The sequence below is a fragment of the Mucilaginibacter sp. P2_A4 genome, from assembly GCF_056405015.1.
Map to the genome: position 1 here is coordinate 1 of NZ_JBFUCX010000018.1, position 57,671 is coordinate 57,671.

A 57,671-nucleotide genomic window follows, 5' to 3' on the forward strand; every position below is an offset into this window, starting at 1 on the left:
GTATAGTTTTCATTGGTTACAATGTAAATATTTTCTTTGGGGCACACTTTCAGGAAGCGTTCGTAGGTGTTTTGTATTAAAGTTTTACCGGTTCCCAGGATATCTATAAACTGTTTGGGGTGTGAAGTACGACTTATCGGCCAAAAACGGCTGCCTATTCCGCCTGCCATAATGATGGCATAGTAGTTTTTGTTCATGTGTAATTTTAAGAATTATTATTTGGTTTAGCCACCGCAAAAATGTACAATAATCTGATAATTATATATTAATTGAAACTAAATAATTATATAACATTTAAATACGTGAAGTAAACAAATTGTTTTTCATTTAATAATCATATTAGTATAAAATTTAAAAGTAAATCAATCGTTTATTGAGAAAAATTTGTTACTTTAAACTTTTAAATTGGACTTTAAGATTATTTAAGATAATGATAGAAACTAAGAAGTCGCTATTTGATAACCTCCAGAATTTTTTCGGATTTGACAACTTTAAAGGGGAGCAGGAAGCGATCATAACTAACATTCTGGCAGGCAATGATACCTTCGTGATTATGCCTACAGGTGGTGGTAAATCCATGTGTTACCAATTGCCGGCTTTAATGAGCGACGGCACCGCGATAGTAATTTCACCACTGATCGCGCTGATGAAAAATCAAGTAGATCAATTAAGAGCCTTTGGTGGCTCAGATAGTATAGCTCATTTTTTAAATTCATCACTTACTAAGGCAGACATAGGAAGGGTTAAGGAAGACGTTTTGGCCGGAAAAACCAAACTATTATACGTAGCCCCTGAGTCATTAACCAAGCAGGAAAATATTGATTTTTTACGCCTTAACCAGGTATCATTTGTAGCGGTGGATGAAGCACATTGTATCTCTGAGTGGGGTCACGATTTCAGACCGGAATACCGCAAAATTCGCCAGGTGATCAGCAATATTGGCGATAATATACCAATCATAGCATTAACAGCGACGGCAACGCCAAAGGTTCAGCAGGATATTCAGAAAAACCTGCAGATGAACAACGCAACTATCTACAAATCTTCATTTAACCGCTCAAACCTATTTTACGAAGTACGTGCCAAGCGTAATGTAATCAAAGAGATCGTAAAGTTTGTAAAACAAAATCAAGGTAAATCGGGAATTATTTATTGCCTGAGCCGTAAAAAGGTAGAGGAAGTGGCCGAGGCGCTAAGCCTTAACGGAGTAAAAGCTTTGCCATATCATGCAGGTTTAGACCCGAAGGTACGTGCCGATACTCAGGACAAATTCCTGATGGAGGATGTTGACGTTATTGTAGCAACCATTGCCTTTGGAATGGGTATTGATAAACCAGATGTACGTTATGTAATTCACCATGATGTGCCTAAGAGCATGGAAGGTTATTACCAGGAAACTGGGAGGGCCGGTCGTGACGGGGGTGAAGGTGTTTGTGTGGCTTTTTATTCTGAAAAGGATATTGATAAACTTCAGAAATTCATGAAGGATAAACCTGTTGCCGAACGCGAGATTGGTACACAGATTTTAAAAGAAGTAATTGACTATTGCGAATCCTCGGTGTGTCGCCGTAAACAATTGCTGCATTATTTTGGCGAGAATTTTAATGAGGCAGGTTGTAATAATATGTGCGACAACTGCTCTGGCCACAAAGAGCATTTTGACGGAGAAGAGCATTTGCATAAGGCACTTAGCCTTATTAAGCATATAGGGGAGAAATTTGACGATACCTACATCATTAGTATATTAATGGCTGAGGAGAACGCGCAAATAAAGAACTATGAGCACGACCTGCTTGATTATTATGGTTCTGGAAAAGAGCAGGGGAAAAATCTCTGGAATTCCCTGTTAAGGCAAGCGTTATTGAACAATTATCTTTCAAAAGATATTGACCAATATGGTTTGCTTAGATTAACCAAGTTGGGTAATTCCTTTATTGAGAACCCGCACAGCATTCGCTTTGTGATGAACCACATCATAGAAGGCACTGATGACGATGATGACGCTGACGGGCCTAAACAGGGTGGTGGCGCATTAGATACCCAGTTGCTGCAAATGCTAAAAGATTTGCGTAAAAAGCTGGCCAAACAAAAAGGCTTGCCACCGTTCGTAATCTTTCAGGATCCATCCTTAGAAGAAATGTGTACGCATTACCCCATCAATACCGAGGAGTTGAAACAAATCTCGGGAGTGGGTGCGGGTAAAGCGCTTAAGTTTGGTAAACCATTTACAGATCTGATTCAGAAATATGTTGAAGATAATGATATCGACCGTCCGGTTGATATGGTGATCAAGAGCGCAGCTAATAAATCGGCACTTAAGGTTTTCATTATTCAGAATATTGACCGTCATTTAAACCTTGATGATATAGCTGCCTCAAAAGGACTCACCTATGAGGAGATCCTTAAGGAAGTAGAAACTATTGTTAACTCCGGAACAAAGCTTAACCTCAATTATTATATTGATGAGGTAATGGATGAGGATAAACAGGAAGAAGTATTTGATTATTTCCGCACAGCTGAAGCTGACTCTATTGACGATGCACTTGCTGAATTAGGAAATGACGACTATACACGTGAAGAAGTACAATTAATGAGGATTAAATTCCTATCAGAAATGGGAAATTAAATTCAATAATTCTCAACCATCTCTTCATTACGAGATACCAAACAATACCCAGCTTACAGAAAAGTAAGTTGGGTATTGTTTTATCCGGCCTTTCTGATCAAGATCCTACTTTCCAACTTTCCCAAAATCCAGGTAATCCAGGTTCATATTACCGTTTGAAACTATATGCAGTGTTAATACGTGTGTGCCTTTTTTAAGGTTTATAGTGCCAATTGATTCAGAAGCGTTCCAATGGTGCCATTGGCGCCAGGCAATGGTATCCTGATCATTGTGAGTTGACGTGATTTTCATTGGCCCTGTGGCGTCTTTACCATCTACATCAACAGATATAGCACCATCACCGTTAGCAGTATATAAAACACCAATAGGGTAAGTTCCTGATTTATTTACTTTAACTGTATAATTTATCCATTCACCTGGTTGCGTCCATCCCACATAAAATTTATTCATGTCGCGACTCACTCTATTGTATGGATTGTCATCAATATGGTCATGGGCTTTAGTATATGAAATATCAACCCCTTCCTTCATCCTAAACTCGTTTAAAAATGTTCCGTTTGCCGGATTGAGTTTGCCGCTGCCATTGTTAGTACTATCGGTATCATGATATGCAATACCCTCGCCACCGGTATTGTAAAATTCGCACTCTAATCTTCCGGGTAATTCCTGCATTTTGTTTTGCCATGGTTTGCCGGTGTTGGCAGTTTTGAATATAAAGGCGCAGCAAAACAGGGCAATGCACGTAAGAGATAATAAAATGATTTTCATGTTTAGGGTTATAATTGGTATAACTAAGGTAAACACTTAATCAGTCAGTATGATATCGAAATGCAAAAAAAGTCACATCACAAAGTATGTTGTTATAGAATAAAGTTTTCTATTTCACAATTATCATAAACTCAGTTCGCCTGTTTTTCGCTTTTTCTTCGTCGGTAGTATTTGGCGCTATAGGTTGTGTTTTGCCATAGCCTTTATAAACCAACCGGGCAGCGGCAATACCGTTAGTTACCAGGTATTCATATACCGACCGGGCTCTGTTCTCTGATAAGGTTTGATTAAACTGATCGGCCCCTGCATTGTCTGTATGTCCCGATATTTCAATGTGAACAGTTGGATTTACATTCAAGAACTCAATCAATTTAGATAATTCGGCTTTTGATTCGTCTCTGATGTCGAATTTATTGGTGTCAAAAAAGATGTTCTTTAATATTACTTTATTGCCAACCTCAATTGGCGATAATAAGGCCTTGATATGAAAAGGTTTCTGCTCTTTATACCCTATAAGCGAAAAGTTTTCGGAGTAAAACAGGTAGCCGCTCTTAGATATATTTAAGCCATAATTTTTGCCCGAAGTGATGGTTGCCAGGAAATCACCTTCATCTTTATTGCTGTAGTCCTGGTAAACAGGAAGGTTACTTTGCAAATCAATAATTTCAACAGCTGCTTCCAGCGGTTCTTTTGTTTTGGCATCATATACGTTTCCTTTTACATAGGTCACAATGTGTGGCCTTAAGTTTGCCGGCAACTCAAACGTGTAAATGTCATACCCGCCATAGCCATTCAGGTTGTCTGATGCAAAAAAGGCGTAATTACCGTAGGCTGTAAGTGTAAGCCCATTCTCATCTCCATTGGTGTTAATAGGATAGCCCAGGTTTTCTGGCTTTTGCCATTTGCCATCTTTACCCAAACGGCTTACAAAAAGGTCCTTATTGCCTAATCCCGGCCAGCCATTTGAACCAAAATAAAGTGTACTATCATCTGGGTGAATAAATGGCGATTGCTCATTATAAGCTGTGTTTATATTTGGCCCCAGATTTTCCGGTTCGCCCCAGCCTTTATCGGTAAGGTTTGATTTCCAAATATCATATCCTCCATATCCTCCTTTTTTATTACTCACAAAATAAAGTGTACGCCCATCGGCACTTATCGATGGCTGTGATTCCCATCCTGAAGTATTTATCGGAGCACTTAGATCGAAAGGTTTGCCCCAATCGTCACCTTTTTTTTGAGCGATATAGATATCACAGCGACCACGACCATCCGGGCGGTTACAGCCGGTGAAGAATAAAAATTTACCATCCTGCGATATGGATTGTGCTCCTTCGTTGTATTGTGGCGTGTTAATTTGATCGCTAAGGTAAGTAGCGGTATCCCACTTGCTATTAACTTTTAAGCTTTTATAAAAATCTTCGTTGTTGTTAATCTTCCGGGTAAATATCAGCATGCTTTCATCGGCTGTAGCAACTGGTAAATATTCATCATTGGCAGTGTTAATATTAGGGCCCATATTAACTGGTTTAAACGGCACAGGGTGTTGTATGGCCTGTATGCTGAACTTTGCATCCGCTAATAATTTTTGTGCGAATGCGATATTTTGTGGCGTAAGATCAGGATAGGTAAGGTATTTTTCAATGTGCTGCTGCGCCTGGGGATATTTAGCTTCGTAAATTTCTGTTTCACCTATTTTGAGGTAAACAGACCTGTTAAAATCAGGGTTTAGCTCTATAACCTTAAGATACCGTTCTATAGCTTGTTTATACAAGTGCCTCATGCGCAGAACATCCCCTAATTGAGCATGAGCTTCAATGAACCTGGAATCTTCCCCAATAGCTTTTTTTAGATTTTCAATCGCTTCATCGTAGGAGTGATCATCCAGATTTTGATTGGCTACCGCAAAATACTTTATAGCATCACTGTTTTTAGTAGAGTACTGGCGCTGCTGAGACCAAACAGTAACAGAGAGGAAAAATAACAGGACAGAGACGATTATAATTCTCATCAGTTTTGATACGGTAGTTTTATAACGGGAAGTTACAAATATTACGGTATATTCAAATACTTATGCGTTTGCAGCGATATTTCCCATTGCGGATTGTTCATTACATAATCAACTATCAATGGGATCATCTCTTTCGATTTTGACCATTCGGGTTGTAAATACAACTTACAATCAGGTGAAACCATTTTGGCATGGTATTCTGCCCATTCAAAATCTGATTTATTGAATACGATTACCTTTAATTCGTGGGCATTTTCGGCAACGTGAGGCATGGGAGCTTTGAATTTTTTTGGAGAGAGACAGATCCAATCCCAATCACCAGATAGGGGATAGGCACCGGAAGTTTCGATAAATGTTTTTATACCATGATCATGCAATCGACTGGTTAAATAATCAAGATTATATATCAGCGGTTCGCCCCCGGTAACTACAACCGCTTTTGAAGGATGTTTAGCGGCGTTGGCCACTATCAGATCTGACGCGGTAAGTGGATGCAGTTCAGCATCCCAGCTTTCTTTTACATCGCACCAGTGGCAACCCACATCACACCCGCCCAGGCGTATGAAATATGCAGCTTTACCCGTGTTATACCCTTCGCCCTGTATAGTGTAAAATTCTTCCATTAAAGGAAGTAAAGTGCCATCGTCTGGAATTTGGTGTGCCATAATATTTTGCAAAAGTACCTAAATAAGCCGAAAGCATGAAGCTGAATGGTAAACACAACGTAAAACATTTAAACACATTGTTGTTTTTTATATCCTTTTTGGTAATAATTTATTTTAAGTACTTGTAAGTGTGCGAATAATAGCTTTTGAATTGTAAATTAGCCTGATGAAACCTTAACTAATTAAAAAACCTTTAGCGCCATGAAAAAACTTTACTTCCCTATTATTTTTTTGGCTATGTTATGTTTAAGCTCCTGTGTTGATATTGAGGAGCATTATAACTTTAAAAGCGATGGCAGTTGTGTTGTGGCATACGGGTTTGATATGAGCAAAGCCGTTTCGGTATTAGTAAATCTTGTGTCCGATTCGGTAAAGGAAACGCCGCAGTTTAGTTTGGTTAAGGATACAACGCTAAATTTTTACAGTGCTATGCCCGATAGCACCCAACAAAGAATGAGCGCGGCAGAGATTGAACTTGCCAAAAGCAGCGATCTGACGGTAAATATGAACCTGAAAAAGAGCATCATGAAAGTGGCAATTAATCATACCGCTAAAAACGCTGCCGACCTTAAATATTATCTTCAAAATGTATCGAAGATTGCGCTTAATAGCCAGATAAGTGCTTTTTCAAACAATCCTAAAACAAATAAAGCACTTGATGCCAAGCAAATGGTAGCTGGCCAGGATTATTACTCATACGATATTACCCCGCATAAATTTTACCGTATAGTTGATAAAGCCAAATTCAACGCCTTTTTAAAGAAGACGCAATCAACCTTTATGATGGCCAAAGCTATGCTCATAGATATGCCATATAAAGTGATACTCAAATTTGCGAAGCCGATAAAAAAGCTTAATAACTCCAAAGCAGTACTCTCCGCCGATAGGCGAAGCGTCACACTGGTTACAAATATGGATGAGGTAATTAAAAACCCGTCGGTTATGAATTTGAAGATTGATTTTTAATAAATGAATTGGCATAAAATCCCCAACATAAAAAATACAGACAAACCATTTATTAAAAAAGTAAAGGCCGGCAGAAAAAGCATTTGCCTTGTTGGTTTTGAGGGTGAAATATATGCAATAGCGGCTACTTGTCCGCATGCTGGCTTTGATCTGAGCGAAGGGTTATGTGTTAAAGGGAAAATTGTTTGTCCTTATCATCGTTACACCTATAATTTGGCTACCGGTAAGGGAGGGGAAGGGCAAAATGATTTTGTAGAGACTTATCAGGTTGATATCAGGGATGATGATCTTTATGTGGGTGTAAGCTCGGTTTGGAATAAAGTGATGCAAGCATTTAGATAAGGTGAGTGGTCTGTTTCGCACCTACTCATGACCTTTTTGCAAAAAAAATGTGTCATCCTGGAACGCAGTGAAGGATTTCTTAGCCCTGTAAAGTCTGCGAATAGATCCTTCACTGCGTTCAGGATGACAAATCTTTTAAAAGATCATTTCCCGTCTATTATCTCCTGTATTTTACTGCTCGTAAGGACTATTTATTAGCTATATACCTCTTTATTTGCCGAAGCCAAAGTATTCTTTAACAACCCAATAATCGTCATTAAGCCAACGCCACCAGGTACAGGGGTTATCCATGAAGCTTTTGGGGCTACATTTTCAAAGTCGACGTCACCGTAAAGCTTAAAACCCGATTTGGTTAGGGTTGATGTTTCGCGGTTCATTCCTACATCAATTACCACTACGCCATCTTTTACCATATCGGCAGTAATAAAATTCTTTTTACCGATAGCAACAATCAGGATGTCAGCGTTAAGGGTAAATTTTTTAATATCAGGTGTACGGCTGTGGCAAATGGTAACCGTACAGTTGCCTGGGGTTGTATTACGGGCCATTAAGATGCTCATAGGTGAGCCAACAATATTACTACGGCCAACTACCACGCAATGTTTACCAACGGTATCAATACCGTATTCTTTCAACATCAGCGTAATTCCATAAGGAGTAGCGGGTATAAATGACGGAAGATTGCGTTGCATACGCCCCAAATTTACGGGGTGAAAACCATCCACATCTTTACGGTGATCAATACGTTCAGTTACTTTCTCCGGATCGATATGTTTAGGCAAGGGCAGTTGCACAATAATACCGTCTATGTCGGCATCTGCATTCAATTCTTCTACTTTTTTAAGCAGCTCCTCTTCGGTAACGGTATCCTCAAAGCGTACAAGGGTTGATTTAAAACCCACTTTTTCGCAATTTTTGATCTTGCTGGCCACATACGTTTCACTGCCACCATCATGGCCAACCAAAACCGCCACCAAATGAGGCTGCCTGCCGGTTTCTTCTAATATTTTAGCTGCAGCTTCAGCTATTTCAACCTTAAGTTTTTCTGATACGTATTTTCCGTCGAGTAATTGCATAAGTAAGAGTCAAGAGTCAAGAACCAGGAATCAAGAGTTCGGATAAATCAGAATTGATTTTTTGTCTTAATTCTTGATTCTTGACTCTTGATTCCCCTATAACTAATCTAGTTTCAAAACCGCCATGAATGCCGATTGTGGTATCTCTACGTTACCAACCTGGCGCATGCGTTTTTTACCTTTTTTCTGTTTTTCCAATAGTTTACGCTTACGTGAAATATCACCACCATAACATTTGGCGGTAACATCTTTACGCAAGGCTTTCACCGTTTCGCGGGCGATAATTTTAGCGCCTATTGAAGCTTGTATAATAATCTCAAATTGCTGACGGGGTATAAGCTCCTTCAGTTTTTCACAGATCTTTTTACCGAAATCATAAGAATTCCCCCTGAATATCAAGGATGATAAAGCATCAACCGGTTCGGCATTTAAACGAATATCTAAGCGTACCAGGTCTGATTGGCGATAACCTATCTGGTGATAATCAAATGAGGCATATCCTTTTGAAATAGTTTTGAGCTTATCATAAAAATCAAATACGATTTCGCCCATAGGCAATTCAAATACCAGTTCCACACGATCAGAAGTCAGGTACGACTGGTTAATGATGGAACCGCGTTTTTGGATACAAAGTGACATTACTGGCCCAACATAGTCAGATTTGGTAATGATGGTCGCTTTAATATATGGCTCCTCAACAAAATCAATTTTGCTTGGATCTGGTAAATCCGACGGGTTGTTTACAATTATAGGTTCGCCCTTTGTAGTATGGGCAACGTATGATACGTTGGGAACGGTAGTAATAACCGTCATGTTAAACTCGCGTTCAAGACGCTCCTGGATAATCTCCATATGAAGCATACCCAAAAATCCGCAACGGAAACCAAAACCTAATGCCGCTGATGACTCGGGTTCAAAAACCAGCGAAGCATCATTAAGCTGCAATTTGGCCATCGACTCGCGCAGTTCTTCATACTCATCAGTATCAACCGGGTAAATACCGGCAAATACCATTGGCTTTACCTCTTCAAAACCTTGTATTCCACTTTCGCACGGGCGATCAACGCGGGTAATTGTATCACCTACTTTAACCTCTCTGGCTTCTTTAATACCAGATATTATATAACCTACGTCGCCCGTTTTAATTACATCCCGGGGCGATTGTTTTAGTTTTAATGTACCTACCTCATCAGCAATATATTGCTTTTCGGTAGCAAAGAATTTCACCTTATCATTCTTACGAATCTCGCCGTTAACCACTTTAAAGTAAGCAACAATACCACGGAACGAGTTATAAACCGAATCAAAGATAAGTGCCTGTAAAGGAGCTTCCGGATCGCCAACAGGGGCGGGTACCCGTTCAACAATGGCTCGCAGAATTTCATGTACGCCCATACCGGTTTTCCCGGATGCTGCCAGAATGTCTTCGCGTTTGCAACCTATCAATTCAACAATCTGGTCTTTAACTTCTTCGGGCATAGCGCCGGGCAAATCCATCTTGTTTAACACAGGAATGATCTCCAAATCGTTTTCTAATGCCAGGTATAGGTTGGATATAGTTTGCGCCTGGATACCTTGTGCGGCATCAACAATAAGTAGAGCGCCTTCACAAGCTGCTATTGAGCGCGAAACTTCGTAAGAAAAATCTACGTGTCCTGGTGTATCTATCAGGTTGAGGATATATTTCTGTCCGTCAAGTTCATAATCCATTTGTATGGCATGACTTTTTATGGTGATACCACGCTCACGTTCCAGATCCATATCGTCAAGCAATTGCGCCTGCGATTCGCGTTGGGTTATAGTGTTAGTGTATTCTAATAACCTATCGGCAAGTGTACTCTTGCCGTGGTCGATATGTGCTATGATACAAAAATTACGAATATGCTCCATTGAACCGCAAAAATAACTTTTTAAACCGATAATTGTATAACGCTAATAAATTAACTATAGGGTTTATAAATTAATCGTTTAAATATAATGTCTGTCGCTAAAAAAATAATCCATGATATTGAAGTTAAACTTGATGTTATTATCTCAAAAGTTATACCGGTTAGCGGCGGAAATATCAACAAAGTTTATCGCCTGCAAACATCATCAACGAATAGTTTTCTTTTAAAAGTTAACAGTTTATGTGAATATCCGGGCATGTTTAAATTTGAGCAGGAAGGTTTAGCCATCATTCAGTCAACCCAAACCATTGCTGTGCCTAATGTATTACTTCATGGTGAAACGGAAGATGAGAGTTATTTAGTGATGCAGTGGATAGAACCAGGCCAATACACACGTAAAGCATCACAAAAATTGGGCGAACAGCTGGCTCAAATGCATCGGCACACATCGGCGTCTTTTGGTTTTACTGTCGATAATTATATGGGATCGATAGTTCAAAGCAATAAGTTACATTCTACCTGGAATAGTTTTTTTATTGAGGAGCGACTTAAACCCATGATAAAAATTGCTCTTAAAAAAAACGCATTAAGTAGTAATGATATCCTCATGTTTGAAAAATTATTTCAACAACTTCCTGAACTTTTTGATGAAGAGCCACCGGCTTTAGTTCATGGCGATCTTTGGAGTGGCAATTATTTAATTGATACAAATGAGGTTCCTTACCTAATTGATCCGGCGGTTAGCTACAGCAACCGGGAGTTTGATATCGCAATGACCACGCTGTTCGGCGGTTTTGATTCGTCCTTTTACAAGGCATATCATAGTAATTTTCAATTACAGGCAGGGTGGAAGCAGAGGCTCAATCTCTGGAACCTGTATCCCTTATTACTACATGTTAACCTTTTTGGCGGCAGCTATATTAACCAGGTACGTTATAACTTATCGATATTTTTTTAACCCCTCTACGGTGTTACGCCTTCCACAAAAACAGGGGTTTCGGTTGCTTTAATAGTTATCTTACCCGCAACTGTATTAACCGTACTTAGTATTGCTTCAGTTGATCCCGCTTTTAATGTGTAGATATTAGCTCTGGGTGTACCCAGATCAAGTATATAGGTTGCGGTCCGTTGTTTTTGATCGGGTACGGTTAATATGTACATTTGTTTAGATCCCGAAATATATTTATCCACCAGCGGATCGGCATTAATGGTCGACCGGTAGGTATACGTGCCCATCAATTTATTGGCTTGTAGTATATAATCAGCAGCTGGCCTCCGTTTTCCATCTTCCGCAAGGCCAGAAGTAGCATATTGCGCATTTGCATTTGGGGTATCATCAAATAGCTGGTAGTAAAATACTCTTTTAATTCCAAGCCTGATGTATAGTAATGAGGATCTTAATATCCAGTCGGCCTGTGTTTCTAAAACTGATTTATTGCCAATTACTATGGCTTTTTGGTAACTACCCTGGTTAATGTCGTAACCAGATTCGGTTACCCAAACTTCCAGGGGCCTTTTTAGTGAATAAGCAAGTTTAACAAAAGAACCCGCAATGGAACCAGCCATTGAAAGCTCCGGAGCTACACCTGTTTTAGCACTTGTATGAGTTAAAATATTACCATCATTATTGTAAAAGTGATAGTTTATTACATCAAAACATAAATTAATGCTGCCATCTGTATTATATCCCCGGTTTGTTTTACACCATTCTATAATCCTTTTTACAAAATCAACACTACAGGTAGCCAGACCACCTATTACTACCTGCATGCCTGGGTCGGCTGTTTTTACGCCTACGTTATTGCCCAGCCTGCCTTTATCTCCATCGTAAAAAGCAGAAAGATTGGCTGCGTATTCTTCAGGAGTTTGCTGAGTTGCCGGGCCTTTCCACCATTTATCCCATTCATTGCCACATTCAATATATTTTATCAAACCCAAACCGATCTTCACAACATTTGGAGGGTCATTAGTCCATCTGGGGATAGCGTTAACTTTTACCAATTGAGGAGTAACTGCTGCATTATAACCATACCTTGCGGCAAACTGAAAAGCTGTCCGCCCCTGGTCAATATAAGATGCAGGATCGCTTTTGTCACGGCCATAGGGAACAGGTACATTTTCGTTATCCTGCATATTTGTTGGGTAGGTGCTTACAAGCCATGTGGGGCAGTTTTTCATGTCGGCCAAAACCATAATGCCTTCTTGTTTGCATCGGGTGTAAATAAGATCATAATCCCAACTGCCATTGTTGGTAGGGTTATAGGTATAATCGCCTTTAGTGTTCTCCAGTTTATTCCAGTTCATATAATGCCTTACCGCACCAAATGACTTAATTACAGACATATTGGCTTCGTAAATAGTGCTATTGAGGTTTGGACTTGCCGGGTTTTGAAGAAAATTCCATTCATAGGCATTTATGCCAAACATATTTTTCAAAGGAGTAGGATTGGCAAGCGCAGCACTATCAAGCGCGGCATGACTAACCGTTGTAGTATCATTACTACCGGTTGTATTGGATTTTACTTTATCTGGCCGGCAGTTATTAAAAAATATACCGGTAATTACTACAGCGGTAAGGAATTTAAAATGATAAAGCATATTCATCTTCTTGGTTGATTTTAAGCTCATACGCTTTACGATATTATAAACAATTTTAGCAGGGAGTCAATTAAAATCAGACTGGGTGTTATATACGACTTATAAAAACCTATGATTATCATTGGACGATGAATTGATCCTGAACTGACATTAGTTGAAGAGCAGGCTTAATGGGGTTGCGTTGTTTTACGTTGGCAAGCTTTGTTAAGTTTCACAGGTACTTGTTGAGAGGATACTTTCAAAATTCAAAGCCGATTGTACAATTGATGTATTTTGTAAATAACAATACGCTGTAAAACTAAAGCCGAATGCAAACCTACAGCTTTAGTTAAATGATTAACAACAAATAATATATTATTTCACCTTCACGTACGTTTCAATAATTTCGTGATCAATTTTCAGGCTGTCAATTTTTTCAATTCCACGTTGAATCAACGTGTCATTTATAAATTGTACAGTAAACTTAAAATCCCTGTTTTCCCATTCGCGGGCATCACAATAGGCTAAATGTTCCTGATAATTATTTCCAGACAAGGTATAAGTGCCACTACCTGAACTGTAAACTGGTTTAGCGGTTTTACCATGCAGCAGATCATGAGTGAAGAATGCGAAATTGGTACCATTAAATATTTTAACCATTTCCTCGTCTTTAGACGGGGTGGTTACAAGTGTATCTCCTTTAGTGATGCTTTTACTTGATACCAAGTGCCAGGTACCAATCAGTGGCTGATCGACATTTAAAATTTGTTTGGTATCTTTTGAGGTGCATGATGATATGATAAATGCACAGATTAACGCTAAATAAATGATTTTCATAATTATGATATGGTTTGCACAATATTAACCATTTTGTTGTAACAAAAAAAGCGATCTGCATTGCTGCAGATCGCCCGTAAAAGAATTTGTCTAATATTTATTCTCCTCTTTTTAAACCGAACTTTTCTATTTTGCTATATAGGTGACTACGTTGAATGTCAATATCATCAGCGGTTTTTGAAACATTCCAGTTGTTTTTTTCCAACTTGAATTTGATGTACTCCCGTTCAGCAAAATCCTTGTACTCCTGAAAATTATTAAACTGATCGAAATCTGTTTGTGGAGCCGGAGCGCCGGCTGCTACAGCTGTGGCTGGTGAAGATGGGTTTGCAAATGCCCGCACATCATTATCAGTTATGGTTTTATCGCTCAAAATAATTAAACGCTCAACCATATTTCTTAACTCGCGGATGTTACCTGTCCATGGTAAAGCTTTAAGGGCTTCCAGCGCGGCGTCAGAGATCTTTTTAACAGGCATGCCATATTCATTGCAAATCTCATCTAAAAAGCTTTGGGTAAGCAAACTTATATCATCCTTACGATCAGCCAATGGCGGTACGTGGATCAATATAACACTTAACCGGTGGTAAAGGTCCATACGGAAATTACCGGCTTCTATTTCTTTAAGGAGATCTTTATTTGTTGCAGCTACTACGCGTACATCTACATCAATCTCTTTTTCGCCACCTACGCGGGTAATTTTGCTCTCCTGTAAAGCACGTAATACTTTGGCTTGTGCTGATTGGCTCATATCACCAATTTCATCCAGGAAGAGGGTACCACCGTTTGCAGATTCGAACTTTCCAATACGTTGCTTTATTGCCGAAGTAAAAGAACCTTTCTCATGTCCAAACAATTCGCTTTCAATCAACTCCGACGGGATAGCCGCGCAATTAACCTCTATTATAGGAGCATTTGAGCGGTTTGATTTTTCATGCAGCCAACGTGCTACCAGCTCTTTACCGCTCCCGTTTGCACCGGTAACAAGTACGCGGGCATCAGTAGGAGCCACACGATCAATTGTTTCCTTTATTTTGAGGATGGCTTGTGAGTTACCTAATATGGGACGTACTTTGGATACTTTACGTTTTAATACTTTGGCCTCAACAACCAGACTTCCCCTGTCAAGCGCGTTGCGAACAGTGATCAGCAGGCGATTAAGATCTGGTGGTTTAGATATAAAATCAAACGCTCCCTTTTTGCTGGCTTCAACGGCTGTTTCGACAGTTCCATGGCCGCTTATCATAATGAAAGGCAGATCGGGCTTAATGGCCAAACCTTCTGTTAAAACCTCCATACCATCCATGCGATTCATTTTGATATCGCAAAGTACAAGGTCAAAATCCTTTTTTTCAATTAGTTGTAAACCATCAACACCGTTATCTACGTCTTCAACTTCGTAATCCTCATATTCCAGGATCTCGCGCAATGTGCTGCGAATTGCCCGTTCATCATCTATAATTAAAATTTTTGCCATGTTTTATGTATGTAATAGGTAGTAAAGTTCTTAGTGCTAATATATAAGATTTGTATAGAAAAATAAACACTTTTGCTACTAACAAAAATAACCCCTTCCTGTTTTCAGGAAAGGGTTATATTAATCAGCAGCAAATCTGTAAGCCGGGTTCTGTATTGCCCCGAAAGGCAACTTCTATCATTAATCTGGCCCTGCCATTGCTGACAGGTTTAAACAACCTACCCATCCTAACGTTCCTCCGCCGTAGGCAGAGAACACGGGAGCGAGCAACTCCGCTTTCAGGACCTATTTGGTTTTTCAACTCCTGAGGTTTACCGTCATCTCCGGTCGCCCGGTTATGCCGTGAGCTCTTACCTCACGTTTTCACCCTTACCCCAATCAAGATCGGGGCGGTATTATTTCTGTGGCACTTTGCTGTCGCCGGCTGCCGGCGCCTTCCCGTTAGGAAGCAGGATGCTCTATGTTGCCCGGACTTTCCTCCGCTAAACAAGTTAGCAGCGATAGAACGTTTTGCAGACGTAAAGGTAGGTATTTTCTTTGTTATTGTTTTGTTTGGGTCTTAATGGTGCGAAGCAGGAGCTTATATGTTCTGAAAAGATCGGGCTATTAGGTTATTTATTCTCCCGCAACTGGCAACCCGAACCACGATCCCGATCAAGGACATTTTTCCAAATCATTCTGAACTGTTTGCAGGTCAATGGTCGCCATTTTATTACCAAACGAGTTGGTAACATAAGTAAGCACTTTTGCAATTTCAATCGGGCTGATGTTATCAACAGGCATCTCACCCTCAAACTCGCGGCCGTTTATGGTGATTTTACCTTTAAGGCCATTTTTAATAAAACAGGCCAACAATGTTTTATTATTCTTAAGATAAGAAGAATCATTAAGTGGCGGAATAAGCCCCTGAAGGCCTTCGCCATTTTTACCGTGGCAGTTTTGGCAATGAGTTTGATAAATGGCGCTCCCGCCAGAGTAATATCGATAAAATTCTACCTGCTCATCACTCTGACAAGAAACAATCAAAACGGTCAAAAGAAAAAGTATTCCTATTATCAGCTTTGATTTCATTTTGTAACAACCTGATCTGACTCGGCCTTTAGAATTTTAATATCTGCAATTAATTTATCTACTTCTTTGGGGTCGGTGCCTTCATAAGTACCACGGATCCGTTTTTGTTTATCTATCAGTATAAAAAAACCGTCATGGATAAATTGGCCCGCGGGATTTTTTTCCTGTACAGATTGCAGGTAGCTTTTGGCAATATTATAAGTGTCACCTTTATTGCCATGTAACAACCACCAGCTATTTCCGGTTATGCCCATTTTGTCGGCATAACGTTTTAATACTGGTATGGTATCATATTTAGGATCGATGGTGTGTGATATAATCCTAAAGTTTTCATCGTCCTTAAACTCCTTATATACGTTAAGCATATTGCGGTGCATTACCGGGCAAATAGATGGGCAGGTGGTAAAGAAAAAGTCGGCGACATATATTTTACCATCAAGATTTTTAGCCGTTATTGTATCCGCATATTGGTTAACAAACTTAAAATCGGGTATGGTTGCATATGCAGTGTCAGTAACCGTTTTACCATTTACCGTTTTTGTAACCGCTTCACGATTACCTAAAATAGGCAACTTAGTTTGTTTTGATCCGCAAGCATTCAAAAGCGCTATCATTATAACGCCAAATAGCATTTTATACATTATTTTTTATGTTGACTGAGGTATTTATCGGATTCGCTTATCGCAACGTTTATTTGAGAATCTATCGCTATAATTTTCTTTTTTTGGTCACCCAGGTAATCAATTATTTCCTGGTGCGATTTTCCCTTGTTTTCAACATCAAACTTATGCATCCAATCGCTCATGGCGCTATCAGCATTATTAATGGACACCAATAAATCGGAACCCGGCCATTTAACATTAGCAACCGCCTCGTGTTTAAGCAGCGAATCAAGCAGCATTTTATTTTTCATTAGGTGTTCATCGTTGGCCATCACTTTATCATGCACCGCAATAACGCTATCCAAAAGCGATTTTTCCTGCTTGTGGGTATCGGCGCAACCAAATAGAATTGTAGCAGTTAAAATAGCACCAATATATTTTTTCATATTTTAAGCTTGTTTAATACAAAGGCAAATATTGCAAATAAACACGTTAATGCTAATTATTTAATTGCCTTAAGTAATAACTATAATCAGTAATAGGTAAAGTTTCAACACCCGCAAGTTTTAGTTGCTGCCCGGCCTGTGCTCTTGTATGGGTACCATGGTTTACTACGTGTGTTAAAATATCACCAATAGAGGTTTGGTAACTATCACCCAAAGAGTTCTGATAACTAATTAATTTATCAAAATCGGGCTCCTTCATTTGGTTTAAAAACGCCATCCATTCTTCATGGTATTCATTAATTAGCCGTGCACAATGTGCCGTTGTAAAATCGATAGGCCATAATTTAACCGGGTAGGGTTCGATACCGTTAATCCTGTCTATCCAGATGCGTTGGGCAGATAGCAGGTGAGCCATCAGCTGCAGGGGCCGATGCGCCGCGTGTGTTTCAATTATTGCTTTCAGCAGCGCTTTATTAGCAAACTGATCATAATTGAACATTTTGATATAGTGATTTTTCATGGAGACACTAATTTCATGAATTAAAACGAATTCTACCAATTATTTGATAATCCTGATTTGTAAAAATCAGTCACCTTTTCAGAATTTATTTCACTTAATGATTTGATAATATAGCTTTTACAATTAAATCACATCATCATTATATCTTTAATTAAATAAAAAACAGCAATATGAAAATCTTCAGCATTTTTTCAAACCTAATTGGCGGTTTACGCGAATGGATGATGTTAAGGAGTGTAAAATCATCTTTTATACATTAATATTACATTTTATATCCTGTATTCGTAAATATTATCGCAATTTTGGACCCTTGTTGTCCATTTAATGAAATCCACTCATCAGCACATATCTCTGAACAGAGAATTTTTTGGCCCCGATTTCGCGTGGGGGGTGTCAACTGCTGCCTTTCAGATAGAGGGCGCCCATGATACCGACGGTAAGGGTGAATCTGTGTGGGATAATTTTACTACAAAAAAAGGCAAGATTTTAAATGCCGATCATGCTCAAACTTCATGCGATTTTTATAACCGGTATGAAGAAGATATTGATCTTATCCAGCAACTTCATATTCCAAATTTTCGTTTCTCGATATCCTGGGCCCGTTTGCTCCCTGATGGTACCGGGCAAATAAATCAAGCTGGCATTGATTATTACAATCGGGTTATAGATTATTGCCTTGAAAAGGGAGTAGAACCCTGGCTTACCATTTATCATTGGGATATTCCACACGCGCTTGAGCAAAAAGGTGGATGGACAAACCGTGAAGTTGTTAATTGGTTTAGCGAGTTTGTGGCCCTTTGTGCAAATAGCTTTGGCGACCGGGTGAAAAACTGGATGGTAATGAACGAACCGATGGTTTTTACAGGTGCTGGCTATTTTTTTGGTATACATGCGCCGGGACGCACCGGAATGAAGAATTTTTTGCCAGCTATACATCATGTAGTTTTGAGTATTGCAGCAGGTGGAAAAATTTTGCGCAGGTTGTTACCAGATGCTCAAATTGGTAATACTTTCTCTTGTTCATTAATAGAACCATTAACTGATAAACCAAGAGATGTTTCGGCCGCTGTAAGGACTGATGCTTTAATAAACCGCTTGTTTATAGAACCGCTTTTAGGCATGGGTTATCCGGTAAAAGATCTGCCTATATTAAAAAACCTGCAAAAATATATCTTGCCCGGTGATGAGGACAACATGCAATTTGATTTTGATTTCATTGGTGTTCAGAATTATACACGAGAAATAGTTAAGTATTCATTTTTTACCCCGTACATAAGTGCCCGCATAGTTAAGGCCGAAAATCGTAAGGTGGAATTAACTGCCATGCGCTGGGAAGTGCATCCGCCGTCAATTTACCATATGATAAAGAAGTTTGATGCCTATCCCAAGGTGAAAAATATCATTATTACAGAAAATGGTTCTGCTTTTCCTGATGAGGTAACTGATGACGAAGTGCATGATCCTAAACGGGTGCAATATTTAAAGGATTACCTTGGCCAGGTATTAAAGGCTAAGAATGAGGGTAGCAATGTTAATGGCTACTTTGTTTGGACATTGACCGATAACTTTGAATGGGCCGAAGGGTACCACCCGCGTTTTGGTTTAATTCATGTTGACCATACAACTCAGAAACGTACTATAAAATCATCTGGAAAGTGGTTTGCTGATTTTTTAAAAAAAACAGGGAAACAAAAAGAACTTACTTTGGAAGCGAAAAGTAAAATGTAGTGCCATTTTCGATATCGCTCTCAAACCAGATACGGCCATTGTGTTTCTCAATTATCTGCTGACAAATAGATAAACCCAATCCGAATGATTTTTCACCCTCAGTTCCGGGGCGTTTGGCATCAGTAAACATATTGAAAACCTGGGCTTTTAATTTATCGGGGATGCCTATTCCCTGGTCTTTAACTTCAATCCGAACTTCTTTCTTAAATTCTTTGGCCTTGACTATAATTGTTGCACCGGCCTGACTAAATTTTATAGCATTACTTATAAGGTTACTTACCACCCTCCATATTTTTTCCCTGTTTATCATCAGTTCGAGTGGTAAATCGAGCAACTCCAGTTTTATTTCCTGATTTTTTTCGGCGGCTTTAAAGCGTAGTAATTCCACACTGTTACTAAGTAGTCCATTTATTTCTACTTGTTCCTTAACCAACCGGGCCGAGGAGGTGTTTGTTGCCTCTAATATTTCATTGATCAGTTCCAGCGAGTTAAAGGATGTTTCTTTGATGAGGTTAAGCATTTCCTTTTGCTCTGTGTTATAGTTATCCTCAATCATAACTGTAGTTAAAGATGCTATACCACCAATGGGGTTACGCAAATCATGCGCTACTGTGCGTAATATCCTGTCTTTTTCCTGGCTGTTTTGTTTAAGTTCATCAAGGGCATTTTCCAGATGATAGTTTTGGTCGTTTATCTGATAGTTCAATCCTCCTAATGTTTCAATGTTCTTTTTAGATTTTTGCCAGTTTAAGAATACCAGCGAGATGATCATCAACAACATCACCGCAAAAACTACTGTCACATTAAGATATATATTTTGCTGTTGGTTATTTTTTTTAAGTCTGTCAAACTCATTATCTTTTTCAAGACGCTTAATCTGTTCAGCTATATCGGCTTCCTTAAGTAATTTGTTTTTTTGGTTAATGGAATCTTTTAAGGCATCATACTGAATAAAGTATTTCATAGCCGTATCGTGCATCTTTTTCTTTTCATAAACCCCCGATATAAGGTAACTCCATTCAGCTTTGGCCCAGTCATCGTTTAAATGCAATACACCAAACTGCCGGTTAATCACGTTTAAAATATTTATTAGTGAATCATTTTGATTTTGCTCCTCATATAAATGAGCAAGCTTCAATTCGGCAAATTGAGCATCCTGATTATCATTACCTTTTCGCAAATTTATATCGATACTCTTTTTAAGAAGCACCTTCGCCAGATCGTAGTTTTTAAGGCTTATATACTCATTTGCCTGGTTGCCATAAACCACACCACGGGCGGCATCCAATAATTGTGGCCTATTTTTAAATTGACTTTGAAATTTGTCGATGTATTTCAACGTTTTATCAAAAAAATAAAGAGCGCTATCGGTCATGTTTACCTTACTGTAACTTAAACCGGTATTATTCAATAATTCCTGCCGGCGATAAAACGAAACAAAGTTTAAAGCACACCCATTTGCTTCGTTTGAACTGTTTTTAAAATTAGCCGCCGCAATCCTAAAATTTTCCTGTTTATACATGATCATAGCCATACGATAACTATAATCGCTCAATATGCAACCATCAAGGCTATTGCTACCAATTACTTTTCCACTATAAAAGTATTGGTAAGCTTCATTGTAATCATTTTCGTCAAACAAAATATCGCCTTTGTAAAAATGTGCCTGACCGTATTCGCTGCTGTATTTAAGTTTCTTATCGGGGGTATCAAAAAGATTAAGCATACTATCGGCATAAAGCATTGCCGGTTTTCGTTCATTTTTATAGTGGTAATAATAATTATAATTAAGCCAATAGTAACCGTACGTGCGTTTCAGATCCAGCTTTTTAAAGATAAGATAAACCGAATCGAGATATTTTACTGCCGCATCCTGTTTATTATTATCATACATCAAAATAGCCCTATCATGCGCTTTGTCATAACTTGATTGTGACAAAAAGCTTTCGGTTTTTTTATTGCAGGAAAAAATTGTAATTAGAAAACAAAACAGCAATAATTTTACCGGCGTGCTGCTATATACCGCATTGTAGAATATGCTTTTGTTTACCAACATTTAAATAGATTGACAGAGGTTTAATTAGGTTTAAAAATTTTCATAAACTTATAACAAAAATCACAAAAAACAGAGTTTATAAAGTTGGCAGGCTAAAAACAGGGGATTCAAGAGGGAGGGATACATGAAAAGTTGTACCAACTTCATGCTCACTCAGGAACCATATTTTGCCATCGTGCTTATCAATTATTTGTTTACAAATGGATAGCCCTAATCCAAACGATTTTTCGCCGGCGGTGCCTACACGTTTGGCATCGGTAAACATATTGAACACCTGTTGCTTTAATTTATCCGGTATACCTATACCAGTATCCTGAACTGTAATCTCAATGCCGTCTTCATGGTTTTTTACACTTACATTTATTTCACTATCCTGGTGGCTGAATTTTATAGCATTGCTGATAAGATTGCTCATAACCCTCCATATTTTCTCGCGGTTTATAAATAGCTGTACAGAAGTGAAAGGTAAATTAAGTTTTATCGTTTGTTTTTTATCAGCTGCTTTAAATCTCAGCAACTCAACACTGTTACTTACCAATACATTAATATCAACCCATTCCTTATTAAATTGGGTAATAGCGGTGTTGGCTGCTTCTAATATCTCGTTAATGAGTTCAAGCGAATTGTAAGCAGTATCTTTGATTAGATTAATCATTTCCAGCTGCTCGGCGGTGTAATCATCATCGGCCATTACATTTGAAAGAGAGGCGATACCACCAAGCGGGTTCCTGAGATCATGTGCCACGGCCCTTAATATTCGGTCTTTTTCCTGGCTGCCCAGGTTAAGCTCATCAAGAGTATGTACCAAATGTTCTTTTTGATGATTAATCTTATCATTCAATAATTTTATCGCTATTACGTCACGCCTGGAACGCTTTAAATTTCGAAAAACCAGGAATACGATAATTACAGCCATAATTGATAACAACACGGCAACATAAATAAATATCAACTGTCGTTTGTTATAATCCTTTAAATTGTCTATTTCGTTCTGTTTATCATAGTTAGCTTGCTGGGTAGCAACATCAGTCCGCCTTAATGAATTTGCCAGCTTTAGTATAGAATCCTTTAGCGAAGAATAGGTTTTTAGATAGGGGAGTGCATGTGTATAATCTTTGTTATGATCATAGTATTTACTCATTAAGTAATTCCAGTTGGTTTCGGCTTCACTGTTTTTAATACTATCCAATTGAACACGTAAGTTTTTTAACAGTATGAAAAGATCAGCCTGCCTGTTCTGATCAAGGTATAAACGCGAAAGCTTTATCTCAGTTAACTGTGCATCTTTGTAATCATAACCTTTCTTTAAGTTAATGGCAATGCTTTTTTTAAGCATTTGTTCAGCTACAGGATAATTATGAGTAAGTAACCCAATATCGCCCATATTGCCATAAACTACTCCACGAGCTATTTCAAGCATTGGCGCCACCTTGCTGAACTTTTTATTGTTGGCATTTATATAGTTAAGTGCTTTAGCGAAATATAAGGTAGCACTATCTACCATATTCGCATTTTTATAGCTTTCACCAACATTGGCAAGTAACTCCTGTCGCTGGTAAAAAGCTTTAAAATTATTGTCATAAGCCCAACTTTGTTTATAGCTTATCTTGAAGTAGTTTGCCGCTTCAACATAATTGGCCTGCTTAAACAATACCATACCCATGCGGTAAGTGTACTCGGCCAATATCTGGTTATTTAAAAGGTTTTTACCAATAAGATATCCCTCATAATAACATTTATACGCATTGCTAAACTGAGAAAGATCAAAGTAAGCATCACCACTGGCAAAATTAGCTTCGGCATAGTTAACCAGGTATTGCTGTTTGCTTACACTTTGCTTTGCTATCATTAGCATGCTATCTGCATACAGCAATGCTTTTTTGGGGTCATGCGCTAATTTTCTCTCATAAACATAATGGTAACTAAAAAAACGAAACCTATCATTTGTTAAAGGATGGTTAAGATCCCTAAAAGAAGAATCGAGGTATTGGGTACTTAAGTAGGGTTTCTTTTTGTAAGTATAATAATTATCTATCGTATCAATTATCTTCTTAAACTTTGGTGAGTAGTTCCCTGTATCATCAGTGTTATTTGCACAGGAATGTAAAATTAATGAAATGAAAAGCACCAACCATAAAACATGCTTGTTGAAATCACACTTAATAAAATTAGAAATAAAATGGCGCAAAAACATTAACCAGTATACGATACTATATAAAGTTTAAAACTATGATAATATTACCTAATATACCACCTTTATTTTTACGTAACTGCTGCCTGATAGTTGTGCTAATTTATTTAAAGGCATCTTCGCCTGTAATATCCATCCCTGTAATTAGTAAATGAATATCATGTGTACCCTCATAAGTAATTACCGATTCTAAATTCATCATGTGCCTCATAATGGGGTATTCGCCGGTAATACCCATACCGCCCAGTATTTGCCTGGCCTCGCGGGCTATATTAATAGCGGTTTCAACACTATTGCGTTTTGCCATTGATATTTGCGCTGCGGTTGCCCTGTTTTCATTTTTAAGTATGCCCAATCGCCAAACCAGTAACTGGGCTTTGGTGATCTCGGTAATCATTTCGGCCAGCTTTTTTTGCTGTAGCTGAAAAGCTGCTATAGGTTTGCCAAATTGCACGCGCTCTTTAGCATAGCGAAGGGCCGTATCATAGCAATCCATGGCTGCGCCAAGTGCTCCCCAGGCAATACCATAGCGGGCCTGATTAAGGCAACCTAAAGGGCCTTTTAGCCCAACCACGTTTGGTAGCAGGTTTTCTTTAGGAACTTTAACATTGTCAAAAACCAATTCGCCGGTAGCCGATGCTCTTAATGACCATTTATTATGGGTTGTTGGAGTTGTAAAGCCTTCCATTCCCCGTTCTACTATTAATCCCCGCACTTTTTTTGCTTCGTCCCTAGCCCAAACAATAGCTATATCTGCAAATGGAGCGTTAGAGATCCACATTTTTGCGCCGTTCAATATATAATGATCACCGGCATCTTTAATATTGGTGGTCATGCCACCGGGGTTTGAGCCATGATCAGGCTCTGTAAGGCCAAAGCAGCCCATCATCTCGCCCGATGCCAGTTTTGGAAGATACTTTTTACGTTGTTCCTCCGACCCGTAAGCATAAATTGGATACATCACCAGCGAACCTTGCACTGACGACGCTGAACGAATTCCAGAATCGCCGCGTTCAATTTCCTGCATGATAATACCATAAGCCATATAATCAAGGCCGGCGCCGCCATATTCCACGGGGATAGTAGGGCCGAAGGCACCAATCTCGGCCAGGCCTTTTACCAACTGCATCGGGAACTCTGCCTTTTGGGCATAATCTTCAATTATTGGACTTAATTCCTTTTTTACCCAATCACGTACAGACGAGCGGATTAACTTATGCTCTTCGGTAAGCAATTCATCTAACTGGTAATAATCGGGAGATTCGTACAGATCTGTTTTAGCCATAACTTTATACTTGGTGAGCAAATATATAGCATTTAAAGTGGACTTAGCCAGCTCAAAATCGTTGTTTTTTGATACCAGAAGGCACATTATTCCAAAAACTACGTTTAAATTGTTTAAACATAGTTTTTGACCTTTGTATTTTTTAAAAAAGTTTTTATTTGATAAAAACAGCTCCGCGGCATCACGCTTTGGAAGGCGATTTTAGCGTTTGCAAGTCATCAAAAACCAACCAAAACCATTACTTTTGAAACATGATAACTATTGCCTTACAGGGTGCAGAGTTTTTTGCATACCATGGGTTTTATCCCGAAGAACAAAAATTAGGATGTCGGTTTTTGGTAGATATTGAAGTCGGTTTTAATCCCCAAACAGATCCGGCAGCGGATGAACTTAAGCACACTGTTGATTACGAAAAGGTATATAATATAGCCTGCGAAGAAATGAAACATCCTCGTAAACTAATTGAAACAGTAGGGCAGGCCATAATGGAAAAAATTCAAAAGAAGTATTCTTATGTAGAAACTATCTGTGTAACTATAAAGAAATTAAGCCCTCCATTATTGGGAAAAGTAGCTCATTCTGCAGTCACTATAAGATACGGCAAACAGTAATATGGAATATAATAAAGTATCGGCAGCAATATTAGCGAGTATAATAGCCATTGTTGGTAATGATGCTGTTTTAAACCAGCGCGCCGACCTGGAAAAATACAGCCATGATGAAACCGAGGACCTTGTTTATTATCCTGAAATTGTTGCAAAACCTCAAACCCCGGAGCAGGTTTCGGCATTAATGAAGTTATGCAACGAAAACCTGATTCCTGTTACACCGCGTGGAGCGGGAACTGGCTTAAGTGGAGGGGCTTTGCCTGTAAAAGGTGGTTTATTAATAGCCATGGAACGCTTTAATAAAGTACTGGAAATTGATGAACAAAACCTACAGGCCACTGTTGAACCCGGCGTTGTTACCGAAGAGTTTATGAACCAGGCTGCCGCAAAAGGGCTTCTTTACCCTGTGGATCCAGCCAGCAAAGGCAGTTGTTTTATCGGGGGCAATGTATCACACGGCTCTGGTGGCCCAAGGGTGGTAAAATATGGTACTATACGTGAATATATACTAAATCTGCAGGTTGTATTGCCATCGGGCGAAATTATTTGGACAGGAGCCAATACCCTGAAATATGCATCGGGTTATAACCTTACGCAATTGTTTATAGGCTCGGAGGGTACACTGGGTATCATTACCAAAATTGTGGTAAAGCTAATTCCGCTGCCAACGCTTGATGCGTTAATGCTGGCTTCTTTTGCTACCAATCAGGATGCTTGTGCTGCTGTATCAGCCATTTTCAGGGCGGGTATTACACCATCGGCCCTTGAGTTTATGGAGCGCAGAGGGGTAGAGTGGGTTAAAGAGCATGATGATATCGCCTTTAATCTGCAGGATGGCATCCAGGCCTTTTTGTTGATTGAAGTAGATGGAAATAACCAGGATGTGATATTTGTCGATTGCGAAAAGATCAACACTGTTTTAGAGGTCCATGATTGTAAAGATGTGCTCTTTGCCGACTCAGCTGCACAAAAGGAAGAATTATGGCGTATGCGCCGAACCATGGGTGTATCTGTAAAATCAAACTCTGTTTATAAGGAAGAAGACACTGTTGTTCCGCGTGCAGCATTACCGCAATTGATAAAAGGAATAAAGGAAACAGGTATCAAATACGGCTTTGAATCAGTATGTTATGGACATGCAGGCGATGGCAACCTTCACGTAAACATCATCAAGGCCAATATGAGCGATGAAGACTGGAACACCAAACTTAAATTTGGCATAAAAGAGATCTTTGAACTAACTGTAAGTTTAGGCGGCACCCTCTCCGGCGAACATGGCATTGGCCTGGTTCAAAAAGATTTTATGCCCATAAAATATTCAGAAACTCATTTCGCTTTGTGGCGGGGAATTAAACAAGTGTTTGATCCGAATGGTATTTTGAATCCGGGAAAGATATTCTGATGTGCGGATATGCGGAGTTTAGATGTGCAGATGATTGGGCCATGTGTTAATTCATCTGCACATTTGAAATCTGCATATCTAATTAATTAGTATTCAATATCAATCTTGGCTCATCATAGGCTATCATACTCCGGCGTTCGTTAGGCGGAATAGATACTGATTTATTGGCAGCGTAATCATAACTGATACAAACGGTTTTACCAGTAGTTACAATTTCTTCACCCTCCGGAGTTATCCTTACCAATACGTGCATTACATCAAAACTACTGTTACCTATCCTAATGGTACGCACGTAGCAGGCAATCTTATCTTTAACAGTGATTTGTTTAAGATAATTAATCTCTGAGCGGCCAATGATAACCCCTGCATTGTTCCAATCCCAGCCTATAGCATCTTTCCAATAGTTGGTACGGGCAATTTCAAAGTAAGTTAAATACACCGCATTGTTAACGTGTCCCAGGGAATCTATATCCGAAAAGCGGATAGGTATGTCAGTTTTGAACTTGTAGTCGCTAAGTTTTTCAGCCATTGATGTCAATTTGTCTGTATAAATTCATTGATTGCGACAAATCGTCATGCAATTCATTGATTTTACTTGTTGGTATAACAGTTGATTAATACTTCACGAAGTTAACAAAAACAAAACTTAGGAGACATATAAAATGACATTAGTAAAATTTAACAACGGATTAAAAAACAACGCAAGAGGTCCATTCTTTAATGATGTATTCGATTCAATTTTGAACGACTCATTCATTGGCGACAAATTGGTAGCTCGTATTCCTGCGGTAAACATTGCAGAAACCGAAAATGAATTTCAAGTTGAATTAGCTGTACCTGGCTTAAAGAAAGAAGATTTCAAGATTAATTTAGATAAAAACATCTTAACTGTTTCATCTGAAAAGAAAACCGAAAATGTTGAAGAAGGCAAAAAATTCAGCAAACGCGAATATAGCTACAACTCATTCAGTAGGTCATTTACTTTACCAGAAAGTGCCGATCATTCAAAAATTGAAGCTGATTACACTGATGGGATATTGACATTAACTATTGCTAAAAAAGAAGAAGCTAAATTTCAATCAAGAGAAATAGCTGTAAAATAATTAAAGACTGTTTTCATAAAGTAGTTAGTTTGGTTTGAAGGCCGTTCCATTTTGGGGCGGTCTTTTTTTTGGCTTCAACTCTCATTTATTAATCATTATACCTCATAACGGCTACACCTGTAATTTATAAAAACAAAGAAAAGAAATACGAGGGCGATACCTCACACGGCGATATGTTTGGATGAAGTTGCAGTAGGTAAATTACTCCCTAAACAAATAGCTTAATACAATTACTTGCTTTAGTCTGTAATATTTTCTGATTAATATCAAGGCCATTTCACTGACAAAAATTACACTTTTTTAAATTTTACGCTTTTTTTGAATTTGCACTAATAGGAATTTCAAGTAATATTGTTAATAACTTTCATGTTAATAACATTGGATTTCTATCAATTATATTGCAATTAACTATCAGTAAATCAATCACTAATGCGTGTTTATAAACTCACTTCAAAATGTTAATAACTTGTTAATAATAAATTATTTTTTTTCTTGACAAAGATGCCATTTAGTCCCTATATTGTAATCATCAAGAACGACGTACTTTGATAACCTTTCAGGATTACAGAAATTGAATCGGGTAGACCTTCGGGAACGCTAAAGATCAAAAGAAGTCCCTGAGTCACATGAAAAAAAGAAAAATACGAAAGTATTTGAAAAAAGATTGCGATTAAAGGAGGTACTGAGAACGATGCGGGGCTTCACGGAGACCCAAAACAGAATCAGGGATATTGCAGCAATCAACAGTTCGCAAGAACGACCGATGAAAGCTTATCGATCATGATACACAAAACTTGGTACTGCTGGGAAACTACGGTGGAACAGTGGTTTGGAAACGGGAGCTCAAATCGCAAGAGGAGACTCCCGTTTTCGCTTTTATAAGGTTTTTTTGCTCATAATAGTATTTTCATTTTGAACAAACCTTAAAAAACCTAATTTAGTAGGATATGAATAAGGACGGCCAGCGTAACCAGAAGAAAATATTCGTTTTAGATACTTCAGTGATCCTTTACGATCATAATGCCTTTCAAAATTTTCAGGAGCATGATGTAGCCATACCTATCCAGGTATTGGAAGAACTTGACAATAAAAAGAACGGTAACGATACCCGTAACTTTGAGGCACGCAGCTTTATCCGCCTGATGGATGACTTGTCAAAAAACAACCTGATGAATGAGTGGATTCCGCTTAATGGTAAAAGCAAGGGTAGTTTTAAAGTGGCCATGGATATTAAAACCGTTACTGCAGATGCAGTGGAGGTTTTTGGATCTGATAAAACCGATCACCATATTTTAAACGCTGCTTTAGGTTTGCAGGAAGAGTATCCTCATAAAAAGGTAGTACTTGTATCTAAAGATATCTGCCTTCGCCTTAAAGCCAAAGCCCTTAACCTGCACGCCGAGGATTACGAAACCGGTAAGATCAAAAACCTGGCAGAATTATATACCGGTAAAACTGATATTGATAAGGTAACAGAAAAACTGATTAACCAGCTTAATAAACAAGAAAACCTGCCCGCCCAAAGCCTGGATATACCAACTTATACCAATAATCACTTTTATATTTTAAAAGGAAAAAAGGGTGATGTATCTGGTTTTTATAATGCACAAACTCAACAATTAGAAAAAATAACAGAGCAGCCTGTATTCAATATCAATCCGCGCAATATTGAGCAGGCTTTTGCTATTCATGCGCTTTTGCATCCCGATATTAAATTGGTAACCATACAGGGCAATGCGGGCACTGGTAAAACCTTATTGGCCCTGGCCAGTGCGCTGGAGCAACGGAAGTATTACCGGCAAATATTTGTTACCCGCCCCATTGTGCCTTTGAGCAATAAAGATATTGGCTTTTTACCCGGCGATATTAAATCAAAGATTGACCCTTACATGGCCCCAATATGGGATAACCTTAAATTTATTAAAGATCAGTTTGCTGATGATGATAAAATGCAGGCAAAAATTGATGAACTGGTAAGTAACGATAAAATATCCATAGCACCTTTGGCCTTTATCCGTGGCCGTACCCTAAGTAAAATATTCTTTATAGTAGATGAAGCGCAAAACCTCACCCCGCACGAGGTAAAAACCATCATTTCCCGTGCTGGCGAAAACAGTAAATTTGTGTTTACCGGCGATATTTATCAGATTGATACCCCATACCTGGATGCAGAGAGTAATGGTTTATCCTATTTAATAGATAAGGCAAAAGGCCATCCGTTGTATGCACATATTACCCTGCAAAAAGGGGAGCGCAGCGAGTTGGCTAATTTGGCTACGGAGTTACTTTAAACACGATTAAAATATTTTGTATGATTTACTGGATTTTTTAATTCTATGAAATAAAAACCCTTCGAATCTTTTAATTGTATTTTAAATAGATGTGGCTAATCGTATAAACAATCGTGTATGAAAATAAGTAAATACCTCCATTCCTGCCTTGTTTTTGAACTGGATAATTATAAAATATTGTTTGATCCCGGTAAATTTTCTTTTTTTGAAGGATTGGTTACCCCTCAAATGTTTAATGATGTAAAGGCCGTGGTAATTACCCATATTCATCCCGATCATTATGACGTTGATATTTTAAAAAGCATTCTTGAATTAAGTGGCGCCATAGTCATCACCAATAGCCATGTAGGTAAAGATCTTGATAAAGCTGGTATTGTTTATACGCTTTTTGAAGAGGGGACAGCAAACTTTGGCCCTTTTATATTGAAGGCTTTCCCGGTTACTCATGAACTCATTATGGATAACCCACTGCCACAAATGACGGGCTTTATTATTAACGATAAGGTGATGCATCCGGTAGACTCAATGGAAGATAAATTATTAGAATACAAGGATATTGAATTGTTACTCATGGTAACTATGGCGCCATTCGCCAATGAGGTACGGATTTCGGGTTTCGCGGATAAGCTTCAACCCAAACAAATATTACCGGTTCATGATGGTTATGCTAAAGAGTTTTTCATCAAACAACGTTATGCGGCCTACGTAAAACATTTCGAGAAACAAGGCATCAAATTTCATGAGCTTTATAAAGTTGCAGATTATATAACCATTTGATAGTTAAAATTTATCCCGTCAGAAATCGCTATTGATAATTGCACCAATTAAAGACTATATGAAGTTGTTGGTTTTATGAGGGAGAAAGCCAATACAGGCAATTATTATTAACGCACGGCAATCTGATCAATAGGCGTGAAATAAAAAAGTCCCCGCTTCTTACGGCGGAGACCTCTATGGAACCAACCTCCTGCTAAGCTGGCCCACATTAACCTTATCACACTGCTAAGGTGAAAATTAATCATGAAGAAAACATGAACTTAGTTTTGCAGCTTAGGTTAATTTTACATCTTTAACAAAAATGACAAAATACTTTTATGCAGAAACCCGATAGCCTGATCTTCGACATGGACGGAACCCTTTGGGACGCCGTTGATACTTATACCGATTCATGGAACCTCACCTTTGAAAAACACGCTATAAAAAGAACTATCAATAGAGACGACCTAATGGGACTGATGGGAATGGAGGGTAAAAAACTCACCAAAATTTTAATGCCCGATTTTGATGATGATAGAGCATTCAACATTTATCTTGATGTGAATGAAACCCGCCGCCAAATTTTACCAAAAAGCGGGGGCAATATGTACAGTGGTGTTACGGAGGGAATAAAGCAGCTATCAACAAAGTATAAACTATTTATATTGAGTAACTGTGCTGTAGGTATTATTCCGCTGTTTATTAATTGGGCAGGTATTGGGGATGATATAACAGATTTTATCGCTTATGGCGAAAACAATATGCCAAAACATTATAATATGCGTTTATTGATTGATAAACATCAACTTGGAGAGCCGGTTTACATTGGCGATACACAAGGTGACGCTGAACAGACAAGCATGGCGGGTATACCTTTTATATTTGTAACCTATGGTTTCGGTAAAACTGAAGATTATCAATATAAGTTTGATGATTTTGAATCGTTAACTACTTACTATATGGATTTGTAAAATACCCTGAAATTAAAACAAATGATAAAATACTGTATTTCTTTATTTTTATTGGGGTTGATGTTTTGCAGTGCAAAAGCTCAAAAGGTACAGTTGGATTCGATCCGTTGGATCAATAAGGATCTGGGAAATCTTTATTTTATTAAAGGTCATGTATATTTTAATTTTGTTGGGGATGATAAAGAAAAATCACATTATACAGTGGTAAAGGATACACTTATCATGTCGGATATTTATACGTCCAGCGCCGATAATTTTAAGGTCAAGCACAAAACTGATTTCAAGTTCCAGATCAGGAATCTCACAACAAGCAGGCTGTACTTAAAACCTATAGATTCAAATGCCACTAAACTGGCAGGTAATTTAACCTATGAATTTACCAATTTCAAAAACAGCTATGATAAAGAAATCAAGTTTTCAAAAATTCGCTTTTTATCATCTACCTGCCATGGTGACTGTCCGCAACTGGAAATTTCAATTTGGGCAAATGGCGATTATCGTTTAAGAGGAGGGGAGTATGCCGATCCTTACAAAGGCGAGTATGAAGGCAAATTATCTGCAGCTCAGCTTAATACTTTAAATTACTGGCTTAAGCACAGTGAGTTAAAAAAAATGTATAACTGGCAGCAACCCGAACAGGTTACTGATGCGCCTAATTATTACTTCGAAATAGAGTTTGAGAATAGCAAAAAAAAACTGAGTATTACCACAAATAAACCACCTTTAAACGTCATAGACCTGGTGCAGTTTATGGTATCATCTTATAAAACGGTTAAACTAACCCCCATAAAGTAATCAGACGGGTAAGCTAAAATAAAATGTTGAACCTAAGCCCTCGGTACTTTCAACCCATATTTTACCGTTATGGCACTGAACAATCTCACTGGATAAATAAAGTCCAATACCAAACCCCGATACGTTCTTTATCTTTTCATTATCTACCCTATAAAAACGTTGGAATACTTTTTTTTGGTCTTTATGCCTAATGCCAACACCTTCGTCGGTAACCGCAACTTGAATATCGCCATTGGCAATATGGCTCTTTATTGTGATTTTACTTCCCTTTGCAGAATATTTTACCGCGTTACTTAAAAAGTTACTTATTACCTGGTTGGTTTTTTCCCTATCGGCATTAACATTTAATACATCTGTACCATTAAAAACCACCGTATGGTTAATGTTTGATTGCAGCAATTCTGTAATACAGTCGGCTATTAATTTGTTCATGTCAAACACTACCAGGTTGAGTTGTAGTTTACCAGATTCAAGCCTCGACAGATCAAGAAAGCCGTGAATTAATTCGGTCATTTTATTAACCTGGTTGTTTACTTTAGTTAGCGCGTTGTTTACAAATACATCGTTAGCAGGCGCCATTTTTTTTATTAATATCTGTATATATGTTTTGATAGAGGTTAGCGGCGTTTTTAATTCGTGACTTGCCATCGCTATAAAATCATTCTTCCTAATTTCATCGCGTTTGCTCTCGCTTATGTCAATTACAGTCCCTAACATACGCAGTGGCTTTTGCTGTTCATCACTAACTAATTTACCTTTGATGCTTAACCAGTGAGCGCTGCCATCTGGCCAGGTTACACGTATTTCATAGGCATAGTTCCCTATTTTAGCGGATGTGTATATGGCATCCATAATAGTTTGCTGATCTTCGGGCGGTACCTGTGTTTCAAATGCCTCCCGCGCCGATAATAAAGTTTCGGGCGGGTGGCCCAATAATTCCACCAATTGGGGAGAGCATACGCGTTGTTCATCTTTAAAATCCCAGTCAAAGGTTGCAAAACCCGTAGCTTCTGCAGCCAGCCGAAGGCGATTTTCGCTCTCCTGCGCAGCCTGTTTTGCATTTACCTCGCCGGTGATATCGGCAATGGTATTTAAAATATACATAACCTTACCATCACCACAAAAAAAGGGCACATTACTACATGACCAGTACCTGATATTGTAATTTCCGGTTTCAGGATCTCTCGTATCATACCGGTATGTTGGGATATCTATTTTTTGGCCTGTTTCCAGTACTTTATTAAATGTTTTACGGGCGCTGGTTTCATCTTTTGGATCGTTGTCATCATCAGGGAAAACCCGAAAAAAACTTTTACCTATAATTAACTCCCGGGTAGCATTGGTTATGGTAAGATAAGCGTCGCTGGCTGCCATTATAGTAAAGTGCGGAGCATCTGCCTTAACTAATAAAGAACCCGGCGACTTTTCAAAGATGATCTGGAAAATCTCATCAGGCAAGGTATTCAGCGAATCAACAGACATTTTTTTGACAGATTTTAGGATTTGTGAGTTAAAGTTAGAATTTAAACTCACAATTTATAATTATTAGTAATAATAAATTGTGTTTGCTACAATGAATAATATATGATATACATAAACCTTTATTTTTATTTATATTATATGGTTCATCCTAAGTTTTAGTAGCTTTAAATGATTAAAATATTATCCATGAAAACCCGCACTAAAACTATTCTACTATTAATTATACTGCTATTATTAGCGGGCTTTTTTTACTATCGTTTTTATTTTGTTTTTGGTGAAGGGGCAAAGGCTGGTACCATGAATTATTTTGTAAAAAAAGGCTATTTATTTAAAACATACGAAGGCCGGTTAATACAAAATGGTATCCGTACACAAACACAGGGAACTATTGCATCAAATGAATTTATGTTTTCAGTTACCAATGAGAAAATTGCACAGCAATTAAACAGCAATGCCGGTTCATATCTCGAACTCCATTATAAAGAGTATCTGCATACTTTACCATGGAGAGGGGTAAGTGTATTTGTTGTAGATAGCATTATATCTGCAAAGCCAATAAATCCTGTAACACCTTAATAAAGTTTATCAGCCTTGCCAGAGTTGGGTGTTTCTATTTTGCTGAGATTGTAGCTCAGTTCTCCACCTTTATTAATAGCTTTTATCAGGCCTTTATTAAAAAGATATTTAAGTACATCTTCGGCATTTTTTTGATGAGTAAAAGGAGGTGTTGCCGGTTCCAGTACACTTAGTTTTATGGCAACTTCATTTGCCGTAGCCTCCTTTAACTGGGCTAAAGCATATATAACGTTATTTTGAACACCTGCGCCGGCATCATATTCATGCGGAACGTGCAGGGGCTTGTAATCATCAAAAAAGGATTGATCGGAGCTGTTCATTTGCTTACGGATAATTGAATTTATACAGTTACTGTATCCCTCAAACTTTTAATAGCGTCATGCGATGCTTTAAACCCATTCAATTGATAAGCAAGTAAATTTACCACCTTATCATCTTCCCATATCAATTCTTTATCATCCTGTGCCTTACGATAAGCTTTGATGATTACATCTTCACCATATTCGCAATCGGCTAAAATACCCTGCTTATCTTTATTGATAAAAGCAGCTTTAACATTTATCCAGGTGTGATAGAATTTGCCGGATAAGGATGTTCCATCAGTTGGACTACCACCTAATACAAGAATATATTCTTTTAACTCGGTAACATAATTTTTGCTTTGATCAATGCATTCATTAAAAAGCAGCGCAAGCCCAGTTTCGTCGATACTTTCCAGGGCCTTCTGATATCCGGCAATACGGTCGTTATTTATTTTAATCAGATCGTTAAGTGCCGATATTTGATGTTGAATATGCTGTAAAACTCCCATAACTAATTGAATTGCGTTTGCACAAATACAACATTTAATGGAAGTTAATGTTTTGAAGTTTTATAAAAAGGAGTATACAACAAAATACGAAAAATATAAATGACGATGACAGATTTATGTTTTCCTGGCTCCGGATGTGTTTAGCATATCCCTTTCAACTTTAGGCAATTTCAACAGGCAAAGCAAAGCAAAACGTGGATCCTTTTCCTTCAACGCTATTTACCCACATTCTGCCACCTTCACGCTTAATTATCTCTGACGATATGTACAATCCTAAGCCCAACCCCGGGAACGTATGCTGCTTATCACCACTTACCCTGTAAAACTGTTCAAATACCCTGTCTTTTTTATCCTGAGGTATACCAATACCAAAATCCTGTACACAAACTATCGCTTCCTTGTTTTTTAACTGAGTACTAATGATGATCTTATCCGTATGCGGAGAATACTTGATTGCGTTGGTGATAAGGTTGGTAATTACCTGGCTTATACGATCCTTATCAGAATAAATCTTACCTGTTTCGGTAAAGTCATCTATCAATTTGTGTTTTTTGGTAGTATGTTGCAAATCGTCAAGTGTTTCTTTTATTACCTGGTTAAAATCAAACCAAACCTTATTAAACTGTAGCTTTCCTGAGTTTATCTTGGTAACATCAAGCAAATCACCAATAAGATTTGTAAGGCGATTTACCTGGGCGTCCATTCTTAGTACCATATCGGCTTTTTTATGTTCACCCTCTTTGTTCAGCATAGCTCCTAACACCTGCGCATAGGCTTTTATACTGGTAACCGGTGTTTTTAATTCATGGCTGGCAATACCCAAAAAGTCGTCTTTTTGGCGCTGTAGTTGTTTTTGCTCATCAATATCGGTGTTTGTGCCAAACCATTTAATAATCTTACCATCTATGATAAACGGCAGAGCCTGGGCAAGATGCCACTTATAAACACCATTTTTATCTTTTAGCCTAAACTCGTATTGATAAATATTCGCGGTTTGTAAGGAGTTTGTCCATGCTTCAATACATCCATCCTGATCGTCTGGGTGCACCATTTTTAACCAGGCTGGCCCAATGATCTGCTCTGAAGGTAAAGCAAAATAATCGACGGCTCTTTTATTTACATAATCCAACTCTCCATCAACCCTGGCTGTCCATAATTGTACGGGCATAAAGTCAGTAACAAATTCAAACTGTTTTATTTGGTCATTAAGTTCGTCATTCGTTAAATTCAGTTGCTTATCTACAAGGGTTTTATCTGTAACATCGGTACAGGCACCAATATAGCCCGTAAATTTACCGTCGCCATTAAACTGTGGATTGCCGGTAGCAATGCACCAGCGTATTTCACCATCATGGCGTATCAGCCTAAAATCAACTTCATAATTGTTACGCGATACAATATCATCCATGAACTTCTTTTCGGCGCGCAGCTTATCTTCCGGTAAAATTGTTTTTAGCCAACCAGCACCTAAATGTTCTTCGAAGGGCTTACCTGTCCAGTCTATCCAGGTTTTATTTACATAAGTGATGTTCCCATTTTCATCACACATCCACAAAGCGGCAGGAGACGCATTAGTGATACTTTTCAAGAGAAACTCACTATCTGTTACCGCCTTTTTATCAGCTATCTCTCTGCGCAAATCTCTTGCTATGGTCGCTCTGCCTTGCGGTTTACCGGTTGTTGAATCATAAACCAACATGGTTGTGCCGTATACAGGTATTGCGTCACCGGTTTCAAAATGGCGGTAGTTTATTTGGCCCGACCATTTGCCATCTTTCATAAGTGCCTTATTAACTTCATTAGCTATTTTGGCAATATCTGCAGGTATTACATACTCACTGTTATGTCTTTGCAGATCCTGCTGAGATTGTATTCCCAGCATTGACCGGCCGGCAGCATTTACATAGCTTACATTGCCCTCAAGATCTGATAAACTCACAAAATCTGAACTATGATCAATTAGGGTTAAAAGTTTATACTGTTCATTATGTGCCGCCTTTTCGGGCCTCAGATCACGGGCTACAGAAGCCATTCCGATAGATTGCCCCGTTTCAGGGTCATCAATACGAAAGCAGTTTAAATAAACAGGAATAGGTTCACCGGTTTTAAAATGACGGTAACGTAATTCGCCATTCCAGTTGCTGTTTGATTGCACTGTAGGAATGAGTTCATCAGTTACTATTTGAAAATCATTTGACCAAAAATAATCTATGCCGGGCCTTGTCGCTTCCGCTGCAGTCTCAATTCCCAACATCTCATATCCTGATTTGTTGATATAGCTAACCATAGCGTCCATGCCACCAACGGCTACCACATCGGCAGTATTTTCAATAAGCGAAAGCAATTTTTGCTGCTCCAGCCTGTTTCTCTGTTCGCTTGTAACGTCCTGTACAATGCCCGCAAAACGCCATAAGTCATTATCACTGGTAAAATAGGCCTTGCCTTTACATCGAATCCAATATTTCAGGTTTCCATTGTCATCTATAGTTCTGAAAGTAACATCATAATTGCCACCGGATTGTTGATTATAGGTATTTTGTACCGCCAACCTTACACGCAGTTCATCTTCGGGGTGAATATATTTAAAAATGCCACTGTAGGTTATTTCATCGCCCCTTGAATAACCACATAGTTCTTTACACCGCTCATCCCAGATTACAATTTTTTGTGGAGGGTACAAATCCCAGGTGCCAATTTCTGCTGCTTCTAAAGTAAACTGCTTTCTTTCTTCGCTTTCATTTAGCTTTAGGCGCATCAGAACCAGTTCGGTAACATCGGCAGCAGTATTTAATACACCCCAAACCTGTCCCTGTTCGTTTTTTATGGGGGTAAATACAAAATTGAAATAAAATATCTCAAGCTTCCCATTTACAACCAGGTCAACACGCGCTTCTTTGGCTTCATAAGCTATGCCTGTTTTATATACATTATTAAGAATATCAAATATTACTTGAGTTTTCAGCTCGGGCAGCAACTCAAAATACAGTTTATCAATAACATCATCGCCTTTGCCGTAGATACTAATTATAGCTTTATTGGCTATTTTTATTTTCATATCGGCACCCACGTACAAACCGACAGGACTTGGTGATTCTTCAATTAGGGTACGAAAAATATTTTCGTTATTCACAAAATTATGTTCAATAGCATTGCTCATTTAACGGGTATAGTTTATAAATATAGGCCTTAAATTTTTATCATTTTAAGTAAATGAACAGCAATTACGGACTTTTGTTATTAACTGTAAATAATTAAAACATATAAATCGGCTGTGGGGTAATAAAATCACAAAACAGCAATTCAAGCAAAACAATTTTGTACAAAAAGATACAGTATCCTACTTGATTTTTTTATGCCTTACATCAATACGGAAATCATGAATACAGGATAGTAAATAAGAAAGAAGTAAACAACGCGAAGCCAATGTCTCTATTTTGAGATGGTTTTAAGCTTTTTGTTTTTTTCTTCTTTTCAATTTATTTCAATTGAAAATTGCAGTTAAGTTAAATACTTCTGATATTGAGCAAGTGTTGTTTTAAAACCATTAGCCCTCACATAAATTTATAATGAATTATGCCCCCCAACGATAACGGAAATGTCACCATCTTAAACCAGGATGGCGTAGCTGTCATCAGCTTTTTTCATCCTTCCCAAAATTCTCTTCCATCAAATTTATTGCAAGAACTTGTTGATAAAATCAATCATGCCGGTAATGATGCCGGGGTTAAGATAATTGTAATCAAAAGTGAAGGTGACCGTACTTTTTGCGCAGGAGCGAGCTTTGATGAGCTGCTACAAATAAAAGATAAGGATACCGGCACGCAATTCTTCTCGGGTTTTGCCAACGTAATTAATGCTTGCCGTAAATCTTCAAAGATAATTATAGTTCGGGTACAGGGTAAAGCTGTTGGCGGTGGGGTAGGCCTGGCTGCCGCTGCTGATTATTGCCTTGCCAGCGTATCTGCATCTATCAAATTAAGTGAGTTGGCAATTGGTATTGGTCCGTTTGTAATATCACCCGCGGTGGTTCGTAAAATAGGGTTACCGGCATTTTCACAGCTTACTTTAAGGGCTACAGATTTTCAAACTGCTCAATGGGCAAAAGATAATGGTTTGTATAATGAAATTTATGAAGATATAGCTCTCCTTGATGCATCGATTGATGAACTGGCAAAAAAGCTGGCTTCATATAATCCTGCCGCCTTAACCGCTCTAAAACAAATACTTTGGGAAGACACCCATAATTGGGATGACTTACTGAATAAACGAGCGGCAATAAGCGGAGAGTTGGTACTATCTGAGTTTACACAGCAAGCTTTACAAAACTTTTTTAATAAAAAATAGAAGTTCGCTGATATTATTCAAAAGCAGAACAGATTTGTTTTTGATATTTGCATAAATACCAAAAACAAAGATTTTAGTGTGTTTTTGTCATAACTTTATTTAACTGGTATTTTCACTAAACCATATTTCTGTATATCAAAAACGATTTTGCAAAAGTATAGCCGATAAGAATTATTTATTTTAGATGCATCATCCCCAAAAAAGCAAATTTGTTACCATTGTTAGCCTATGCACAATTTTAGCTGCTGTACTGGTTATTTGTGGATGGTTTTTGAATATAGACGGACTTAAAACGTTGATACCGCAATATGTGGTAATAAAATTTAATACCGCGCTTTGCCTGGTATTCATGAGCGCCGTTACACTTTTAACACAAACACATTTAAAAAATAGCTTTAGGCCGGCTTTTGTTGGTTTATCTATTGTTATCACCTTATCAGGTATTTTTGGGGTATTGCAATACCTGTTGCAATTTCATACAATTTTTGATGGGCTGTTTATTACAGCCGACGATGTGGTAACCGGCATAACATATACATACAGCAGTAACACTACCATTAACATCTCCGTTTGCATCTTGTTGTTTGGAACGGCATTTTTATTACTTAGTACTAAAAACAAGAAACTGCTGCCGGTGGGCCAGTACATGCTTCATTCGGTTACATTAATTTCAACGGTTGCTATAATTGGGTATGTATATGGCGTTTCATTGTTTTACGATTTTCGCTATGTAAGTTCAATGCCGCTAAACACTGCTTTATTGTTTTTTAGCATCTCTTTAGCGGCCTCACTTTTATATCCGCAATACGGTTTTACTAATTTATTTACCGGCGATAGAGTAGGTAATCAAATGGCGCGAAGGCTGTTTTTACCGCTTGAATTTATATTTATTGTTTTAGGCTTTTTTAGGTTTAAAACGCAGTTTAATCATCTGTTAACATTTGAAGTGAGCATGTACATGCTTCCACTTATTATGCTTATCATTTGCCTTGCTCTTGTAGCAATTACGGCAATGTGGCTAAACAGGGTAGACGAAAAACGTTTTATTGCCGAAAATGAAGTTATATCCATTAATAACTCACTGGAAAAGAGGGTAGAGGAGCGCTCCGCGGAATTAATGAACATGGTTGAAAAACTAAGAGAAAGCGAACGGAGATATAGATCACTTATTGAACATGCATCGGATGCTATTTACGTGCTTGACCTCGCTAATAATTTTACAGAGGTAAATGCCAGCATGTGCAAAATGACAGGCTATACCCATCAGGAGCTTTTGCAACTAAAAGTAATCCAGGTAATTGAACCTGAACATTTAAAAAATGATCCAATAGTTTTAGGGTTAGATGACCTTGGAACGGCAACTATCAAAGAGCGCCGTTTTATAAAAAAAGATGGTACCGTGTTTGATGTGGAGGTAAACGTAAAAAAGTTTTCTGAAAATCGCATACTGGTTATTGCCAGAGATATTACATCACGCAAAGCGATGGAAACCGAATTAAAGCATGCCGAGTTAAAATTCAGAACTCTTGCCGAAAAATCAATGGTTGGCGTTTACATTATCCAAAAAGGGAAATTTATCTATGTAAATCCGCGCTTTGCCAATGTTTTTAAATATAGCCAGGAGGAACTGGTGAATGCAGCATCAGTGGATATTATAGTCAGTAAGGATTTTAAAGCCACTACTTTAGAGAATATCAGGGCACGTATGGATGGAGAGGTTGATAGTGTGCATTACGAAGTGGTAGGAGAGTGTAAAGATGGTTCCTTAAATTGGGTAGAGTTTTATGGCAATCGCGTTAATATTGATGGTGAACCCACCATTATAGGATCAATGATTGATATCACCGAACGCAAAAAAGCAGAAGAATTACTCCGTCAGTCCGAACAAAAATACAAATTACTATTTGATAGCAACCCGCTGCCAATGTGGATGATATCCGGAAATGACCTATCTATTATAGCTGCAAATAAAGCTGCTTCAAGGCATTACGGTTATACCAATGAAGAGTTTTTAAAGTTGAACGCCAAAGACCTGCGGCCAAAAGGGAATTGCAATAATGTTATTAATGACGATGGAAAAAATACAGTTCAAGTGGGCGAACAAGGAATTTGTGAGCATCAGAAAAAAGATGGTTCGCTAATTATTGTAGAGATAATTACGCAGGATATAGTTTTTGAAGGTATGCCGGTATGCCTGTCATTGGCTAATGACATTACAGAAAAGATAAAATCGGATGAGCTGTTACAAAAATCTGAGGCCAACCTTCAAACTATTTTAAATACTACCGATTCGGCTTACGCTTTATTTGATAAAAAATTGAATGTGCTGGCTTATAATCAAATGGCGGTAAAATTTGTAAAAGAACAATATAACCACACCCTGCAAAAAGGAGATCAGGTAGGTGATTATTTCCCCATAAAACGTTTCCAGCAATTCATTGGCCTTACTAAGCGGGTATTAAATGGAAAGGAGATTAGTCATGAAATTGATTATCTGCAACCCGATGGATCAATATATTGGTATTATTTACGCTTGTTCCCCATTATTGATAACAATGATCAAATTCTGGGGCTGATGATGGCTCTTTATGATATCACCGAAAGGAAGAATGCCGAAAATGATCTTAAGGTTGCTTATGAACAAATTCATAACCAGGTAAACAGCATAAAAAATATGGCATGGAAACAATCGCATTTTATGCGGAGCCCCGTTGCAAATTTAAAGGCACTCACCGCAATGCTAAAAGATGACCCCGCTGATGCTGCGGCCCTGGATTATATATTTGTTGAACTTGATCGTTTAGATACCGTAATAATTGAAATGGCAAATGATGCAGCCATCCATGAAAATTAAATTGTGATAGTAACAATGGGTTTACATAAAAAAGCCCATCTTTATTGCAGGCTGAACTTTTAGTATTACTCGGGTTTAAACTATTTTTATACTTTTAATCATGTATTATTTCTTATTTACACTGTTAGTTTTCACCATTGTGCTTACAGTCTCATACATAGCATCTTACTTTGGAAAGCTACGTGCTAAAGAAACAAACCTGGAAAAAATAAAAGACAAGTGGGCCAAACCGTTAAATGCAAGGCGTAATTTTGATTTGATAAAGGTTTACGCGGATGCAGACAATAGCGCCGGAAAGTTGTCGACAGTAACATCTGATGACCTCGACCTTAAAAATATCTTTAATTACATTGACAGGACTAACTCAAAACCAGGCAAACAATACCTCTACAAAAAACTGCATTTTCCAGAAACAACAATCGGCAATTTATTATTACTGGATAAAAAGATAGAAACACTTAATGCCGATAACCCCAACCGCGAATTAATTGAACTGGAACTTTCCACGCTTAATCATACCCATGCTTACCAGATTGCCAACCTGTTTTTAAAATCACATGTACCATTATTTGCACCTGTGATGGATATTTACATTAAGGTAGTTCCTTATTTAATTTTAGCGGCTATAATTTCGATAGTGATTATACCTAACCCTGTAAGTTTAATAGTTTTAGCTGTATTGTTTGGGTATAATGTTATTTTCCATTTTGCAAGCAAAAGAAAAACAGCTGCATATTCAGATTCATTGCCTCAATTATTGATAATGCACAAGGTTGCTGTTTGGTTAGTTAAAAATGCCAAAGCTGGCGATACTGAGGAAGTAAAAAAAAGCCTTGTAAACCTTGCCGGGCTTAAGCGCTCCCTGAGCATTGTAAACCTTGAAAGCATGTTAGTTGCCGATTCAGCTTCACCGGGTTATGCGGTTTTCCAGCTGTTTAAGACATTGTTTTTGCTTGAACCATACATATATACCAACTCTGTAAAACACATTGGCAGATACAGCGATGATATTGAGAAGGTATATACATTTGTTGCCGAGATTGATATGCTGATAGCCATACAATCAGTAAGGGAAGGCTTGCCTTTTTACAATAAACCGGAGTTTATAGATCAAGACGCCAAAATGGACATCACAGATCTTTACCATCCATTAGTTGAGAAATGTGTACCTAATTCTTTAAATACCCGGGCCGATAAAGGAGCATTGATAACGGGCTCAAACATGTCGGGCAAAACAACATTTATTAAATCTATTGCGATAAATACATTGTTGGCTCAAACGCTGTTCACCAGTTGCGCCAAGGCATATAAAGCCCCCTTTCTTAAGATACAAACCAGCATCAAAATCACGGATAGTATAGAAGAGCAGCAAAGCTTTTTCCAGGCCCAGGCATCGGCAATATTAAATATTGTTGATAACAGTGGCAGCGCAGAAGCCGTAAAAAGCCTTGTAATTATTGATGAAATATTTAGGGGAACCAATACAATAGAGCGTATTGCCGCTGCAAAATCCGTATTATCATACATTACAGCCAATGATAACTTCGTATTTGTATCAACCCATGATCTTGAACTCGCCGAACTTTTGGATGAAGATTTTGCCATCTATTCATTTGAAGACTCTAAATCAGGCCGAACATTGGTTTTTGATTACAAATTGAAAGAAGGCTTGTTGAAAAGTAAAAATGGCATAGCTATATTAGCCTCCATGGGATACCCCGAATCTGTGATTGAAGACGCTCATATAGTAAGTGAGCGCATGATGCTAAAATATATGGAATAGCCTTTATTCGCCTTCGTACATTTTTAACCTGTTGTGTAGCGTACGCATGTTTTCCTGCATTTGTTCTATGCGGTTAAGCAAGTGTGTTATTGCTTCAATGCCTGCCACATTAATATCTAACTGATGCAGACTTATCATTTTTTCAAGCTTGCGCAGTTCTGTTTCCGGTATAAAAGTAGTTTCGTTAATCACAGTAACCTCAACCAATCCAGCCTGTTCTAACGAATTGAAAAATGTATATTCAACGTTGTGGTACATACAAAAATCATTGGCGGTTATTAAATTATCTGTTTTCATAAGTGGATCAGGATTTTGATAGTTCTTCAAACAGTTGCTTTTGCTTATCAGTAAGGTTGGTAGGTATTTGTATGTCATAAGTAAGGTACAGATCACCAAACTCATTTTCCTTTTTATAGATGGGCATCCCTTTGCCTTTAAGTTTCACTTTAGTTCCGTTTTGTGTTTCGGCCTTTACTTTAACTTTTACTTTACCTGTTGGGGTTTCAGCCATAATCTCGCCACCTAGAACGGCGGTGTAAAGATCAAGCTTTATCGTATTATATAAATTGGCGCCATCGCGCTTAAAACGGGCATCAGCAGGGATATTGAATTTAATATATAGGTCGCCGGCTGGCCCGCCATTTACCCCCGGGCCGCCATGTCCTGATATCTTTATGGTTTGCCCGTTCTCGATACCCGCGGGTATTGTTATACGGATGTTTTTGCCATTTACTGTTAAGGTTTGTTTATGGGTTTGTAAGGTATCCTGCAGGTTCAGCTGAAATTCAGCATTCAAGTCCTGGCCACGGTACCCTGTGCGTCTGCCACCAGCTCCAGCGCCTCCAAACATCGACTGAAAAAAATCGGAAAAATCTTCACCACCTCCGTAACCACCGCCAAAGCCTTCAAAACTGCCTGGGTCGGCAGAATTACGTTGACGGCTTTGTTGTTGCCTGGTTTGCTGTTCATAGGCTTCGCCATGCTGCCAGTTTTCGCCATATTTATCGTACTTTTTACGTTTTTCAGAATCGCTTAATACCTCGTTGGCTTCGTTAATCTCCTGAAATTTTTTATTTGCTTCGGTATCATTAGGATTAAGATCCGGATGATATTTACGGGCCTGTTTACGGTAAGCATTTTTAATTTCTTTTTCCGTAGCCGTTTTTTCTATGCCTAATGTTTTATAATAATCAATAAAAGCCATGGTAAACTATTGTATAATTATAACCTTAAAATTAAGGCTAAGTTTTTATCAGCAGAAAATTAAGCATTATTTAGCAGCTATCATCAAAGTATTGAATGAATCAGTCTTTAATGAAGGCTCGATTAAGGATGACCATTAAAAGTAGCGAAAGAAAGGCACAAAATTTAAAATAGTACTGTAAATTTACCGCATGCAAAACCAGATATTCCACCATTTTAGTGATATTGAAACCAAAGAGATAGCTCCGGGTTATTTCTCCAAACTGATCCATACGAGCGGGAACACAATCAACTTCATCGAGGTTAAAGCCGGGATTTCTTTACCAATGCACAAGCATATACATGAACAATACTCTTTTGTTATTGAAGGTAAATTTGAACTTACTGTTGATGGCGTTCCGCAGGTTTTAGATTCTGGAATGTTTGCCACAATTCCCTCAAATATAGTTCATGGTGGCACGGCGGTTACTGATTGCAGGCTGATAGATGTATTTAGCCCGGCACGCGAAGATTATAAATTATTATAATTTAAGGCATTTTTGTTAAAATTAATACCGCTAAATATTAATTTTGCCCTCCCAAAAACAAAACAATATGCCTATAATTAAAGCTACCCTTGCCGATGTACCCGAATTGAATGTATTAATTAACAGCGCTTACCGTGGCGAGGAATCAAAAAAAGGCTGGACAACCGAAAGTGATCTGATAGACGGTATAAGGATAGATGAGCCGATGCTGGTTGAGTACCTTAGTAATGATGCCATTACGCTGTTAAAATATATTGATGATGACGGCAAAATAATAGGATCGGTTTACCTTGAAGTAAAAGGGGATAAATTGTATTTGGGTATGTTTAGTGTATCGCCAACTTTACAAAACGGGGGAGTAGGCCGTGCTTTAATTGAGGAGGCAGAAGTTATTGCAAAACAACTGGGTTTACATACTATTAGTATGACCGTTATCCGAACCCGTAAAGAGCTCATCAGTTGATACCAACGCAGGGGCTATACTTTTACGGGCGAGATTCAACCCTTTCATGATCATGGTCGGTTCGGTTCGCCTAAAGAGTTGATTGAGCTCATAGTGATGGAGAAATCGGTTTAAACAACACTGTCCATCAATTCCTGAAAAAGGTCAATATACTGGCCAACATGCAAGCCATCAATTAATGCATGGTGAACATGAATTGATACCGGCATTGATCTTTTACCATCCTGCTGTGTCATTTTTCCAAAGGAGATTCTTGGACAGCTATTTTGTGAACCAAAAGTACTGGCATGTGATATACTGGTAAAATCGATCCATGGCAGTGATGAAAATCGAATAATGTTATTGACCTTGGATCGAATCAAATCATTTGAGTTTTGAACGCTTTCAACTTCTTTATTCGCGGTTATGATAAATTGGTCAAATTGGGAAGCATACGGAATATATCCAAATCCAAAAGTACCATTACTGCCCGATGGTTGACCCGGCATCTATTTGATCATAAATATAAACCTCGTCATCTTCTATTCTTAATTTAAACGGCTCAAGAGCATTTGCCGCGGCCAATGCCCTATGCATTGTATACAGAAAAAATGATGCTTCTTTTTCTTTCGCAAAAAGGTATGCTTTCGTACAATCAATTCTTACTGTAACGCCGTAAAAAGGCTCATCAAATTGTTTAAAGAGATGAAAATGCTCCTTACGTACCCACGTATCAAGGTGTAACTTTTGCTTCATATCTGTATCGATGTCAATATATCTTTAAGCGTATCGGCATGTTTAAATTTTTCATGTGTGAGGATGGTTTCAACATGTTCATGTGCCCAGGTGGTATGGAACGGAACATGGATAGCACTCCCGCCAATATTAAGCACAGGCATCACATCCGATTTCAGGGAATTGCCCACCATCATAAACTCGCTTGGATCAATATCAAGGTGCTTAATTAGCTTGATATAATCATCTTCCTGTTTATCACTCATAATTTCAATATGGTGAAAGTAATGTGCCAGCCCCGATTTTTTTAATTTACGTTCCTGGTCAAGCAAATCACCTTTAGTAGCAACCACCAACCGATAATGAGGCTTTAAAACTGATAGTACTTCTTCCACACCATCCAGTAACTCAATTGGTTCGTTAAGCATTTGTTTACCATATTCCAATATAATATCGATGATTTCAATACTAATCTTCTTTTCGGATATGTTGAGAGCAGCCTCAATCATGCTCAAAATATACCCCTTTATGCCATAGCCATAAAGCGATAGATTCTCAATCTCGACTTTAAAAAGCTCACTTGATATACTATGTTCCGGTAAAAAATCTTCGAGTAAGCTGCAGAACTTTTTTTCGGTGTTTTGAAAATATGGCTCATTCACCCACAGCGTATCATCGGCATCAAAAGCAATAACTTTTAATCTCATAATAAATAAAAAAAACGTACTGCAATAATAGCAATACGCCTTTAATTATCTATCAAAAAGCTTATCTCCGACATTTTATAAACCAAATTTATTTTTAAGTAACCTTTTTTAAAAAAAGTAGTCTCCATGATGCAACCTTTGTTTTTAAAACAACGTCCTATAACCAAAATGATCAAAACTATTCAATTAATGGAAGAGATATTGCCGCCTTTAAAAGAATTTATAGTTGATTATTGCAGCCGCTATAAGATTCAAAGTGTGGATCCTGGTAGCCTATGCCTCGAAACCAGCCTTGATCTTGATCTGGATATTTTTGATATCGAGATAGATCTTTTCTTGGCAGACTTTGCCGATCAGTTTAATATTGATCAATCTAAATTTACCTGGTATAAATACGGCTATCCCAAGGGATCAACCCGGGTGAGAATGATAAAAATGTTATTTGGCTACCACAACACCTGGGTAAAACAGCTTGCACATTATTGCTACAAACCAAAGTTTAAAGTACGTAACCTGCAGGATGCTGTTATGACGGGAATATTGGTGTAAAGGTTAGTGAAGTTGCGATACAATTGATTCAAAACTATAGTAGTCATTCGTTCGGTTTAATCCGGATTCAGACGAAATAAATTACAAGCGAAAATACCGGCTTAAGGAATTATTTGACCAATCATCTACAGATCTGTAACCCTTGTATGATTTCTTTTTACATATCTGCGAATATCCAGTACTATACCGGCAAAGAAATAAAATATCAGCGGGAAACCCACGGCTAAAAATGAGGAGTATATAAAAAACAGACGGATTTTAGCTATTGAAACATTAAATCTTTCGCCGAGATAGGTGCATACACCGAAGGAGTACCGTTCAAAAAAAGTAAGTATTCTTTGTAGCATATCAGGTCAGCTTTAATATTTTATTACCAACGCCGCACTGCAGGCATTTCTTATAATTACAGTAGTTATTTTTTAGTTCAAGCAGTGCCTGCGATTCAAACGCGTTTGTAATTTTCACTCCTAAGTTAACAAAATCTGCGGTAATATTGTTCTTTTCGGCCGGTAAATTTTCCAAAAGCTTAAGGCTGCGACTTATATAGTACTGTTGTTGATGATGCTTACCATAACTAAACAGGAATAGGGCCAGGGTATTGATGAGCAAAATATCTACAGATGATGCTCCCATGATTTTTGGCGAGGACTTTGAATTTGACAGTATATCAAAGCGAAAATGATCATCCCAATATTCATTTGTTTTTATGGAGGCGAAAAGATTTCTGAGCGCATCGATATCTTTTATCTCCAATATTTTAGAGAACAAATGAGCAGAGTTCACGATGAGCGCAGCAAATTGAGCCAGTCTGATCGTTGGAAAATTTTGGGGCCTTAACCGCATAAATTTCCATAAATGGTTTTCCACAGGTTTTAAACTGTATTTCTTCCGCAGGAAATCATATTCCTTCTTCAATTTGTTTGGATAATAATCTTTCAATTCAGCATCTAAAAAACCCGCCTGCCCAAATATCAGCGCCTCTACCTGCATCGGATTGTTTTTGTGCTTGCCAAGGGTAATTTGTGGTAAGGACTTAGCCAGCAGTTCAAAGGGGAGTGCATTAGTTTTAAAGCCAAAGTTTGCCGCCAAAAACTGATAAAACGTTTCTTCCCAATCGCCACGGTTTAGGGAAAGGGCGGTTATTACGGCCGCTGATTTTTTTTCAAGGCGCTCAACCAATACCCTTGTTAACCAGTTATTCATGATGAGTTGATCAATGGCGCCAATACTGGCCTCACATGGTATTATAGTTTGGTTCCCAAACACCATCTGGTGATAGCGGCCATATAATTCCGCGGGTATCCTGTCTTTTAACTGAAGGGTTGGCACTTTGCGGCCGTTAGTTAAAACCAATGGCAGATCATCATTGTATACCACGTGCAAAATTACATTGTTGTAGGCGTCATCAGTAGTATGCCCATGTTTTTGCCAGTCGGAAGCCGAAAGGTGAACTTCAATGTTACCTGCCCAGATGGTTTCATCTATTTTGATACGGGCATTATGAAAATCAGGGCCTGCATCGGTGTTGGGTACTCCTGTCGAAAATATTTCAAGGGTTTTACCATCTTCAGTTTGCAGATCAATACGATCAAAAAGCCTGAATTTCCATACGTAATGCAAAAAGTCTTCGGTGAAAAGCATGTTTTAAATATAGTAAATGTGACTGCTGATTAACTTGAAAGTTTATAATGAAAGTTTAGCGGTACAGAAAAATAGTGAAATCTTCTTCGCTATAGTCGTTAATTAGCAGCGCCTTTCTGCTGATGGATTGACAGAACGCCAGTATTTTCTGCTGATCATAAGCAACTAAAAGGCCGTTAGGAATAATACTGCTCAACAAGTTGAAACCCATGCCAAGCTTGCTTTGGGCAAATAATTTAGCAATTGCTTTATAAATAAAGTCTGGGTCACTACTGAAATAATTAAGCGATCCGCTGGCAATTACATAATCACTTGCCGGTATCCCGTCGCTCATAAAATCACCTTGCATAAAGGAACACTTAGGCAGTTTGCCATACCTTCTGTTGGCCTCCACCAAAAGTTCAGGTATTTGTTCAAGGCCCATATAAGTTATTTGAGGATATAAGGGAAGCAGGTATGCCAGCAGATCTCCATGTCCGCAACCAGTGTCTAATACCGAACATCCATTCAGATCCGCTATCCTGGCTAACACTTTAAACCGTATCAACTGACTTTCCTGATCTTTCCATCCCAGGGCCGCAGTTCCCTGGTTGCCATGAAAGAAGATCATGTTTCTATGGTAATCAAAAATAGCTTGTGAATCTGCAGCAGTATTCATACATCAATATTTGTACGTCAATATAATAAAACACCAATATATCATTTTGTTACAAATATTTGGGTGGGGGATTGACACGTTAGCAATTGTGGATTGACAATCATTGTCCCGGCTGGCCTTAGTCTTTTTCCTAAATGATCCTTTTGTAAATGCCGATCATCAATAGCGACGCAAGATTTTTGGATGTTCTTATTAAATTTTGTTCTGTGTGGTTTAAGGCGGCGGTGACATCTGAAGGTTCGTTTCCAATAGCCATCAGTACATCAAAGTACTGGTTTAATTTGTCGTTATCATGAAGTGGTATTTTACCTGCCAAACCAATTACAGGTACATCCTTTGCTTTTGCCCTGCAGGCCACCCCAAAGGGTCCTTTTCCCTGTAGTGTTTGCTCATCAATGCTTCCCTCTCCGGTTATTACAAGATCGCTTTTTTGCAGTGCTTCATCAAAACGGGTGAGTTCCATAAAATAATCTATACCGTTTACCAGTTTCGCATTTATCCAGGCATAAAGCCCGGCTGATGCCCCGCCGGCTGCACCTCCGTATTGGGTTGCAGCCATATTTATATGCAGTTGTTTTAGCGAAATATCATTAAACCTGGAAAGTCCTGTATCAAGAATTTCTACAGCCTGCGAATCAGCACCCTTTTGCGGACCGAATACAGCTGCCGCACCCTGAGCACCCAATAGCTTATTGTCCACATCACAAAGCACTACGATATGGGTGCGTTGTAATCGTTCGTCAACAGCAGAAACATCGACCCTGGCAAGCTCTGTCAAAATTTCGGGCATATGCAATAATTGATCGCCGGCCTCATTCAAAAAACGAACGCCAAGTGCTTTTAAAATACCGGTTCCACCATCAATCGTAGCTGTGCCTCCCATCGCTATCAAAATGGTTTTCACTCCAAAATCAAGAGCTTTTTTAATCATTTGGCCAGTTCCGTATGAGGTGGCTATTAGTGGGTTTAGTTCGTGCTGCTTCAGCAATCTTAAGCCTGATGAATCTGCCATTTCAATTACAGCGGTTTTACCTCCGTCAATCAAACCAAATGAGGCTTCGATGCACCGGCCCAGAGGGTCCTGTATTTCAACGGCAATAATTTCACCCTGCAGCTTTTGTATAATAAGATCGGCGGTACCATCGCCACCGTCTGCTATCGGGAAACATTCGGTGGTACAGGAGAGCTTGCTTTCATGTAATCCTTTTTCAATGGCTACAGCGGCAGCCGATGCTGTCAAACTATTTTTAAAAGCATTTGGCGCTATCAGGATGTGCATAACAAATTATATAATAAAGGTTAAAAGATATACAACCAAAAAAGAGGTTAACCCCATGCATACCGTAGCTAATGAATACACCCTCAGCATGGTTTTCATTTCGAGTCCAGAAAACTTTGCTATGACCCAGAAATAAGCATCATTGGCATGTGATATCATCATAGAACCTGCGCCCATAGCCAAAACACAAAGTATATGTCCCTTATCTGTATTCAAACCCAAAGAAGTTAATAAAGGCAGCACAATTGATGAAGCTGTGATAATAGCTACTGTTGATGAGCCCTGCGCTGTTTTTAGAATAAAGGTAAGTAAAAAGGGAAAAAATATACCCATACCAGCCAGCGGCAAGGCATTACTTAAATGATTCCCAATTTGTGTAGCCGCCAAAACTGCACCAAATGCCCCGCCCGCACCTATAATCACCAATATGCCGCCTGCTTTTTCTGCGCCATCTTGTAATAGTTTGGCAACCACATCCTTTTTCCATGAACGGGACGCGTTAAAGGCAAGTAATATCCCTATGGCAAGGGCGATAATAGGATCGCCCAGGGCAAGTAAAATACTTAGCCAATTGTTGACTGTGCCTGGCTCAAGCACAAAAAAAGATTTCAAGGTGATTAAAAATATCGGTAGCAATACAGGTAAAAAAGCCTTTATTACCGATGGTTGACCTATAGATTCCCCGCTTAAAACATCATCTGTAATAACCGGCTGGGGTATCGACTTACTGGCATAACCAACCCATAGGTAACCCGCAATCATGGCTGGAATGGCAACTGTTGTTCCAATCATGATTAGTTTGCCTAAATCAACGCCAATAATACCGGCAGCAGCAGCGGCGCCAGGGTGGGGTGGAACGAGGCAATGCACAGCATATAGCCCGGTAGCCAATGAGGCGGCCATAATTACAATGGAGATTCCAGTGCTTTTTGCCAATGATTTGTTTAAACCACTGAGAACAATATAGCCCGAATCACAAAATATGGGTAAGCCCACAATAAGGCCGGTAATGCTCATGGACAGCGCAGCTTGCTTTTTGCCAACAATTTTCAGGATAGCGTTTGCCATTACCCGCGTGCTGCCGGTATGCTCCAGTATAACACCGAGTGTAGTACCCAATATAATAAGTGCACCGAGTGATTTTAAAATATTGCCGAAACCCTCTTTTATAGCAGTAAGCACGCTGTTCAGTGATAAGCCAACACCAAGGCCCACCAGCAAACAAGCTATTATCAGGGCGAAGAAAGCGTGTATCCTGAATTTTGCTGTAAGCACTACAATAACCGCGATACCAATGATAAGGCAAATCAAAACGCGCGCAAGAAAAGTATCCATAAATATTATTTTTATAGGATCACAATGTACGCCGAATAATTAAATCAGCGTCGTTCTAAGTAATCAAAAATGTTCTTTTGCAGGTAGTATAACTATTGGTTATAGGTGTATAAAACAATAATTATGCTTTATATAAATTAGGTATATATTTAATATTCAATAAAATATATTAATCAATTAATCTTTTTGTTTATATTGAAATGAAGGATTTTTTTTGACTAATGCTGAGTGTTCGCATATTGCGCAAGAACACCTGGACTGGCAAAATCCGAAGACGCACGCTCAGAAAGGGAGGAATTTTTATAACTTAGTTTTCGTTAAATCAGCTGACATGAAAATAGCTACCTATAATGTGAATGGTGTTAACGGACGCCTGCCCGTATTGCTGCGCTGGCTTGAAGAAAGCGCCCCCGATGTTGTTTGCCTGCAAGAGCTTAAAGCCCCCCAGGAAAAATTTCCAGAACAGGCTATTAAGGATGCAGGTTACCAATCTATCTGGCATGGGCAGAAAAGCTGGAACGGCGTAGCAATTTTATCACGTAATGGAGATATTAAAGAGTCAAGGCGTGGACTGCCGGGCGACCCTGAAGATCTGCATAGCCGCTATATAGAGGCCATTGTGAATGGTGTATTGATCGGCTGCCTTTACCTCCCAAACGGCAACCCGGCGCCCGGACCGAAATTTGACTATAAGCTCCAATGGTTTGATCGCTTCACCGCTCATGCCGCCCAACTGTTGAGTCATGATATTCCGGTGGTTTTATGTGGGGATTATAACGTAATGCCCACCGAACAGGATGTGTATAAACCAGAACGCTGGGTTAATGACGCCCTCTTCCGGCCCGAGACCCGAGCGGCATTCCATAACCTGCTGACACAAGGCTGGACGGATGCTATCCGGAAATTATATCCCACTGAAACGATATATACTTTTTATGATTATTTCCGTAATGCCTACGGGCGCGATGCCGGGTTGCGCATTGATCATTTCCTGCTCAGCCCTAATATAAAGGACCGGCTAACAGGCGGCGGCGTAGATCGGAACGTTCGCGGTTGGGAAAAAACCAGCGACCATTGCCCGGTCTGGATCGAAGTAACTTAATAATCCGTGTTTATTATCTATGAGCACAATGCTTTTGACGGCAGGAAAAGCTGTGATGGTTGCGGAGGATGATTTTGAGAATAGCAGAGCTAAACGCCATTTGTCATCTAAATGACATCATGCTTAGGTCGTTAAAATGTTTTATTGAGCTGCTCGTCTTAGCTTTTATATGAAGACAAGAATTCCAGCCATCCTACTGCTATGGATGATTATTGACATTTACTTTTTTTCAGCTGTTGAAACGCTGACATCTAACACTTTCCTATACCTGGCGTACTGGATGGTCGACATCTTTCTCGCCGGTACCATCTTATACGGCGCAATGACGGGGAAGACCAAACTAATTTCCTGGCTTATGGCTCCGGTACTGCTCTCTTTTATACCCAAGCTATTGGGCTCCACAATATTGGTGCTTGAAGATGTTACCCGCGCATTCAGGGGATTTCCGCCACGTAGCTATGCAGTGAGCGAGTTTATATTAATCTTAGCAATACTGCTTTTTGGCTTATTGTTATTCGGTATCACGCGCGGACGTCATTACTATAAGGTTCACCGCGAAACCCTTTATTTTGATGACTTGCCCGAAACCTTTGATGGATTTACCATTACACAAATATCCGACGTTCATTCCGGCAGTTTCAGCGACAAAGACGGGGTACAAAAAGGGCTCGACCTGGTTAACGCCCAGCAAAGCGATATGATCCTCTTTACCGGCGATCTGGTGAACAACCAGGCTAACGAAATGGACCCGTGGATATCTGCATTTGCAAAACTGGAAGCTCCGTACGGAAAATATTCGGTGTTAGGTAACCATGATTACGGCGATTATATGCGCTGGGAAAGTGAAGCAGCCCAACAGGCTAACCTGGATAGGTTAAAAGAAGTACACCAGGAGATCGGGTTCCGGTTATTGCTGAACGAGGCTATGCCTATCAAGAAGAATGAGCAGTTTTTCGCGCTCATTGGTGTCGAAAATTGGGGCAAGGGTGGTTTTCATAAATATGGCGACCTTAAAAAGGCAACTGCAGGAGTGCCTGACGACGCTTTTAAGGTATTAATGTCACATGATCCTTCGCACTGGGATGCGGTTACATTAGATCACCATCAGCCTGTTCACCTTACGCTTTCTGGCCACACACACGGCATGCAGTTTGGTTTTGAGCTATTTGGTTTTAAGTGGAGTCCCATTAAATATATCTATAAACAATGGGCTGGACTTTATGAGAAAAGTGGCCTTTACCTGTACGTGAACCGTGGCTTTGGTTTCCTTGGACTGAAGGGTCGTGTAGGTATCTGGCCTGAGATCTCGGTGATCACTTTAAAGCGCAAATCCTGATAATCAACTGCTAATGCATTTGGCGCAGGTATAGGATTTCGCTGATTGTTTAAGCAACGTCATATCTCTGTGGCCTGCGTGTACCGCCACGATTAAAGGTTTAATTTTGGGCATGAGTTCAAAATCAATCCATGAACTGGTCTATTCAGTTCTCGACCTGGCAACTGTTGTTGAGGGGCATTCCATTGCAGATACTTACCGCAAAAGCCTTGAAAATGCCAGGCAGGCAGAGGAGCTTGGTTATAAGCGTTACTGGTTCGCCGAACACCATAATATGATCAATGTTGCCAGCTCGGCTACTTCTGTGCTAATTGGTTATATCGCAGGAAATACAAATACCATCCGGGTCGGTTCAGGCGGAATTATGCTGCCAAACCATTCGCCGCTGGTAGTTGCTGAACAGTTTGGCACCCTGGCTACTTTATACCCCAACCGGATTGACCTTGGTTTGGGCCGGGCGCCGGGCACAGATCAGGCAACTGCAATGGCTATCCGGGGAGAAAATATGAATGCTTCATTTTATTTTCCGCGGGATGTGGACAGTTTGCAAAAATATTTTTCCACCGAAAATGCCGGCGGTAAAGTGAGGGCAATTCCGGGCGAAGGAATTGAAATTCCTATATGGATATTGGGATCCAGCACCGATAGCGCCAGGCTGGCTGCAGCGAAAGGACTGCCTTATGCTTTTGCCAGTCATTTTGCGCCTGCCTATTTCATGGAAGCAATTAAAATATATCGGGAAAACTTCATACCGTCTGCGCAACTACATGAGCCTTACGTAATAGCCTGTGTGAATGTGGTTACTGCGGAAACAGATGAAGAAGCGGAGCACCTGGCCACTTCAGTAAAACAGCTGTTTATGGGAATAGTTACTGGTAAAAGGCAATTGCTACCGCCGCCCGTAGATAGTATGGAAGAGGTTTGGAATGTATTTGAGGAGGAAGCAGTTATGCAGATGCTGGCCTATTCCTTTATCGGCAGCAAAGAAAAGATCAAAGCCATGATGGTGGACTTTGTACAAAAAACTGGCATAGATGAAGTAATGGCAACTTCTCATATCTATGACCATGAGGCCAAACTAAATTCCTACCGTTTATTTGCTGAGGCTTTAAAGTTGCCTTAATCTTAATTTAGAGTAGGGGATATTGAGAAAGGTAAATTATGTTGTCGGAGAGAGGACGCATTATAATTTAGCTGCGCTGATATTTTTTCAAATCTAAATTTTTATATTTTTTAGTTTTAGCTCCT

The 57,671-nt window shown here is 38.9% G+C and carries 54 protein-coding genes and 1 other RNA gene (1 of these 55 running past the window's edge); 22 read left to right on the top strand and 33 right to left on the bottom strand.

Going from position 1 to position 57,671, the window contains the following annotated elements; translation table 11 throughout:
• On the bottom strand, positions 1 to 197 hold a 197-nt coding region (locus AC1DYB_RS25765; RefSeq protein ID WP_477439211.1), incomplete at its 3' end, for a sugar phosphate nucleotidyltransferase.
• Between the two features lie 236 nt (positions 198 to 433).
• Between AC1DYB_RS25765 and recQ the strand changes: the two genes are divergently transcribed.
• The gene (gene recQ / locus AC1DYB_RS25770) at positions 434 to 2,626 is read left to right on the top strand and encodes a DNA helicase RecQ (RefSeq protein WP_477439451.1); all 2,193 of its coding nucleotides are present in this window, start codon (positions 434 to 436) and stop codon (positions 2,624 to 2,626) included.
• Positions 2,627 to 2,731: 105 nt separating this feature from the next.
• On the opposite strand, the gene AC1DYB_RS25775 is transcribed toward recQ, so the two are convergent.
• From AC1DYB_RS25775 to AC1DYB_RS25785, 3 genes are all read right to left on the bottom strand, one after another.
• The gene (locus AC1DYB_RS25775; RefSeq protein ID WP_477439213.1) at positions 2,732 to 3,394 is read right to left on the bottom strand and encodes a carbohydrate-binding protein; all 663 of its coding nucleotides are present in this window, start codon (positions 3,392 to 3,394) and stop codon (positions 2,732 to 2,734) included.
• A gap of 109 nt (positions 3,395 to 3,503) precedes the next feature.
• Positions 3,504 to 5,405: an OmpA family protein gene (locus AC1DYB_RS25780; RefSeq protein ID WP_477439215.1), complete on the bottom strand. Its 1,902-nt coding sequence runs from the start codon at positions 5,403 to 5,405 to the stop codon at positions 3,504 to 3,506.
• A gap of 41 nt (positions 5,406 to 5,446) precedes the next feature.
• Positions 5,447 to 6,070, bottom strand: a complete 624-nt coding sequence (locus AC1DYB_RS25785; protein WP_477439218.1) for a 7-carboxy-7-deazaguanine synthase QueE — start codon at positions 6,068 to 6,070, stop codon at positions 5,447 to 5,449.
• 201 nt (positions 6,071 to 6,271) lie between these two features.
• On the opposite strand from AC1DYB_RS25785, the gene AC1DYB_RS25790 reads away from it, so the two are divergent.
• Positions 6,272 to 7,036, top strand: coding sequence for a hypothetical protein (locus tag AC1DYB_RS25790; RefSeq protein ID WP_477439220.1), 765 nt, complete (start codon positions 6,272 to 6,274; stop codon positions 7,034 to 7,036).
• Positions 7,037 to 7,039: 3 nt separating this feature from the next.
• Positions 7,040 to 7,378, top strand: a complete 339-nt coding sequence (locus AC1DYB_RS25795; RefSeq protein ID WP_477439222.1) for a Rieske (2Fe-2S) protein — start codon at positions 7,040 to 7,042, stop codon at positions 7,376 to 7,378.
• A gap of 194 nt (positions 7,379 to 7,572) precedes the next feature.
• Here AC1DYB_RS25795 and AC1DYB_RS25800 read toward each other — a convergent pair whose 3' ends face one another.
• Both AC1DYB_RS25800 and lepA read right to left on the bottom strand, forming a co-directional pair.
• Positions 7,573 to 8,454, bottom strand: coding sequence for a bifunctional 5,10-methylenetetrahydrofolate dehydrogenase/5,10-methenyltetrahydrofolate cyclohydrolase (locus AC1DYB_RS25800; protein WP_477439224.1), 882 nt, complete (start codon positions 8,452 to 8,454; stop codon positions 7,573 to 7,575).
• Between the two features lie 102 nt (positions 8,455 to 8,556).
• A complete protein-coding gene (gene lepA / locus AC1DYB_RS25805) occupies positions 8,557 to 10,344 on the bottom strand; it encodes a translation elongation factor 4 (RefSeq protein WP_477399242.1) in 1,788 nt (595 codons plus the stop codon).
• 87 nt (positions 10,345 to 10,431) lie between these two features.
• On the opposite strand from lepA, the gene AC1DYB_RS25810 reads away from it, so the two are divergent.
• Complete coding sequence (locus AC1DYB_RS25810) at positions 10,432 to 11,301, top strand: fructosamine kinase family protein (RefSeq protein ID WP_477439226.1); 870 nt, start codon at positions 10,432 to 10,434, stop codon at positions 11,299 to 11,301.
• Positions 11,302 to 11,306: 5 nt separating this feature from the next.
• Here the strand turns inward: AC1DYB_RS25810 and AC1DYB_RS25815 are convergent, their stop codons facing one another.
• The 8 genes from AC1DYB_RS25815 to AC1DYB_RS25850 form a co-directional block, all read right to left on the bottom strand.
• Positions 11,307 to 12,971: a hypothetical protein gene (locus tag AC1DYB_RS25815; protein ID WP_477439228.1), complete on the bottom strand. Its 1,665-nt coding sequence runs from the start codon at positions 12,969 to 12,971 to the stop codon at positions 11,307 to 11,309.
• 324 nt (positions 12,972 to 13,295) lie between these two features.
• Positions 13,296 to 13,757 carry a lipocalin family protein gene (locus tag AC1DYB_RS25820; protein WP_477439230.1) on the bottom strand — a complete coding sequence of 154 codons (462 nt, stop codon included), beginning with the start codon at positions 13,755 to 13,757 and terminating at the stop codon, positions 13,296 to 13,298.
• A 97-nt stretch (positions 13,758 to 13,854) separates the two neighbouring features.
• Positions 13,855 to 15,234: a sigma-54-dependent transcriptional regulator gene (locus AC1DYB_RS25825; protein WP_477439232.1), complete on the bottom strand. Its 1,380-nt coding sequence runs from the start codon at positions 15,232 to 15,234 to the stop codon at positions 13,855 to 13,857.
• A 123-nt stretch (positions 15,235 to 15,357) separates the two neighbouring features.
• An RNA gene (rnpB, locus tag AC1DYB_RS25830) (RNase P RNA component class A) lies at positions 15,358 to 15,751 on the bottom strand.
• A 137-nt stretch (positions 15,752 to 15,888) separates the two neighbouring features.
• Positions 15,889 to 16,305, bottom strand: coding sequence for a c-type cytochrome (locus AC1DYB_RS25835; protein ID WP_477439235.1), 417 nt, complete (start codon positions 16,303 to 16,305; stop codon positions 15,889 to 15,891).
• Positions 16,302 to 16,946: an SCO family protein gene (locus AC1DYB_RS25840; protein WP_477439237.1), complete on the bottom strand. Its 645-nt coding sequence runs from the start codon at positions 16,944 to 16,946 to the stop codon at positions 16,302 to 16,304. Before AC1DYB_RS25840 ends, AC1DYB_RS25835 begins: the two co-directional genes overlap by 4 nt.
• Positions 16,946 to 17,353 carry a hypothetical protein gene (locus AC1DYB_RS25845; RefSeq protein WP_477439239.1) on the bottom strand — a complete coding sequence of 136 codons (408 nt, stop codon included), beginning with the start codon at positions 17,351 to 17,353 and terminating at the stop codon, positions 16,946 to 16,948. Before AC1DYB_RS25845 ends, AC1DYB_RS25840 begins: the two co-directional genes overlap by 1 nt.
• A 52-nt stretch (positions 17,354 to 17,405) precedes the next feature.
• The gene (locus AC1DYB_RS25850; protein WP_477439241.1) at positions 17,406 to 17,873 is read right to left on the bottom strand and encodes a DinB family protein; all 468 of its coding nucleotides are present in this window, start codon (positions 17,871 to 17,873) and stop codon (positions 17,406 to 17,408) included.
• A gap of 324 nt (positions 17,874 to 18,197) precedes the next feature.
• Between AC1DYB_RS25850 and AC1DYB_RS25855 the strand changes: the two genes are divergently transcribed.
• Positions 18,198 to 19,601 carry a GH1 family beta-glucosidase gene (locus AC1DYB_RS25855; protein ID WP_477439243.1) on the top strand — a complete coding sequence of 468 codons (1,404 nt, stop codon included), beginning with the start codon at positions 18,198 to 18,200 and terminating at the stop codon, positions 19,599 to 19,601.
• On the opposite strand, the gene AC1DYB_RS25860 is transcribed toward AC1DYB_RS25855, so the two are convergent.
• The 3 genes from AC1DYB_RS25860 to AC1DYB_RS25870 all read right to left on the bottom strand — a co-directional run bounded on the left by AC1DYB_RS25860 (position 19,573) and on the right by AC1DYB_RS25870 (position 25,133).
• Entirely contained in the window at positions 19,573 to 21,540 is a 1,968-nt protein-coding gene (locus AC1DYB_RS25860; protein ID WP_477439245.1) for an ATP-binding protein, read from the bottom strand. The two genes, AC1DYB_RS25855 and AC1DYB_RS25860, sit on opposite strands and share 29 nt — an antisense overlap.
• A 193-nt stretch (positions 21,541 to 21,733) precedes the next feature.
• The gene (locus AC1DYB_RS25865) at positions 21,734 to 23,785 is read right to left on the bottom strand and encodes an ATP-binding protein (RefSeq protein ID WP_477439247.1); all 2,052 of its coding nucleotides are present in this window, start codon (positions 23,783 to 23,785) and stop codon (positions 21,734 to 21,736) included.
• A 166-nt stretch (positions 23,786 to 23,951) separates the two neighbouring features.
• Positions 23,952 to 25,133 carry an acyl-CoA dehydrogenase family protein gene (locus tag AC1DYB_RS25870; RefSeq protein WP_477391870.1) on the bottom strand — a complete coding sequence of 394 codons (1,182 nt, stop codon included), beginning with the start codon at positions 25,131 to 25,133 and terminating at the stop codon, positions 23,952 to 23,954.
• Between the two features lie 251 nt (positions 25,134 to 25,384).
• Between AC1DYB_RS25870 and folB the strand changes: the two genes are divergently transcribed.
• Entirely contained in the window at positions 25,385 to 25,744 is a 360-nt protein-coding gene (folB, locus tag AC1DYB_RS25875; protein WP_477439250.1) for a dihydroneopterin aldolase, read from the top strand.
• A 1-nt stretch (position 25,745) separates the two neighbouring features.
• Positions 25,746 to 27,143 (top strand): FAD-binding oxidoreductase, encoded by a 1,398-nt coding sequence (locus AC1DYB_RS25880; RefSeq protein ID WP_477439252.1) that lies wholly within the window; start codon positions 25,746 to 25,748, stop codon positions 27,141 to 27,143.
• Between the two features lie 82 nt (positions 27,144 to 27,225).
• Here AC1DYB_RS25880 and AC1DYB_RS25885 read toward each other — a convergent pair whose 3' ends face one another.
• On the bottom strand, positions 27,226 to 27,672 hold the full coding sequence (locus AC1DYB_RS25885; RefSeq protein WP_477391861.1) for an acyl-CoA thioesterase: 447 nt from the start codon (positions 27,670 to 27,672) through the stop codon (positions 27,226 to 27,228).
• Between the two features lie 133 nt (positions 27,673 to 27,805).
• Here AC1DYB_RS25885 and AC1DYB_RS25890 point away from each other — a divergent pair, with 133 nt between their 5' ends.
• The 5 genes from AC1DYB_RS25890 to AC1DYB_RS25910 all read left to right on the top strand — a co-directional run bounded on the left by AC1DYB_RS25890 (position 27,806) and on the right by AC1DYB_RS25910 (position 33,059).
• On the top strand, positions 27,806 to 28,246 hold the full coding sequence (locus AC1DYB_RS25890) for an Hsp20/alpha crystallin family protein (RefSeq protein ID WP_477439254.1): 441 nt from the start codon (positions 27,806 to 27,808) through the stop codon (positions 28,244 to 28,246).
• Positions 28,247 to 29,193: 947 nt separating this feature from the next.
• Entirely contained in the window at positions 29,194 to 30,537 is a 1,344-nt protein-coding gene (locus tag AC1DYB_RS25895) for a PhoH family protein (protein ID WP_477439256.1), read from the top strand.
• Positions 30,538 to 30,654: 117 nt separating this feature from the next.
• The gene (locus AC1DYB_RS25900) at positions 30,655 to 31,314 is read left to right on the top strand and encodes an MBL fold metallo-hydrolase (RefSeq protein ID WP_477439258.1); all 660 of its coding nucleotides are present in this window, start codon (positions 30,655 to 30,657) and stop codon (positions 31,312 to 31,314) included.
• Between the two features lie 317 nt (positions 31,315 to 31,631).
• A complete protein-coding gene (locus tag AC1DYB_RS25905; protein ID WP_477439261.1) occupies positions 31,632 to 32,264 on the top strand; it encodes an HAD family hydrolase in 633 nt (210 codons plus the stop codon).
• A gap of 21 nt (positions 32,265 to 32,285) precedes the next feature.
• Positions 32,286 to 33,059, top strand: coding sequence for a DUF6438 domain-containing protein (locus AC1DYB_RS25910; RefSeq protein ID WP_477439263.1), 774 nt, complete (start codon positions 32,286 to 32,288; stop codon positions 33,057 to 33,059).
• Here AC1DYB_RS25910 and AC1DYB_RS25915 read toward each other — a convergent pair whose 3' ends face one another.
• Positions 33,060 to 34,541 (bottom strand): ATP-binding protein, encoded by a 1,482-nt coding sequence (locus AC1DYB_RS25915; RefSeq protein WP_477439265.1) that lies wholly within the window; start codon positions 34,539 to 34,541, stop codon positions 33,060 to 33,062.
• 186 nt (positions 34,542 to 34,727) lie between these two features.
• On the opposite strand from AC1DYB_RS25915, the gene AC1DYB_RS25920 reads away from it, so the two are divergent.
• On the top strand, positions 34,728 to 35,117 hold the full coding sequence (locus AC1DYB_RS25920) for a hypothetical protein (RefSeq protein WP_477391854.1): 390 nt from the start codon (positions 34,728 to 34,730) through the stop codon (positions 35,115 to 35,117).
• Here AC1DYB_RS25920 and AC1DYB_RS25925 read toward each other — a convergent pair.
• The 3 genes from AC1DYB_RS25925 to AC1DYB_RS25935 all read right to left on the bottom strand — a co-directional run bounded on the left by AC1DYB_RS25925 (position 35,114) and on the right by AC1DYB_RS25935 (position 39,085).
• Positions 35,114 to 35,437, bottom strand: a complete 324-nt coding sequence (locus tag AC1DYB_RS25925) for a hypothetical protein (protein WP_477439267.1) — start codon at positions 35,435 to 35,437, stop codon at positions 35,114 to 35,116. The two genes, AC1DYB_RS25920 and AC1DYB_RS25925, sit on opposite strands and share 4 nt — an antisense overlap.
• Positions 35,438 to 35,457: 20 nt before the next feature.
• Positions 35,458 to 35,928 carry a ferritin-like domain-containing protein gene (locus tag AC1DYB_RS25930; protein WP_477439269.1) on the bottom strand — a complete coding sequence of 157 codons (471 nt, stop codon included), beginning with the start codon at positions 35,926 to 35,928 and terminating at the stop codon, positions 35,458 to 35,460.
• A gap of 160 nt (positions 35,929 to 36,088) precedes the next feature.
• Positions 36,089 to 39,085 carry a PAS domain S-box protein gene (locus AC1DYB_RS25935; protein WP_477439271.1) on the bottom strand — a complete coding sequence of 999 codons (2,997 nt, stop codon included), beginning with the start codon at positions 39,083 to 39,085 and terminating at the stop codon, positions 36,089 to 36,091.
• 416 nt (positions 39,086 to 39,501) lie between these two features.
• Here AC1DYB_RS25935 and AC1DYB_RS25940 point away from each other — a divergent pair, with 416 nt between their 5' ends.
• The 3 genes from AC1DYB_RS25940 to AC1DYB_RS25950 all read left to right on the top strand — a co-directional run bounded on the left by AC1DYB_RS25940 (position 39,502) and on the right by AC1DYB_RS25950 (position 44,909).
• Complete coding sequence (locus AC1DYB_RS25940) at positions 39,502 to 40,272, top strand: enoyl-CoA hydratase/isomerase family protein (RefSeq protein WP_477439273.1); 771 nt, start codon at positions 39,502 to 39,504, stop codon at positions 40,270 to 40,272.
• Between the two features lie 184 nt (positions 40,273 to 40,456).
• Positions 40,457 to 43,126, top strand: coding sequence for a PAS domain-containing protein (locus AC1DYB_RS25945; protein WP_477439275.1), 2,670 nt, complete (start codon positions 40,457 to 40,459; stop codon positions 43,124 to 43,126).
• A gap of 100 nt (positions 43,127 to 43,226) precedes the next feature.
• Positions 43,227 to 44,909: a MutS-related protein gene (locus AC1DYB_RS25950; RefSeq protein ID WP_477439278.1), complete on the top strand. Its 1,683-nt coding sequence runs from the start codon at positions 43,227 to 43,229 to the stop codon at positions 44,907 to 44,909.
• A gap of 3 nt (positions 44,910 to 44,912) precedes the next feature.
• On the opposite strand, the gene AC1DYB_RS25955 is transcribed toward AC1DYB_RS25950, so the two are convergent.
• Positions 44,913 to 45,206: a chaperone modulator CbpM gene (locus AC1DYB_RS25955; protein WP_295719058.1), complete on the bottom strand. Its 294-nt coding sequence runs from the start codon at positions 45,204 to 45,206 to the stop codon at positions 44,913 to 44,915.
• Between the two features lie 7 nt (positions 45,207 to 45,213).
• Positions 45,214 to 46,113: a DnaJ C-terminal domain-containing protein gene (locus AC1DYB_RS25960; protein WP_477391846.1), complete on the bottom strand. Its 900-nt coding sequence runs from the start codon at positions 46,111 to 46,113 to the stop codon at positions 45,214 to 45,216.
• A 190-nt stretch (positions 46,114 to 46,303) separates the two neighbouring features.
• Here AC1DYB_RS25960 and AC1DYB_RS25965 point away from each other — a divergent pair, with 190 nt between their 5' ends.
• Both AC1DYB_RS25965 and AC1DYB_RS25970 read left to right on the top strand, forming a co-directional pair.
• Positions 46,304 to 46,639 (top strand): cupin domain-containing protein, encoded by a 336-nt coding sequence (locus AC1DYB_RS25965; protein WP_477439281.1) that lies wholly within the window; start codon positions 46,304 to 46,306, stop codon positions 46,637 to 46,639.
• A 67-nt stretch (positions 46,640 to 46,706) separates the two neighbouring features.
• Positions 46,707 to 47,102, top strand: coding sequence for a GNAT family N-acetyltransferase (locus tag AC1DYB_RS25970; RefSeq protein WP_477439283.1), 396 nt, complete (start codon positions 46,707 to 46,709; stop codon positions 47,100 to 47,102).
• A gap of 110 nt (positions 47,103 to 47,212) precedes the next feature.
• On the opposite strand, the gene AC1DYB_RS25975 is transcribed toward AC1DYB_RS25970, so the two are convergent.
• Genes AC1DYB_RS25975 through AC1DYB_RS25985 form a run of 3 tightly spaced genes read right to left on the bottom strand, consistent with a single transcriptional unit; the run spans position 47,213 to position 48,523 of the window.
• Positions 47,213 to 47,590 carry a CatA-like O-acetyltransferase gene (locus tag AC1DYB_RS25975; protein ID WP_477439285.1) on the bottom strand — a complete coding sequence of 126 codons (378 nt, stop codon included), beginning with the start codon at positions 47,588 to 47,590 and terminating at the stop codon, positions 47,213 to 47,215.
• Entirely contained in the window at positions 47,565 to 47,837 is a 273-nt protein-coding gene (locus AC1DYB_RS25980; RefSeq protein WP_477439287.1) for a CatA-like O-acetyltransferase, read from the bottom strand. Before AC1DYB_RS25980 ends, AC1DYB_RS25975 begins: the two co-directional genes overlap by 26 nt.
• A complete protein-coding gene (locus AC1DYB_RS25985) occupies positions 47,834 to 48,523 on the bottom strand; it encodes an HAD family hydrolase (protein ID WP_477439289.1) in 690 nt (229 codons plus the stop codon). The genes AC1DYB_RS25980 and AC1DYB_RS25985 overlap by 4 nt, the downstream gene beginning before the upstream one ends.
• Before the next feature lie 126 nt (positions 48,524 to 48,649).
• Between AC1DYB_RS25985 and AC1DYB_RS25990 the strand changes: the two genes are divergently transcribed.
• A complete protein-coding gene (locus AC1DYB_RS25990) occupies positions 48,650 to 49,072 on the top strand; it encodes a DUF1493 family protein (RefSeq protein ID WP_477439291.1) in 423 nt (140 codons plus the stop codon).
• A gap of 125 nt (positions 49,073 to 49,197) precedes the next feature.
• Here AC1DYB_RS25990 and AC1DYB_RS25995 read toward each other — a convergent pair whose 3' ends face one another.
• The 5 genes from AC1DYB_RS25995 to AC1DYB_RS26015 all read right to left on the bottom strand — a co-directional run bounded on the left by AC1DYB_RS25995 (position 49,198) and on the right by AC1DYB_RS26015 (position 53,985).
• On the bottom strand, positions 49,198 to 49,419 hold the full coding sequence (locus tag AC1DYB_RS25995) for a PspC domain-containing protein (protein WP_295719044.1): 222 nt from the start codon (positions 49,417 to 49,419) through the stop codon (positions 49,198 to 49,200).
• A gap of 1 nt (position 49,420) precedes the next feature.
• The gene (locus AC1DYB_RS26000) at positions 49,421 to 50,713 is read right to left on the bottom strand and encodes a DUF2851 family protein (protein ID WP_477439293.1); all 1,293 of its coding nucleotides are present in this window, start codon (positions 50,711 to 50,713) and stop codon (positions 49,421 to 49,423) included.
• A 55-nt stretch (positions 50,714 to 50,768) separates the two neighbouring features.
• Positions 50,769 to 51,371: a class I SAM-dependent methyltransferase gene (locus AC1DYB_RS26005; RefSeq protein WP_477439295.1), complete on the bottom strand. Its 603-nt coding sequence runs from the start codon at positions 51,369 to 51,371 to the stop codon at positions 50,769 to 50,771.
• Positions 51,372 to 51,501: 130 nt separating this feature from the next.
• Positions 51,502 to 52,650, bottom strand: a complete 1,149-nt coding sequence (locus AC1DYB_RS26010; protein WP_477439297.1) for a glycerate kinase — start codon at positions 52,648 to 52,650, stop codon at positions 51,502 to 51,504.
• A gap of 6 nt (positions 52,651 to 52,656) precedes the next feature.
• Positions 52,657 to 53,985, bottom strand: coding sequence for a GntP family permease (locus tag AC1DYB_RS26015; RefSeq protein ID WP_477439299.1), 1,329 nt, complete (start codon positions 53,983 to 53,985; stop codon positions 52,657 to 52,659).
• 331 nt (positions 53,986 to 54,316) lie between these two features.
• On the opposite strand from AC1DYB_RS26015, the gene xth reads away from it, so the two are divergent.
• From xth to AC1DYB_RS26030, 3 genes are all read left to right on the top strand, one after another.
• Positions 54,317 to 55,087 (top strand): exodeoxyribonuclease III, encoded by a 771-nt coding sequence (gene xth / locus AC1DYB_RS26020; RefSeq protein ID WP_477439301.1) that lies wholly within the window; start codon positions 54,317 to 54,319, stop codon positions 55,085 to 55,087.
• A 169-nt stretch (positions 55,088 to 55,256) separates the two neighbouring features.
• Positions 55,257 to 56,423, top strand: a complete 1,167-nt coding sequence (locus AC1DYB_RS26025) for a metallophosphoesterase (RefSeq protein ID WP_477439303.1) — start codon at positions 55,257 to 55,259, stop codon at positions 56,421 to 56,423.
• A 112-nt stretch (positions 56,424 to 56,535) separates the two neighbouring features.
• The gene (locus AC1DYB_RS26030; protein WP_477439305.1) at positions 56,536 to 57,546 is read left to right on the top strand and encodes an LLM class flavin-dependent oxidoreductase; all 1,011 of its coding nucleotides are present in this window, start codon (positions 56,536 to 56,538) and stop codon (positions 57,544 to 57,546) included.
• 93 nt (positions 57,547 to 57,639) lie between these two features.
• Here AC1DYB_RS26030 and AC1DYB_RS26035 read toward each other — a convergent pair whose 3' ends face one another.
• Positions 57,640 to 57,671 carry the final stretch of an HD domain-containing protein gene (locus AC1DYB_RS26035; protein ID WP_477439307.1) on the bottom strand. The gene runs 541 nt beyond the window's last position, so only the last 32 of its 573 coding nucleotides appear in the window; its start codon lies beyond the right edge, outside the window — the gene reads right to left on this strand; the stop codon is at positions 57,640 to 57,642.

Coding starts and splice junctions, on each gene's coding strand:
- AC1DYB_RS25990 (WP_477439291.1), top strand. CDS start 48,650: ATGATGCAACCTTTGTTTTTAAAACAACGTCCTATAACCAAAATGATC.
- lepA (WP_477399242.1), bottom strand. CDS start 10,344: ATGGAGCATATTCGTAATTTTTGTATCATAGCACATATCGACCACGGC.
- AC1DYB_RS25855 (WP_477439243.1), top strand. CDS start 18,198: ATGAAATCCACTCATCAGCACATATCTCTGAACAGAGAATTTTTTGGC.
- AC1DYB_RS25840 (WP_477439237.1), bottom strand. CDS start 16,946: ATGTATAAAATGCTATTTGGCGTTATAATGATAGCGCTTTTGAATGCT.
- AC1DYB_RS26015 (WP_477439299.1), bottom strand. CDS start 53,985: ATGGATACTTTTCTTGCGCGCGTTTTGATTTGCCTTATCATTGGTATC.
- AC1DYB_RS25905 (WP_477439261.1), top strand. CDS start 31,632: ATGCAGAAACCCGATAGCCTGATCTTCGACATGGACGGAACCCTTTGG.
- AC1DYB_RS25835 (WP_477439235.1), bottom strand. CDS start 16,305: ATGAAATCAAAGCTGATAATAGGAATACTTTTTCTTTTGACCGTTTTG.
- AC1DYB_RS25910 (WP_477439263.1), top strand. CDS start 32,286: ATGATAAAATACTGTATTTCTTTATTTTTATTGGGGTTGATGTTTTGC.
- AC1DYB_RS25785 (WP_477439218.1), bottom strand. CDS start 6,070: ATGGCACACCAAATTCCAGACGATGGCACTTTACTTCCTTTAATGGAA.
- AC1DYB_RS25900 (WP_477439258.1), top strand. CDS start 30,655: ATGAAAATAAGTAAATACCTCCATTCCTGCCTTGTTTTTGAACTGGAT.
- AC1DYB_RS25845 (WP_477439239.1), bottom strand. CDS start 17,353: ATGAAAAAATATATTGGTGCTATTTTAACTGCTACAATTCTATTTGGT.
- AC1DYB_RS25965 (WP_477439281.1), top strand. CDS start 46,304: ATGCAAAACCAGATATTCCACCATTTTAGTGATATTGAAACCAAAGAG.
- AC1DYB_RS26025 (WP_477439303.1), top strand. CDS start 55,257: ATGAAGACAAGAATTCCAGCCATCCTACTGCTATGGATGATTATTGAC.
- AC1DYB_RS25930 (WP_477439269.1), bottom strand. CDS start 35,928: ATGGGAGTTTTACAGCATATTCAACATCAAATATCGGCACTTAACGAT.
- AC1DYB_RS25950 (WP_477439278.1), top strand. CDS start 43,227: ATGTATTATTTCTTATTTACACTGTTAGTTTTCACCATTGTGCTTACA.
- AC1DYB_RS25890 (WP_477439254.1), top strand. CDS start 27,806: ATGACATTAGTAAAATTTAACAACGGATTAAAAAACAACGCAAGAGGT.
- AC1DYB_RS25870 (WP_477391870.1), bottom strand. CDS start 25,133: ATGGCTAAAACAGATCTGTACGAATCTCCCGATTATTACCAGTTAGAT.
- AC1DYB_RS25995 (WP_295719044.1), bottom strand. CDS start 49,419: ATGCTACAAAGAATACTTACTTTTTTTGAACGGTACTCCTTCGGTGTA.
- AC1DYB_RS25850 (WP_477439241.1), bottom strand. CDS start 17,873: ATGAAAAATCACTATATCAAAATGTTCAATTATGATCAGTTTGCTAAT.
- AC1DYB_RS25820 (WP_477439230.1), bottom strand. CDS start 13,757: ATGAAAATCATTTATTTAGCGTTAATCTGTGCATTTATCATATCATCA.
- AC1DYB_RS25925 (WP_477439267.1), bottom strand. CDS start 35,437: ATGAACAGCTCCGATCAATCCTTTTTTGATGATTACAAGCCCCTGCAC.
- AC1DYB_RS25795 (WP_477439222.1), top strand. CDS start 7,040: ATGAATTGGCATAAAATCCCCAACATAAAAAATACAGACAAACCATTT.
- xth (WP_477439301.1), top strand. CDS start 54,317: ATGAAAATAGCTACCTATAATGTGAATGGTGTTAACGGACGCCTGCCC.
- AC1DYB_RS25810 (WP_477439226.1), top strand. CDS start 10,432: ATGTCTGTCGCTAAAAAAATAATCCATGATATTGAAGTTAAACTTGAT.
- folB (WP_477439250.1), top strand. CDS start 25,385: ATGATAACTATTGCCTTACAGGGTGCAGAGTTTTTTGCATACCATGGG.
- AC1DYB_RS25935 (WP_477439271.1), bottom strand. CDS start 39,085: ATGAGCAATGCTATTGAACATAATTTTGTGAATAACGAAAATATTTTT.
- AC1DYB_RS26005 (WP_477439295.1), bottom strand. CDS start 51,371: ATGAATACTGCTGCAGATTCACAAGCTATTTTTGATTACCATAGAAAC.
- AC1DYB_RS25775 (WP_477439213.1), bottom strand. CDS start 3,394: ATGAAAATCATTTTATTATCTCTTACGTGCATTGCCCTGTTTTGCTGC.
- AC1DYB_RS25825 (WP_477439232.1), bottom strand. CDS start 15,234: ATGGCAAAAATTTTAATTATAGATGATGAACGGGCAATTCGCAGCACA.
- AC1DYB_RS25880 (WP_477439252.1), top strand. CDS start 25,746: ATGGAATATAATAAAGTATCGGCAGCAATATTAGCGAGTATAATAGCC.
- AC1DYB_RS25800 (WP_477439224.1), bottom strand. CDS start 8,454: ATGCAATTACTCGACGGAAAATACGTATCAGAAAAACTTAAGGTTGAA.
- AC1DYB_RS25985 (WP_477439289.1), bottom strand. CDS start 48,523: ATGAGATTAAAAGTTATTGCTTTTGATGCCGATGATACGCTGTGGGTG.
- AC1DYB_RS25790 (WP_477439220.1), top strand. CDS start 6,272: ATGAAAAAACTTTACTTCCCTATTATTTTTTTGGCTATGTTATGTTTA.
- AC1DYB_RS25885 (WP_477391861.1), bottom strand. CDS start 27,672: ATGGCTGAAAAACTTAGCGACTACAAGTTCAAAACTGACATACCTATC.
- AC1DYB_RS25915 (WP_477439265.1), bottom strand. CDS start 34,541: ATGTCTGTTGATTCGCTGAATACCTTGCCTGATGAGATTTTCCAGATC.
- AC1DYB_RS25945 (WP_477439275.1), top strand. CDS start 40,457: ATGCATCATCCCCAAAAAAGCAAATTTGTTACCATTGTTAGCCTATGC.
- AC1DYB_RS25970 (WP_477439283.1), top strand. CDS start 46,707: ATGCCTATAATTAAAGCTACCCTTGCCGATGTACCCGAATTGAATGTA.
- AC1DYB_RS25895 (WP_477439256.1), top strand. CDS start 29,194: ATGAATAAGGACGGCCAGCGTAACCAGAAGAAAATATTCGTTTTAGAT.
- AC1DYB_RS25980 (WP_477439287.1), bottom strand. CDS start 47,837: ATGAAGCAAAAGTTACACCTTGATACGTGGGTACGTAAGGAGCATTTT.
- AC1DYB_RS25780 (WP_477439215.1), bottom strand. CDS start 5,405: ATGAGAATTATAATCGTCTCTGTCCTGTTATTTTTCCTCTCTGTTACT.
- AC1DYB_RS25940 (WP_477439273.1), top strand. CDS start 39,502: ATGCCCCCCAACGATAACGGAAATGTCACCATCTTAAACCAGGATGGC.
- AC1DYB_RS25960 (WP_477391846.1), bottom strand. CDS start 46,113: ATGGCTTTTATTGATTATTATAAAACATTAGGCATAGAAAAAACGGCT.
- AC1DYB_RS26010 (WP_477439297.1), bottom strand. CDS start 52,650: ATGCACATCCTGATAGCGCCAAATGCTTTTAAAAATAGTTTGACAGCA.
- AC1DYB_RS26030 (WP_477439305.1), top strand. CDS start 56,536: ATGAGTTCAAAATCAATCCATGAACTGGTCTATTCAGTTCTCGACCTG.
- AC1DYB_RS25955 (WP_295719058.1), bottom strand. CDS start 45,206: ATGAAAACAGATAATTTAATAACCGCCAATGATTTTTGTATGTACCAC.
- AC1DYB_RS25975 (WP_477439285.1), bottom strand. CDS start 47,590: ATGCCGGGTCAACCATCGGGCAGTAATGGTACTTTTGGATTTGGATAT.
- AC1DYB_RS25815 (WP_477439228.1), bottom strand. CDS start 12,971: ATGAGCTTAAAATCAACCAAGAAGATGAATATGCTTTATCATTTTAAA.
- AC1DYB_RS25920 (WP_477391854.1), top strand. CDS start 34,728: ATGAAAACCCGCACTAAAACTATTCTACTATTAATTATACTGCTATTA.
- AC1DYB_RS26000 (WP_477439293.1), bottom strand. CDS start 50,713: ATGCTTTTCACCGAAGACTTTTTGCATTACGTATGGAAATTCAGGCTT.